The sequence below is a fragment of the Heyndrickxia sporothermodurans genome (genome assembly GCF_003055045.1).
Classification (GTDB): domain Bacteria; phylum Bacillota; class Bacilli; order Bacillales; family Bacillaceae_C; genus Heyndrickxia; species Heyndrickxia sporothermodurans.
This window is the reverse complement of the sequence record NZ_NAZB01000051.1, coordinates 1-54,589: the sequence shown is the minus strand read 5'-3', so window position 1 is coordinate 54,589 and position 54,589 is coordinate 1. Positions and strand designations below refer to the sequence as shown.

The window sequence follows — 54,589 nt, the reverse complement described above, 5'->3', positions numbered from 1 at the left end:
ATAGAACTTTTTACAATACCAAAAATTGTCCGCTGAATAAAAATTTATAATTTTCATTCAATTAAACCTTAGCATAATAACCTTTAAAAAGGTACGTTTAATTAAAAAAAACTTCCTCAGCTTTCTTGTTGAGGGTAATGAAAGATAAATATATTATGTTAAAATATAGTAAAAAGGAACTAGCCAAACTGAATAGTGAGGAATACACAATGACGCTACAATTTATGAAATTAATCAAACCGACCGAAACCATTGTAAAGGCATTAAATAAGTGGGAAAACGATCCAGCATTAATCCCATTGATTCGACCAAACAAAAACAAATTAGAATTGGAATGTAGAGAAAATTTGACCATTGATGACTTAACTAGACGCTTGGAAAACCATCACATTTACTTAATTTACTTGGATGAGCAACTGATCGGTGAAATAAATTATATGGTTGATCCAAATCATCTTTACAAAAAAGTACCTAGAACTGCTTGGATAGGTATTACAATTGGCGAGTCTGTCGGGAGAGGTAAAGGGATTGGTTATAAGGCCATTCAATTTTTGGAAGAGCAAATTAAAACGCAAGGGTTAAAACGAATTGAATTAGGTGTTTTTGAATTTAATAATCAAGCCCATAGCCTTTATCAGAGGATGGGATACAAAGAGATTGGCCGTATTGAAAATTTTACATATTGGAAAGATAAATTATGGGGAGATATTCGTATGGAGAAGTATGTGTGATATCAAGAAAATTGAGGTTGTTTTTGCTGGAGATTCATAGAACCTCTTAAATATTTAAGAGGTTCTTTAACGAACTCTTTTAAATGGAAAATTATTATGGAAGCATAAAAATAATGATAAAAAGAATTAAACTTGTCCATAAATAGGAGGCCTTGATTTTTGCTTCCTTCAAAATACTTTCCCCCTTAATTTTATGGATGACAGATAAAACAAAAAGATTCATCATAAAGATAAAATAACAAATGAATACATACAAAGTCCAACGTTGTTCCTGCATAAATTCTTGAAAATTTATACTTGCAAGTGCAGCGGTTATGAAAAATGTAATAGATAAAATTAATAGTAATGGTGTTAAAATATACATTTTCATCCATATTCGATGAGTTAAAAATAATGTGCTTTTTTTCGTTTGAAAAATCATTAGTAAACTCGAACATCCAACAACAATAATAATAAATAGAAATGTCAATAGTAACGGAATAATTGTGGATGTTCCGTTCAGTGATAAAGAAACCGAGAAATAACTTTTAAACATTTCAACTATAAACAATAAAATCACTAAAAACAGAACTACTATACATTGATAAATTGTCCATCTTGATGGCATGCGTATGAGTACCTCCTCTAAACCCTAAACAGTACACCCCTGTTATTTATTCAACAATTTTTGTATTTCTGGATTATTGCTGAGGATCTCATTTCCATAATGATAACTTAGGTAAAGAACGATAACTAAACCAATATAGATTAAGAATAATTTTATTTTCGTTTTCTTATCTGTTTTATAATACGTTTCCGTTGTTTGTACTTCTTGTTTGATCCCTACTACCTTTTCTTCTAGTTGCTTGATAATACCTTCAATAATAGCTTGATTGTCATTTTCTATATGTTCACCAATTGTAAGGGTGCCGGATAATTGCTGAAGATAAATATCCTTTTTCATTTTTTCAATTTGGGAATTCAGTGTATTTAATATCTTAATAATATCCTGGTTTAAAATCTTCAACTTAGCCATTTTTACGATTTCTTCAAGCGAATCTATATGATGGGACTCTTGCTTTAATTTAGCTATCAAGAGTTCAAGCTGCTTCACTTCAAGTTTATCCTTATCTAAGCTTTTTTGTTTTTTATATAATTTGTACCATTCCATAGAACCAATGATAACGATCACGAACCCTAAGAAACTTATATGCATTACAGAATAGATTAGTAGAATGATAATGCCTAATCCCCATAATTTCGTACTAATTCCTGCTGCAATTCTTCCGCCATCCAAAGGGGTGATTGGGATTAAATTGAATAAATTGATAATTGCACCTAATATAATCAGCAGTGCCCAAAATGGCTCATGTGTATATAAATACAACGGAATGGCAGGCAAAAAGGCTATAAATCCAAATAACGGACCCATATAGGCTAAAAATCCCTCATCCTTTGCACTTTGGGGCATTTCCTTTAAGCCGATTACCGCTCCCATAAAAGGAATAAATATTGCTGGACTAACGGAAAGTTTAATTTTTTTAGCAGCATAAGCATGACCCATTTCATGGATAAACAACAAATAGACAAGAGCAACCGCAAACTTCCATCCAAAGACAAGCGCATAAGCTCCCAAAGAAATAAACATACTTACAAGTGTATGTAATTTAAGAAACTTAAACACAACTAATATAAATTTAAATTTACCTAATAATAAAACTACTATTGTACTTAAAATCCCTAAAAAGGTTTTTTTGCCGTCCTGTAGATTCTTATTTTTCAAATAAACATCCCCTCTGAAAAAGTAAATGCTATGGTTAATTATAAAAGATATAATTTGAAATTTCAGGGGAAATTTACTATTCAAAAAAACTCATATAAAAATCGGCCATGCCTTCGAAATTTGGTGCATTTAAGAGTGTAGGTGTGAAAAATTAATATTTTATTGTTCCTATAATGTGAGTTTTGTGCTCAATGAACCATACGTAAAATATTTTCGAATTTTTGAGAGGTTCAGTAAGCATGGAGTAATCATTAGTATATTTATTAAAGTAGTTACCATCAGTTCGTCTGCCAATACTCAATACTTACTTATTCACTTTCGCTATTTGAATTTCCTTTTTTAAAATGAATCAAGTGATAATTTTACGAGATACTTTAAAGAGGAGAACCCTTATTTGTTTTGAAAAAAAGAATTAAAATTGATTTTTAATAATATAAATTGTTATAATTAGCACTAGATATTAGTACCAGGTTACAACAATAAATATGGGGTGGTTACAATGGTAGGAACGAGAATAACTGCTATCGGTACATATGTACCCGAAAAAAAATTAACAAATTTTGAACTTGAGCAAATGGTTGAAACAAATAATGATTGGATTATTCAAAGAACAGGTATTCATGAACGCAGAATTAGCCGTCCTGATGAATTTACGAGTGATTTATGCGAGGCTGCTGTAAAAGACTTAATGCATAGGTATGATAAAAATGTTGAAGATGTAGATATGATTATCGTTGCAACAAGTACTCCTGATTTTCCATTTCCATCAGTTTCAAGTATCATACAAGACCGTTTAAATATTGCTCAAACAGGTGCCATCGATATAAGTGCAGCTTGTGCAGGATTTGTATATGCATTGCATACAGCTCATACCTTTATTGCTTCTGGACTCCACAGAAAGGTACTTGTTATTGGGGCGGATACACTCTCCAAAATTACGGATTATACCGATAGAAGTACATGTATTTTATTTGGTGATGGTGCTGGTGCGGTATTGGTTGAAAGGGATGAACAATCGCAAAGTTTTATCGGATTCCACTTGGGAAGCGACGGAAGTGGGGCGCAGCATGTATACCGCCCTGGCCTATCTAAAAAAGTCAATGGCATTGAGTTAGTCGACACTCAATATTTGGTTCAAAACGGCAGGGAAGTTTTTCGATGGGTTGTAAGAAATGTTCCTGATAGCGTAAAGCAAATTTTAGAAAAAACACAAACGAGTTTAGAACAAGTTGATTGGTTTATTCCTCATAGTGCAAACTTACGGTTAATCGAACCGATTTGTGAAAAACTAGGGTTCCCAATGGAAAAAACGCTTTACAGCTTGGTGAACTTTGGAAATACTTCTGCTGCAACAATTCCTTTAGCACTTGACCTTGGAATTCGTGAAGGAAAAGTTAAAAATGGAGACCGCGTTCTTTTGTACGGTTTTGGATCTGGTTTGGTTCATGCTGGTCAATTGCTAGAATTAAACTTAGACGAACAAATTCATGCGCCAAAACCATTGTAGTGTAAAAGTAAAACATTGTAAAACGAATCAGCAAAGAAGTGATTTCTTTTCTAAATTCCAAAATGGCTTAAAAGTTAGTAGCTTGAAATTGATTTGATTTTAGTGTATCTGTTAGGTTTTGTACCACTTCATCAGTGTTTATCATATTTGCAATACACATTTACTTTACCTAAGTATAGAGCAACCTATTCGTTGAAAGTAAGATGTATTCTAGATCTAAAGGAATGTCTCAATTTTGGAGCCATTCCTTTTTGTCTAAACGATAATATTTAATTCCTTCTAAAACAAAAGCCCCCGTTCGTATTATAAGGTCAGCCAGAGAATTCTGGTTGACTATTTTTTATTCAATTTATAGATTGATAGTAGCCGGGGAAGAACGGACGCACCCGTGGGACTTGATCCCGACAACTAAACTGTTCTCCCTCTACTTGTTAACACATGATTAGGCTGGTTGGGACATGATGATCCCGTATAACAAGCGAAGATATGAATGACAAGCTAGATAGAGGTTACCGGTCAATCCACTACACTAGGAGGAGATAATTTATGAATCCAGTTGTTGGTCTGGATGTCGCTAAAGGTGAAAGTCAGGTTCAAATGTTCTTGGATAAAAAAATGCCCTATAAAAATAGTGTGAAAGTTGAACATACGGTGGATGGTTTAAAAGAGTTATACTCTTATTTACTAGATTTAGAGCATCAAACAGGGATGAAACCACCAGTTGTCTTGGAATCAACGGGTCACTATCATGCCCCAGTTGTACAGTTTTTAGAAGCAAGAGAGTACATTGTCATTATCGTAAATCCATTGGTATCTTACCGAGCAAAAAGTTCTAGTTTAAGAAAAACCAAAACAGATGCCATTGATGCTTATCACTTAGGCGAACTGTATTACAAAGAGGATTTAGAGCCGCAGAAAAAGCGTGGTGTTCAGTTATTAAACCTTCGGCATCTGACAAGACAACATGAAAATATGACGGGAATTATGGTTCAAACAAAGCTTCAATTTCAATCTGTATTAGATCAAGTATTTCCAGAGTATAAAGGCGTTTTTGGCGATCTGTATGCCGAGGTTTCATTAAGAACTTTACAAACTTTCCCTATCTCGGAGACTGTCTTAAAAACTTGTGTGGAGGAAATTGCACAATTTATTGATAGGCATTGTAAAGCAAGATCGTTTAATTGGGCGCTTGAAAAAGCAGAGGGATTAATCGCAGCTGCAGAACGCAACCCATTTCAGTCAACGCGTTATCAAAGCCTTCTTGTCAGTCTGAATATGTATATTGATTTACTTCAAGTGTACCACCAACAGCTTTCTACGTTGGAGCGTGAGATTGATCAGTTAGCAGTACAGCTCGAAGAATATGAACTACTCCAAACAATTCCCGGTGTAGGCGAAAAAATCGCTGCAACGATTATTTCTGAAATCGGGGAAATTGATCGGTTTAGTCATCCCAAAAAGTTAGTTGCCTTTGCAGGACTTGATCCTAGTGTATTTGAATCAGGTCGCTTTAAAGGCACGAAGAATCATATTACTAAACGAGGCTCTGCAAGGCTTCGCCACATGCTTTTTACAGCAGTTCGGTGTTCCATTCGAGATAGTCGTAAAAAGAAAACAACTGAAGAAACCATTGCACGAAATATGCGATTACGTGCCTTCTACGATTTAAAACGTGAAGAAGGTAAGCCTTATAAAGTAGCCATTATTGCATGTGCTAATAAGCTTTTACACTGGATTTATGCGATGTTAAAAACGAAAACACCATTCCAAGAAACTATTTAGTAACAACATTTTCCTATACAACTAAAACCTTCCAAATTGAATCAGGAGGGTTATTTGAGTTATGCATTTTTAGTATAGCATTTAGTAATTATAAATTTAAAATATATTTATTGACAAACTATTAGCTGGTTTTGTTTCAGTAAAGTCATCCGTTTATTTCATTCATTTACTTTGCCTTGAGTTCTAGGTGCTTATTCCCCTACCATACCGTCGTGATCATTATCTTTCATATATGGGTATAACCAGTGATCACTCGTTATTGGCATGCTGTAACCTGCTGCTTTTGCTTCTTTAATCGTTACTTGGCCATTTCCATCTGTATCAACGCTAGAAATATCTTCAGTGCCATTCGAAGCCTTGGACTTATTAGAACTTGTTGGCTTATTTGAGTTAGTTGATTTACTTTCAGTTAATCCTAGAGATTTATTTATTTCGTCAGGGTTGCCGTTATCAAATTCATCTACAATTTTATTTCCTTTTAAAGTGTAAGTATACTTGTAATGAGAAGGAATCTGCGTTTTCGTATTAGGATATGTGATAATTGCTTCAAAATTAGTAGCTCCACCAGCTTTACGAATAGCGTCTTCCATATATGCTTGATCACCATGTCGGTTAAGCGTACTATCCTGTGGCGTAATATTATAAGCGTTTGATACCCCACCAAGAGAATCTGCAATAATATGTCCTTCATCTAAATCTGCTCTTTCGACACCAGGAACTTTTGCTTCATCAGGGTAGTATCTGCCAGACGATGTTACAGGTTCGGTACGTTCATCTTGTAGAACGATTTCGTTAGCAATGACACGGACTAATTGCCCATGTTCATTCGTAAAGGACCAATACTCTCGGTCCCCAAAGCCAATATCAACGACGACGTTTGGTTCGCGATGTCCAGACAAATCACCACCATCAACTTCAATTAGTTTGTAACCTTTGAACAGTTGATCTTTTGATTGAGTTGATGTTTTCCCTACTACATGTTTTTCAGTCGTGGTTTTTTCTTTTTCATTATTTTTTGTAGTTACTTCTTGTGAATTAGCTTTCCCATCAGTATTCGATACATCTTCTACGTTAGTACAACCAACTATAAAGATAGCAGTTAGAAGTAAGATTAAATAGCTTATTTTCTTTTTCATTTTAGGACTCCTTATAATCTTTTTACTGAACATTCTAAAAATCTTTGAAAAACATAAATTAACATTGTTAACCTATTTAAAATAGTATATTACAATATTAATTTTATTACAGTAGATACTTAGTACGAATTATGTAGTGTTAAATTCCAATAAAAATTAGTAGAGTCCATTGCATTATATTTTTCAAATATAAAATTCCGCTATACTTGCTTATTGCGGAATAACTGCTTTCACAATCTTACCTATACTATTTTATCAATATACAGTTGAAAAAAATGTATTTAGTAATATTGGTTCTAGTACTGAAAAAAGCACAATTCCAATTCACGAATTGCGCTTTTTGTAAAGAACTCAGGAACAGAAAATTCTTCTTTAACAAACCAGCCCGTTAGTAAAAACGTTGCTATGTGTACGTAGAAACCCTTAAATAGAGCTGCACCACTGGAACCCAACTTTTCAGCACTTTCTTTTACATGAGTATGTACATCTATTTCTATTATTCTTCTTACCTACTAACTCTTCCTTCTTTTACTAATGCCTTTACTTGATTTAAAAAAGAGCATCCCTTATTAAAGAATGCCCTTGATAGTTTATAAAGAAATCTTTATAGTTGGGGTATAAATCATTTAAACTCCCATTCAATATTTATCCGATTTTCTCCGCTAACTCTAAAATAATTCCCTCTGGACCACGAACGTAGCATAATTTATAACTTTCTTCATATTGCTGTATCTCACTAAAGATTTCCGTGCCCTTACTTTTCATTTTGCAACTATAGCTTCAATATCTTCAACATTAAAACAAATATGTCGGATACCCAGCGTATTTGCAAAAGGTTGCTGAATATCTCTTTCATCTGACGGAGTATAAAATTTGACTAGCTCAATCCATACCTCCCCATCTGGCATCCCCAATCCTACACATGCTGTTTTAACATCATTCAGCCCAACTATTCTGTCCAACTGTTCTCCTTCCAATTCCCATTCCGCTTGCACTTCAAGTCCTAAATCAAGAAAAAAAGCTTTAGCCTTTGAAAGATCATTTACGTTTATACTTACATGATCTATTCTATTGATCTTCATATCTCATACCTCCTATGTTCCTATTATTTTCAATACCTGTAATCGTAAAAGGTTTGTTTGAGATTGTAATTCGCTTAAAACAGAAAATATCCTTCTTAATTTGCCGTTCTGTAAAAGCAGGTGTATTTGGTGCCTTGGCAATCAATTGCTTCCACCCCATCCCATAGATAAATAATCTTTTCAATAAAATTATCTAGTAACTGGCACACTCCTTCTTTAACTAACGGGGCGTTAGTGAAAAAAGAAAAAGCTGCCACAATGACAGCCTCATACTAAGCTTTTGCACCCAATAATTTAAGTAAAATTCAGTAGGATCGTAGTAGTATTTAACCTTAACTTGTCATATTTTATTATTGTTGCATATCCATCATTTTCTTAATTACCCGAATTTGACCACGGTGATTCAATTCGTCTTCCATCACATGGAACCACTTGAAGTAGTTATTTGCAGGATTTCCTCCCCAAAACGCAGTTTGCTCAAACAACCATGAATCAGGCAATTTCCTGAATGTATCAATTGTCTTTTTTCTCGTTTGTGCTAATTGTTCCAAGTAGAATTCAATCGTGTTTCCTTTAATTTGTTCCCTCGCTGCATTGCCAAGTTCCAGACCTGGATTCAACTTTTGAAAATCTTCTTCTGTAAACTCACGTTTCTCAAAAGTGTCGATTTGATATGCTTTTTCAACAGATACCAAATGAGCGAGTAGCATTCCGATAGAATTTGCTTTTTCGTTTATTAGATAATCTAATTGCTCAACTGATAGATCTTTCACTTCCGCCAACGTCGTCACTCTCGTATAATCCAACATGGATAATAGCTTGCTAAATTCTAAACTTAAACCCTCTTTTTGGTCAATTAAAAATAAACTTTGATTTCCCATCATTCTTCCCCCTTTTCTTTTATCTTTCTACAGAGATAGAGGTAATACCTTCCAAATGGAGCATTTAATTGTAAGTGAAATACAATTAATCCAACTAAGCATAGGTGGGGATAAAAAGGTATAATCCTTCATAATTTCCCCCTTTCCGTTAGTACAAATGTTACCATATTCTTCAACTTGTCTTCCCCGATACTTTCAATAGGAAAAGGGCACCCCTTATTAAGGAATGCCCAGTTCGTTAAATAATTTAAAATATTCTATTCACTATTTTTAAAGTTTTGTTCAATAGCTAAATATTTTTCATTAAATGAAAATAGAAATACGATCTCCCTTTAACAATCTTGAACTCGGTTTAATGACTTGTTCATTTAATTGAATTGTTCCTTTTTCAATCTTTTTTATGATCTGTGAACGACTGCAATCCTCAATTTGGTTTGCAAGCACTTTATCAATTCGATGATTTCCTATCACATCTTCCAGTATAATGTGTATCACCTTTACTCCTTGTTCCGCTAAGCTGGTTATTGGAATAGCTGACATAAGTGAAGATTCTTCTTTCTGCTCTTCCATTTCAGCGACATGCTCTGAGAACGATTTATAAACAGCTAATTTTTTGTTCCACGTATGATTTTTTTCACATTTGTAAATCGCATATTTGTATATGCTTTTTCCGTTTGCGTTATGCCGTTGCACATTGGTATCCGTAAAAACCGATAATTTGCCACACATTTTGCAGTGCTTCTTTACAGAACGTTCTGATATTTGAGAAAGTTTCCAGTGGAAAGTTATATTTAACATTTATCCTTCACCTCTTAATAGGATAAAGGAACGCAAGCATCTATTTGGATAACTTGCAGCGTGCATTATAAATTAAATGGAAAAATTAAAAAGGAGATCCTACACAAGGACCTCCTCTCGCATCGAGACTACAGGATTGCTTGGTTCCTTTGTAATGAGAAAAATGGGCATACTACCCCCTGAGAAAAAACATTGTGTTTTTTGAGGGTGATGCTATCCAATTTATTGATCATTACAAAGTAAATATTGGCATACGAGTTCTCCTGTATCCTTTCTTCCAAATAGAGTTATTTTAATTTTACTGCATATTTATGTTTAAATGCAAGCGTTTACTTCACTTTATCTCAGTTAACTTTTCAAAATTCAGTTAATCTTATTTCTTCATAACAATGGCTGAATACGTTCGCCGTTCCAAATTTCTATCTAATACATATTTTGTAATTATGAATTGGGTGTTCTGTGCCTGAGATAGTATTTATAAAAATAAGGGATAAAAGGGGTAAAGTACATGATTAATGTTTTATTTGTATGCCTGGGGAATATTTGCCGTTCACCAATGGCTGAAGCTCTGTTTCGTGACTTAGTCACGAAAGAAAATTTGAACGACATCATCTTAGTTGATTCCGCTGCAACTAGTTCATGGCAAATCGGCTTACCTCCTCACCAAGGAACTCTTGATATTCTAAAGAAATACAATATTTCTTCTAATGGGCTTGTCGGGCGCCCGCTAACAAAAGAAGACTTTAGGAAGTTCGACTATATTATTGGTATGGACAAGAGTAACATAAAAGATATTTATAATATAACTGGCAAACCTAATCATCCAAAGATTATTAGATTACTAGACCTGACTAAAGACTGGAAAGATATACCCGATCCATTTTTCACAGGTGACTTTGAAGAAACATATAGTCTTGTTTCAACTGGCTGTCGGGCATTACTCAAGAAAATATGTAGGGAACAAAACTTATACAATTGAATGAATCTGCCCCGTTAGTAAAAAAGTTGCTATATGTATGCTAGAAAAGGACTACAATCACATTGATCATAGCTCTTACACGAGTTATGGAAAAAACTTATTTTTTTCTTTTACAAACTATTTGTATTGGGTTTCCATCGGGGTCCTGTACCTGAGCAAGAGTTATAAAGGTTGCCCATAATTAGGAAAGTGTCAATATGTGCAAGAAATTCCACTAGGATAATATTACTTTTTATCATTGGATACAAGTTTTATATATTTATTTTTACCTACTTTTACTGCGATAGCTTGTCTAGTATCGATGCCATCTATAGAATATATCTCAGTACCCTCTCTATATTCATTTGAGGATAAATTAGGTATATCTCCTTCTACATCTATATATTGTTTTACTTCAGCTAGTTTGTATCCAACTCTCTCAATTTTCTCATCCGAAACATGATAAATAACATCATTATACTTCACAAAGTTTGCTACCCAAGATTTTGAGGAACATCCTGATAAGATAATTATAAAAAACAATATTGTCAATCTTAAATACATAGCAAATTTCATTTACTTCACACACCTTTTTATCAATTTTCACAATTATATATATTAGCACACAGAGAAATTTAATTGCTATAATTTTTTAGAATTTTCAATAAAAATAAGAGGAATTCCCATTTTTATGTTGAATATACTACTAGAATACAAAAATAGGAGGTTGAGTAAATGAAAAAGTTTAAGATTATTTCCGTTTTACTAGTTTCATTTTTAGTTTTTGGAATAGGTAATGAAGTTTTTGCTTATTCATTGTTGGGAGGAAAACACAAGACAACTAAACTTTATTTAAAGACTAACTCAGGTTTTTTAAATTCAGACCCCCTAATTGGTGGAGCTATGCAAGCCGCTAGAGGCGATTGGAATGTAGCCGGAACTCCAATATCAATTAATATGACAACGAGTTGGGACGCACAAATAGTAGTTAATGGATCTTATTTTGGTAATGTTGAATGGTCTGGAAGATGTACCAATTACAAGGATTGGGTCGTGGCTGGTAATTATAGCTCATCCGTAATTGATGCGAATTATACTTACCTTAAGTCAAAAAGCTATAATACCACTAAAAACAAAGGAGTTTTTGCCCATGAAATGTGAACAAGCGATAGACTTCACCAATTAACCCTTTCATTTGATGAACCCCTAAATCTGTATTTGTCATATTGACTAGTCCTTTTCTTAATTTTTCCAATTTATCCCCCTATCCAAATTTCTTTGTTTATACTTCATTTTAGTCGTTGACAGTACCACCCCAAGGAACACTAGGATCGCGCCGATCATACCTTTAAACGACATAACTTCATGTACAAACAAATATCCAAACAAAGCTGCAAACACAGGCTCTAATGAGAAAATGAGACCTGTTCGATCTGGCGAGGTATATTTTTGGGCGATTACCTGTAAGATGAAACCGAAGGCGCTGCAAACAATACTAAGTACAAGTATCGCAATCCAACCTTGGGATGTGTTTGGTAATCTCGGAGTTTCAAAGAGCAAGGAAAATATGAGACCAAAAAAACCAGCAAACCCTAACTGTATTATGCCGAGTTGTAAGGCGTCTACTTTCTTGATAGCATATCCTACGATAATAATATGTAGTGCATATAATAGGGCTGCCACAATGCATAAAAGATCTCCAATACGCATCGAAAATGGCGCTCGTAAAGTAAGAAGCGCAATTCCGGTTATCGCCATTGCTGTGCTGAAAATGAACTTCCATTCTATTTTATTTTTTAAAATTATTGTGTTAATCAGTGGGACAAACACAACCGTTAAGCTGATCAAAAATCCGGCATTCGATGTAGTTGTTGTATTTAAGCCAAAAGTTACTGCCGTAAATATCACAAATAATATAAAGCCGAGTAAAATGGAATAACTGAGTAGTTCTTTACTCATGCGTAGAAATTTACGGTGAAAAATGGCTCCTGCAAAAAGGAAGGCTAATCCAAACCGAAGCGCAATTAAATTAAACTCTCCTAGTGAATCCAGTCCTAATTTCATAAAAAGATAAGATGAACCCCAAAAGATCGTTACAATAAGAATCATTAATTCTGCCTGCAGTGGTTTCATTCACAGTAGCCTCCCTGCTTATTACAAATGATTATCTATATTTACTCTTTAACTGAGTGTACATAAACTATAAACACGTTGATATTTCCATCTTCTAAAATGAGTCAGGTTCCGAATAATGCATAAGTAGAAAAAAGTTTACATAAAATTGTATAATATAATGAACAAAAATAAAACAAGAGCTGTTAATATGCAGCTCTCATGCATTGCTATTTTACAATCCCCAAAACAAATCCATCATACCCTTTACTACCTACCGTTTGGATCGCTGTTGAATCAATTCGGGGTTCTTTTGATAAAAGATCAATGAATTGACGTATTCCTTGGATACTTGGATCTTCAATATTGTCCTCAATGACACGACCTTTTCGAACGACATTATCCCCAATGATTACTGTTCCTGATTTGGAATATTCCAATGCCCATTTTAAATAATGGGGGTTGTTTGGCTTATCGGCATCAATAAAAATTAAATCGAAGTTTGCAAATCCTCTATCTTTTAGTGTTGGTAATGATTCTAATGCAGGACCTACAATTACTTCAATTTTATTTTCTAACCCTGCTGTTCTTATGTTCTTTTCAGCCACTTTGGCATGTTTTTGTTCATATTCAAGTGTGATGAGACGCCCATCTTCTGGTAATGCACGACCTAGCCAAACACTGCTATAACCACCGAGTGTACCAATTTCTAAAATGTACTTTGCGGCTTTTAACTTTGCAAGTAAGTGAAGCAGCTTGCCTTGATTGGGAGAAACATCAATCGCTGGCAAATTGGCCTCTGCATTTGCTTGAAGTATCGAATCCATTACTGGATCTGACGCGTGAAGTTTAGATGTAAAATAAAGATCTACTTCTTTCCATTTTTCAGATTTAGTCATATTTGTTCTCCTTTTTATCGTTTTCAAAAATAGATTTAATCATTGCTTTAATGTTCATTATTTAGAGATTCCTCAGATAAAGAAGTTTTTCCTGCTACCTGTTTATTTTCTGCTTCCATTTCTTCAAATTCGTGAAGTTCAAATAATTGAACAAACTCGTTGATTACCGTTTCAACCGCTTTTAATTCACCGACTAAAATGGGGTTGATCGTTTGTAGCTCTGGAGTTTCTAATTGTTGCTTTAATGTCGCTCGTTTGAGATTCAACGTTTCTAAAAATGCAATCGCTCTTCCACGGCGGAATGTTTTTGCCCCACCTCGCCCGTGCATGTGATGGTCTCTTCGTTTATGAACATCCCCACGATGGTGCCTTTCTTTAAATTCTTCGTTTTTCACATAAAGACCTCCTTTCGTATACGATTGTATACGTTGTTTATAATCGCATTGTATACGATTGTATACGGGTAATCAAGAGAAATATTAAATATTTTGGCAATTTATTTAACTAGATTGCTTGTTTAATCGTTCAAGTTCTTCTTCAATTCTTGCCAGATCAATTCGCTCAAACAACGGTTCTACACTTAACAATTGCTGCGATCGAACCTGGAATGGCCTCCATTTTACTTCCGCTATATTCAACATTTCCTTTACCTTTCCGCTTGAAAAAGGAAGAAACGGAGTTAAAATATGTGCTAAATTGGCAATCAGATACACACAATTTGCAATAGTTTGTTTACATGTATCGGGCGTATCGTAAATTTGTTTCCACGGCTGTTGCTCATCAAAATATTTATTCGAAAACCTTATCACTTCGAACACTTTTTCCAAACCCTGCTTAAAAGAGAACTTCTCAATACAATATCCTACTTCATCATATAGTTGCTCCACTTTATTTTGAATAGATGTGGAAATCTCCTTATCAGGTATCATCCCATCGAAAGATTTTTGTATAAATTTCAATGTCCGATTAACGAGGTTCCCATACGCTCCCAATAATTCACTATTATGACTGTATATGAATTCCTTCCAAGAGAAATCAGCGTCACGACTTTCCGGTGCATTGATCGTTAAAAAATAACGGATAGAATCGGGATTGTATCTTTCTAAAATATCCGGAATCCAAACTGCCCAATTTTTACTTGTGGACAATTTTTTCCTTTCTAATGTCATGTATTCATTTGAAACAATATGCGTTGGCAGCGCTTTTTCTCCGATGCCGGACAAAATCCCTGGCCAAATAATCGAATGGAATGGAATATTATCTTTCCCATGAACGTAGTAAGAAGTCGCATCAGAATTCCAAAATGTTGAGTCATCATTATTCGTTTCTTTTGCCCACAGCTTACTTGCTGTGTAATATCCCGCCACTGCCTCAATCCAAACATAGATTTTCTTATCTTCATAGCCTTCAACCGGAACACTTACTCCGACAGGTAAATCCCTTGAAACTGCTCGGTCCTGCAAACCTTCTTTTAAGTATCTTTTAGTCAATGAAATAGCATTTTCCCGCCAAAGTTTATTTTTTTCAGCTTCATGTGTATAGCTTTCTAATCTTTTTTGAAAAGAACTTAAAGCAAAATAAAAATGCTCCGTTTCTCTTGTTGTGGGTGGATTCCCACAAATTTTACATTTTCTATCCAGTAATTCAAGCGGTTCTAAAACACTTGAACAAACATCACATTGGTCACCGCGTGCCTTTGCACCACAATGGGGACAAATCCCCTCAACATACCGATCAGGTAAAAATTGCTGATCATGTTCACAATATGTTTGTTCAATTGTTTTTTTATAAATAAGTCCCTTTTTAAGTAATTTCAAAAATATTTCTTGAACGATTTGATGGTGATGCGCTGTATCAGTTCTTGTGTAAACATCATATGTGAATCCTAGTTTTGTAAAACAATCTTTGAATTCTTCATGATAACGATCAGCAATCTGTGTTGGTGACACACCCTCTTGTTTTGCTTTTATTGTGATCGGTGTCCCATTGCAGTCACTCCCCGAAACATACAAGACCTTTTCACCTTTTAAACGGTAATATCTAGCCAAAATATCCCCAGATAACAAACTAGATAGATGTCCAAGATGTAATGAGCCATTCGCATAAACCCAAGCACCGCCAATAAAAATACTCATAAATAAATCCTCCTTTATGTTTTTGGTAAAACAAAAAAACCCCGCCTTAACTGTAATCGTTAAGGACGAGGTTTATATTCCACGTGATACCACCTTATTTCGCAAATGGCTCACACCATTTGCCTCAGCAAGTACGGAGTAAACAAAGTTACTCTTATACTGTGACATTGATAACGAGTGCCAAAACTCGTCGTATCCTACTAATACTAAAGTATGTTCAGTACGAAGCTCAGAGACCATTGTTCAAATGAGTGTTTTTACTTCTTTTCAGCTACCGAAGCTCTCTGTCAAAAAACAAAGCATTTTACTTTTTCTCTTCATTGCCTTTGAATGTTAATAGTTTATTCAAAAAATTTTTGGATGTCAATCTGAAACTATTATCTCATCAGATTAATAATTCCATACAAAACAACATCTTCGAACGAGTCGTTTTTATAAATATGGTCTTTTAGGGTGCCCTCGTATATCATTCCACACTTTTTCATGATCTTTCCGGATGCGGGATTTGATTTAAAATGACGTGCATAAACCCGATGGTAATCCTTCTCTTTAAAAACAAATTCGATTACTGCTTTAGCCGCTTCGGTTCCATATCCATTTCCCCAAAATTCTTCTCCAATCCAGTACCCCATTTCGCCATTTTTGTCTTGCTTATGGTTTGAAATACCGATCGCTCCAAATAGTTGTCCGCTATTTTTGTCTGTTATTGCAAATTCATACTTTCAATCCAATTCAAAGTTTTGCTCATGACTTGCTATCCATGTAAGCGCACATTCCAAAGTATAAGGATACGGTAAATTCGATGTGCTTTTGTATAGATTATAATTATTACACATGATGGAAACATTATTTGCATCAGATTCTTTAAATGGACGTAGAAGTAATTTATCTGTTTCTATCGTTTTTTCTGTTTTACTATAAATCATTATTTTTCCCCCTCAAATAACTTTCTTCTTTCCCTATTTCATCATACGTCAAATTAGATTAATTCTTTCAGACGTTTCATTGCTGAGTGAACGGTCAATCGATGGAAGGAAATGAATTTACTTTTATAGATAACTCCATAGATGCCATAAGGTGTAGGCGAAAGTCTCAGCAGTTCTTCCCTGCTTTGTATGTCAATAATTTCTGCACGAATCCCGAGTTGGTTTGCTCCTTTAATCATATTTTCAGTCGCTATATCAACAAACGGACATTGTTGTGTACGAAGGATTGTTAAATTTTCAAAAGGTTGTAATCGTTCCTCCCAATCGTTTGGAAAATACGGATCAGGTGAATGCCCAAATTTATAAACAAGTAGTTCAAAACCATAAGGCGCAGTATCAACTTCAACGAAGTTATTTTTTATAAAAATATCCTTACTTGGTGTCCAGGAAGTATCGGGATTCGTTACGACAATGACACCATCTTTCTTTTGTTCTTTTGCATCTTGGATGCATGTTTGGATTAATTTTGATGCATACCCTTTTCCTGTTATATTTACCCATAAGCAATGGATTACTAAATAATTTTCTCCATAGACAACGCGTGAAGAATATTCAATCGGTGTGTATTCGATAAATCCTGCTGGTTTGTTATTTTCCATTAGTTTTATGTACTTTAACCCTTCATTAAGTCTTCCTGTTAGCCATTTGTTTTTATTTATGTAGCCCGTGGAATTTGGTTTGCTACGTAGGCAATAACATCCTTGATCATCTAAATTTTCTTTATTTACCTGAATTAATTCAATCGTATCCACTTTTTGTCCCCCCCTCCAAATGCTAATTGTTTTGTTCAAATAAATTCCCTATTCGAAACCAAAATTCCTCCTACTAAATGAAAAAACAGACAATGTGGCATTGACTGTTTTTTTCAATCTATTTATTTTTCTTTTGTAAAATCTAAAATTCTTAAGTTCCAATGTTTAAAAAACACTAACCTCAGTTCCGTTCTGTGGATATTAAATGATCAAATCAATTAGATGTGGTTTTTTCATTATTTAATCGTTAAAAATATTTCTGTGATCCATAAATCAAATTGTATGATCCACTAATCAAGTTTTATGCGACACAAACTTGATTCTATGATCCACAAACCGAAAATCCACCGTTCGAAAAGGTGTTTATGATCCATAAATAACTTTCTATGATCCACTAATCAAGTTCCATGCGGCTCAAACTTGATTCTATGATCCACAAACTGAAAATTCTCCGTTCGAAAAGGTGTTTATGGTCCACAAATAACTTTCTATGATCCACTAATCAGGTTCCATACGGCTCAAACTTCATTCTATGATCCACTAATCAGGTTCCATACGGCTCAAACTTCATTCTATGATCCACAAACTGAAAATTCTCCGTTCGAAAAGGTGCCTTTGATCCACAAATAACTTTTTATGCTCCACTAATCAAGTTCCATGCGGCTCAAACTTCATTCTATGATCCATAAACTGAAAATTCTCCGTTCGAAAAGGTGCCTTTGATCCACAAATCACTTTTTATGATCCACTAATCAAATCCCATGCGGATCAAACTAAATTCTATGATCCACAAACCGAAAATCCGCCGTTCGAAAAGGTATTTATGGTCCACAAATGACTTTCTATGATCCACTAATCAAGTTCCATGCGGATCAAACTAAATTCTATGATCCACAAACCGAAAATCCGCCGTTCGAAAATGTATTTATGGTCCACATATAACTTTCTATGATCCACTAATCAAGTTCCATGCGCCTCAAACCAGATTCTATGATCCACAAACACCAAAGACCAAATCAATTAAGATTTGGCCTTCTGATTATTGACCTATTTATGGATGTTCCGTTGCTCGGAAACCAAAGGATATATGATCTTGAACTGGAATCCACGCACCGATTCCTTGTGATGTAACGTTTTTAACGATGATTTTCTTTTTTGTTCCTTTTAGTACGAGGTATACTTCCCCATACGTAACTTTTCCTTTTTCATTAATAGCGGGTGCATAGCCATACAAATACCCGAGTCGCTTAGCTGGTACATTGTAATAGTGATCTTTTTTCGTACCAGCACCGATAATCGTGTCAAAAGAAAGAGGTAATTGTGTTTTTTCCATTGCCTTCAGGAGCATCATCTTTCGAACATCTTCTGATTTCGCTACTTTTGCTGTGAGCCCGCCCCTTACTGCTTTTTGAGATTCTTGTACGTAATGAATTTTGTAATTTGTTTTCCCTCCGCGATTATCAAAATAATTCGTATTAATTTTTTGATATTGCCAGTTTGGTGCGGTTTCAATTGAATCGTAATTAAGCGGCCATTCTCCTAAATAGATCGTTGCTCGAAGACCTAAGGAGAATGGTGAATTATTTACAGATGTTTCGTTGAGCATTCGAATTAGGTTCGGGTTTTCAATTTTCACCTTTGATGTTTTGATAATTTTTTGCGTAAATTCACTTGGTTGTAAATAGGGCAAATCCTGTGTCGGATTCGGATACGTATTTTCTTTCGCTATGTCTAACACATGAGAAGGAATTTTCACTTGTTCCATTTTCTTAACAGATTGGTCAACCTTGTTATTTGCCATTGCAGATGGTGAAGCTGATAATAGGATTAATAAAAACACAAGAAGAATTCGTTGCCATTTCATATTTGGAGTGCTCCTTTCTTACCCTTCAATGTTTTGTTCTTATTTTTTTCCGTTCCATTAATTATTATCCACTGTAAAAAAATATTTATTTTTTAAAAGAAATTGAATCTGAATATTTACAAATTTCAATTAGCGATATATACTATATTTAACTTATTTAAAAGGAGGGTCGTTAGCAGCACTTAGGCTCATAAAGGGGGAATGAATATAGAGGTAGTTCTCTGTAATCTTACTTTTTTTAAAAACCGTGCTGTAATTTTATATGAAAATTGAATGGTAAAAGCCTCTAAGCAAATGATTGATTGTGCTTAGAGGCTTTTTGTATTGCTTATAACAGATAAAATCCGATCCCCATTATTATATAAGCGGCAAGTAAAGTCGCACCTTCAAACCAGTTTGTTTCTCCGTCATTTGCAAGCACGATTGTTAGTAAGACCGAGGTTGCCATTGCGACTAATTCGGGAAGCGTAAAGACTAATGGCATGCTTGGATTGAAAAATAACGAAAGAATAACGAGGACTGGGGCAACGAACATCGAAATTTGCAGCGTGGAGCCAAATGCGATTTCAACGGCGATATCCATTTTATTTTTGTACGCCATTAATATAGCAGAAGCATGTTCAGCTGCATTTCCGACAATGGCGACAATAACAATCCCAATAAAGAGTTCGCTCCACCCAAAACTTTTTGCCACAGCCTCAAAGGTATGAACAAGGTTTTCGGATACATAGGCAACAGCTAATGTAGCAATTGCTAACACTAATATCGCTTTCCCTTTCCCCCATTCCGGTTCCTCTTCATGTTCTTCTTGCTTCGAATCTGGATCTTGATAAATCCCACGATGTGTAACAAGTTTAAAAAATAATGCTGCTAGATAAAGAATAATCAAGGTGATGGAAATCCCAACACTTAAATTCATCGTTTTCGCTTCAGTTAAATTCATTGAAAAGACAACGGGAATCACAAAGGCGACAATCACAGCAAAAATTAACAGCCCTGAATTGTGCCTTGCATCATACACATTAAATTTCTGCCTTTTGTATTTGACCCCGCCAATGAAAAAGGCCATCCCTGCTACGAGTAATAAATTTCCTAAAACGGACCCCGTTAACGAAGCCAATACAACTCCCGTTAAACCAGCTTGAAGGGAAAAGATAGATATGATGAGCTCAACCGCATTTCCAAATGTTGCATTTAACAACCCACCAATCCTAGGACCGGCCACAATTGCCAAACTTTCAGTCGCTCGTCCCATAAAACTAGCCAAAGCAATAATCGTCAAACAATAAATGATAAACATAAGCACACTCGGCCAATGCAATAAAGAACCAATAACCGAAATCGGAACCCCGATAAAAACCATAAACGCAAAAACTCTATTCATCTTTATCCTCCCGGTGTCAGGCACCATTTATTCATTTTTTGAATAATTATTCATTTTCCATTCACTCATTTTTCAGTTTAGTTATTTTCCTTTTTTTGTTTTGTTGAAGCATGAATGAATAAATTATTCGGGTTGGCCTGTAAAGTTTTTTAATAAAAAATTTATAGCATAAAATTCCATTTTTTTAAAGATAAAATTTTGGATATAGGTTGGTTTTTTCTTATTTCTATTTATATTTCCCTAATCTTTCTACTCAAATCTTTTATTTTGGCTATATTTTATGTACATTTTATTCCAATCAGTATGTTCAAAATAATTAATATCTTGCCAATTGTTCGGTATACAGTTAACATCACTGATAGAAAGTCTTTTTTATAAGGAGTTTTGCTTCAATGTTTAAAACAGATAAGTATCGATTTTGGATATTAGTTAGTATTGTCGCGATATCAGGGTTTTCTCAAGGAATGTTATTGCCATTAATTGCGGTTATCTTTGAAAATGATGGGATGGCATCTTCATTAAATGGGTTAAATGCTACCGCACTTTATATCGGCGTACTTATTGCCTCTCCCATAATGGAGGCGCCCTTACGTAAAGTCGGTTACAAACCATTAATATTAATTGGGGGCTTCACTGTAGCACTCACACTATTTTTATTTCCCGTTTGGAAATCCTTTTGGTTTTGGTTTATTTTGCGATTATTAATCGGGATTGGCGACCATACGCTGCATTTCGCAACCCAAACATGGATCACTTCTTTTTCATCTAAAGAAAAACTTGGAAGAAATATTTCACTGTACGGTTTATTTTTCAGTTTAGGGTTCGCATTTGGTCCGTCTTTAACAAACTTAGTGAAAATAAGTGAGTCTTTGCCGTTTATGATTACATCTGCACTAAGCTTAATTTTAACGTTTACCGTTATTACGTTAAAAAACGACTTTCCCGAAAAAGATACAGAATCTGTTTCCTTTCTCGGAACATTTAAACGATTCGGGAAGGTGTGGAAATATGCGTGGGTGGCCCTACTCCCGCCTTTCGGATTTGGGTTTATGGAAGCTTCTTTAAATAGCAGCTTCCCTGTCTTTGCTTTAAGAAATGGGATTAATGTTGAATCAGTTTCAATCATTGTTCCGGCTTTTGCAATCGGCACGCTTATTACCCAATTGCCACTCGGAATGATTAGCGATCGATTCGGTCGTAAAAACACACTAATTACAGTAATTTTTATCGGATTCCTTTGTTTTATCGCTGCAGGATTTGTGAGTCATTCAGTCATTGGGTTACTTCTTTGCTTTCTTTTTGCAGGGATGGCAGTCGGTTCCACGTTTTCATTAGGAATTAGTTATGCGGCCGATTTACTGCCAAAAACGTTATTACCTGCTGGAAATATTATGTGCGGAATCTTATTTAGCTTAGGAAGCATGCTCGGTCCTTTTTTGGCGGGACTTATAATCGAGCACATAAAAGGGGCAAGTTTCTTCTATTTGATTAGTGCTATGTTGTTGATTATTCTTTTATCATTATGTACATTCCGTACTTCGAAAAAGAAGGAATTATTTTCGGGTATTTCACAATAGAAAAAACTTTTCGCATGCTTCTGAATATGATACGATATAGAAAATAATGATAAAGCAAGTACAGCTGTCATCTTTCCCTGAGATGACAGCTTTCGTCATTTTATAGGGGTATTGAATTTGATTCTTTTTCTCAATTAAGGAGGGATACTCATGGCACAAGGGCAAATCGCATCAACGAGCAGGGAAATTTCATTAACAGAATCATCTCGTTTTGATCGACTCTTTGAACATATCGAACTGATTGCTGCACTTCTAAGTGGTCTTTTCATTTTCATTGGATGGCTATCTTCCCAATGGAATCATGAAACGTTCTCGATAGCGTTTTACCTATTAGCATTTATCATTGGGGGCTATGCAAAAGCGAAAGAAGGAATCGTAGATACAGTAAAAAATAAAGAATTAAATGTCGAAATGTTGATGATTCTTGCCGCTATCGGCTCAGCGGTGATCGGTTACTGGACTGAGGGCGCGATTCTAATTTTTATCTTTTCATTAAGTGGAGCGCTTGAAACTTATACGATGAATAAAAGCCAAAAGGAAATTTCCTCCTTATTAGATATTCAACCGGAAACCGCAACAAGAATTATCCAAGGTCAGGAAAAAGTCATACACGTTTCTCTTTTAGAAGTGGGCGATCACATTATTGTGAAGCCGGGAGAAAGAATTCCGGCAGACGGACAAATTATCGAAGGAACGACAACGATTGATGAGTCAACTATTTCAGGTGAATCTGTTCCGGTCACGAAAGGAATACGTGCAGAAGTATTTGCCGGTACTATCAATATAAATGGATCAGTAATTGTTGAAGTGATGAAGCAAGCAAATGAAACTGTGTTTCAAAAAATTATTGATCTCGTTCAGTCTGCACAAAGTGAAAAATCACCGTCCCAGCTTTTTATTGAACGATTTGAAAGTTTATATGTAAAAATTGTATTGCTTGTCGTTTTGATCATGATGATTGTCCCACATTTTCTATTTGATTGGAGTTGGAAAACAACTTTTTATCGGGCGATGATCCTATTAGTTGTCGCTTCTCCCTGTGCCCTGGTTGCATCGATTATGCCGGTAACCTTATCTGCTATTTCGAATGGTGCCAGGAATGGAATTTTGTTCAAAGGCGGTGTTCATCTGGAAGCTTTAAGTCATGTTAAAGCCATTGCTTTTGATAAAACTGGGACACTTACAAAAGGAAAACCGGAAGTTACGGATATTATTGTTCGTGCGGATAAGGATGATACGAATCTTTTGCACATCATTGCGTCAATTGAAAATCGCTCCAATCATCCGTTAGCACGAGCAATCGTGGATTTTTGGAAAAAAGAACATAATCATCCACTACTTCAACCAGAGAAAATTAAAGATATCCCAGGGTGGGGATTAAAAGGCTGGCTCCATCATCGAGAATGGTGGATTGGTAAAAAAGATTTCGTTGGAAAAGAAAATGCATTGGCATTTGAAAATGGCGTAGCAATAAAACTTGAAAATGATGGTAAAACGGTCGTTTATGTCAAAGATTCGCTTGGAATTGTTGCTGCAATTGGTCTTCAAGATATCGTTCGAAAGGAATCAAAACATGCGTTAATATTGTTGAAGAATGAAGGTATTCGAACAATTATGCTAACAGGCGATAGTAAAAATACAGCAAGAAACATCGCTCAGCAATCCAACATTGATGAATATATTGCTGAATGTTTACCTGAAACAAAGGTTTCTTCATTGAAAATGCTTAAAGATAAATATGGAGTCGTTGCAATGGTTGGTGATGGTGTAAATGATGCTCCCGCCCTTGCAACTGCCAATATCGGAATCGCCATGGGAGAAGGTAGCGATGTTGCAATGGAAACGGCAGATGTCGTTTTAATGAAAAATGATCTATCTCGAATTGCAGAAGCGATCCGTTTATCGAAAAAAATGAATCGAATCATTAAACAAAATATTATCTTTTCATTAACGGTTATCCTGCTCTTAATCGCCTCTAATTTTTTACAGTTTTTAAACCTCCCATTAGGGGTTGTCGGCCATGAAGGCAGCACCATTTTGGTGATTTTGAATGGTCTGAGATGTCTTCGGGGATAAAAGAATTAGTAGGAAGCACCTCATCGATACTGATTGAGGGCTTCTTTGTTTTTATTAAACAAAAAGGATTTTAACAGAACATGTAGAATAGATTATTTTATAAGAAAGACGAAAGGAGTTGATTTAATGGAACGTAAAACAAAAAAGGAATTGAAAAGTTGGGGAAAAGCATTAATTATTGCTTTGGGAATTGCCTTTGTAACAAGAACATTCTTTTTTGCTCCTTATACAGTAAAAGGTGAATCGATGGAACCTACATTACATGATCAAGAAAAAGTTTTTGTAAATAAATTCAATGTTAACGACCGTTATCATAGGGGAGATATCGTCATCATTAAGGGGAAAGAAAAGAATTATGTTAAACGGATAATTGGTCTTCCAGGAGAAAAAATTGTCATGGAAAATGATAAATTATTTATAGATGAAGTTTTATGTAAAGAGCCTTACCTTTCACAAAACCTAAAATTAGCCGTGAAAGAGGGAAGTAATTTGACTGGTGATTTTGGTCCAATTACAGTACCGCATAATAAATATTTTGTCATGGGAGATAACCGTTTAAAAAGCGAAGATAGCAGAAATGGTTTAGGCTTTATACGAAAACAGAGTATTATAGGAAAAAGTGAGTTCGTTTTTTTCCCTTTCTCTCATTTTAGAAATGTAGAGTAAATTAAGCGACCTCTCTACAGAAGAGGTCGCTTTACATTAATGATAGCCATTTTGTCCGTTTGCAGATCCTGAAGTTTTGCCTTTAGGTTTTTGCTTACTGTTTTGTTTTGTTTTTTTACCCATGTCCATCTCTCCCTTCAACTGTATTTCTTTTTCATTAATAGTTTGTTTCGTTTTCCATGAAGCTTCCCCGTTATTTATTGACAGCCTTAGCAAAATTTCTTTTTCGCCGAAATCATTGCATTGATTTCTCCCCCGACGATTAAAATGATTCCACTGAAATAGAACCACAACATAAGAACAATAATCCCACCTAAACTTCCATACGTCGTAGAGTAGTGGCCAAAATTACTTACATAAAAGGAAAATCCTAATGATACAACCGCCCATCCAACTGTAGCTATTACCGCGCCCGGAAAAACAGCGAGACACTTAATTTTTTTATTCGGAGCAAAGTAGTAAATTCCAACAAAAACAACAAATAATATGAGTGGACTAATAACCCATCTTAACGCTGTCCAAATATGTGTAAATTGTTCGGAAAGGCCAAACAGTTTAAAAATATAAAAACCGATATATTCTCCAAAAACCGGTAATAACAATGCAAGTAAAAAAACAAAAATCATCGCAAGTGTTAAAAGAACCGACATGGCTCGCGCAACAATCGCCGAACGGGTTTCCTTTACTTCGTACGCACGATTCAACGCTTTTGTAATTGCATTCATTCCTTTTGACGCCGACCATAATGTCGCGATAATTCCAAACGAAAGCAAACTTGTTCTTCGATTATTCAAGATGTCCGCTAAGTTTGATTCAATCATATTTAATGTTTGTTTTGGAGCAAAATTACGCAATACATTTAAAATATCATCCAAATTAATAGGCAAATAAGGAAGCAAACTTACTACAAAGAGAAGTAATGGAAATAAAGATAACAGGAAAAAATAAGCTAATTGTGCGGCCAAACCAGTGATATCATTGTAGGTTGAATGTTTAATTAGCGAAATGATGAAATTTTTATCTCGAATTATTTTTGAGTTCCCCATTTTTTCACCTCATAAAAAGTGCACCTTACAGTTATTTGTAATACTTATCTTCCCCCTAGCTCTTCCAATAAAACATAATATGTATTTGACACCTATTTTAATTCGTGGAAAGATAGTATTATCTTTTACGAAAAAATGAGAGGATGACACTTGTGGATCTTACAATTAAATCAGCTGAAAATATTCAATACATGATTTCCCAAATCACAACAAAATTACGGATGGTTAATGTGGATGCGATAAAATCTTCACAATACAATGAAGATGTTTATGAGGATTTACATGATATTTATGAAATGGTCATGAAAAAAAACACATTTAGTCCAAATGAAATGCAAGCAATTGTGGAAGAATTGGGGAATTTGCGTAAATAAGTGTTGACGTAAAATTGAAAACCTAATGTGGACATTGAATCCGTTATTCTTTTAAAATGGCCCTAATTTAGGGGTTAAACGGATTCTGTCCGCAAAAATTTTTTCACGAATAGCGGTGCCGTATCCGCCTTCAATTTATTTAATCTCTTTTATATCTATCTTCCATAATTGATCATCATCAGCAGCTGGTGTACCTCGGCCATCCAAATTATTAGAAATAAAATACAAATTATTTCCTTCGATATAAACATCTCTAATTCTTCCAAAATCGCCTCTTACAAAAGTAGAACTTTTTTCTTTTAGATCAAAAATCCTTAGTTTTTCTCCTCGAAGTGTAGCAATGTATAATTTTCCATCCTTATATTGAATTCCTGAAGGTGCCCATGTCGTGTCGCCTGTTTGAAATATAGGTGTCTCCATCCCTTGTTGGCGTGTATTTCCTTCAATGATTGGCCACCCATAATTGGCTCCAGGCTTAATCAGATTAATTTCGTCATGTGCACTTTGTCCATGCTCGGTACTATACATCGTTCCATGCTCATCCCATGCAAGTCCTTGTGGATTTCTATGTCCATAGGAATAGATGTAACTATTTTTAAATGGATTATCGCTTGGAATTCTTCCATCCAATTCCATTCGTGAAATTTTCCCCGATAGAGAATTTAGGTTTTGTGCATTTTCCGGTACAGCTGCATCTCCAATAGTTACATAAAGTTTTTGATCAGGGCCAATTTTTATGCGACCACCATTATGGATGTTTGAACCAGGGATATCTTCTAGTAAAGATGCAACCTCAACCCATGTTTCTCCGTTTTTTTGAATACGAATCCCACGGTTAAACGTATTTCCATTTTCCTGGTATGTGTGATAGGCATATGCTTGATGGGACTCTTCAAAATTTGGAGTTAATTCAATCCCAAGAAAGCCTCCCTCCCCTTCGTGATGGATCGGTTTAGTAGTTTTTACTTGGGATCGATGTAATTGATTAGTTGTTTCATTCCATGACACTATTGTTCCATCTCTTTCACTAATGTAAAAGGTATCTTTATGTTTCGCCATCGCCCATGGAACATTTAATTTTTGTAAAATCGGTTGTGGCTGTTGATTTGTGATCGTTTTTTCTGCTTCGAAAGAATTTTCTTTCTCCTGTTGATTTGAGCATGCTGTTAAAAGTATAAAGACGAAAATGAGTATTCCTCTAATCAATTTTAATCCCCTCCATTTTGAAATATTCCTATCTACTATTTCATCAATGGAAAGGCGAATCCCTTTATTAATCTTGCGGATTCGTGCACTTGAGCTCGGATTTCTACCCTTTCCTTCTCGCATCCAATCTTTTCGAGAACTGGTTTCATTCTTTTTAAATTCCTAGAAAAAAAAGCCTCACATCTGAGGCTTTAATCTTGATCAGTTATAATAATAATTCCATCTTTTGTTACGGCAATTGTATGCTCGTATTGGGCAGATAATGTGCCGTCCATTGTTCGGGCCGTCCACCCGTTGTTGTCCATTTTCGTTTCGAATCCACCGATATTTACCATCGGTTCAATCGTAAATACCATACCTTCTTTAATGCGAGGTCCTTTGCCAGGTAATCCAAAATGAGGTACTTCAGGTTTTTCGTGAATTGTTGGTCCAATTCCGTGACCGATGAAATTTCGAACAACGGAAAAACCATGTGGTTCTACAAAAGATTGAATGGCATGACCGATATCGCCGATGCGATTTCCGACTTTTACTTGTTCGATTCCTTTATATAATGCTTCCTTTGTTACATCTAATAATTTTTGTGCTTGTTCACTTACTTTTCCGACTGGATAACTCCACGCTGAATCTGCTAGTGCACCGTTTAAATTTACGACCATATCAATCGTAACAATATCCCCCTCTTGAAGTGGCTGTTTTCGCGGATAGCCATGGCAGATTTCATCATTTATACTAGCACAAGTGGCAAATTCATAGCCTTTATAGCCTTTTTGTTCAGGAGTAGCACCATGCTTTTTCAAATAATCATTGACGAATTCTTCAATTTCCCATGTTGTTATACCAGGTTTAATCATTTTGGCAATTTCCTTATGGGTACTTGCAAGTAATTCACCCGCTTTTTTCATCATATCGATTTCACGTTGTGATTTATATGTGATCAACTTACATCTTCCTTTCAAAATAACACTTATCTATATTTATATCGAATAATTATATTATGAACACTATCATCATATCGTTATTTCTACGTTATAGCAAAAATATTTCCTTACATTCACCATACATTATTCAACATATTTCATTGGAATGGATGTTGAATAATGACAGCTAATTGTTGAAAAGTCTGTAAACAAACAGCTTTAAGTTTTAATATTTCCTAAGAAATAAAGGCTTTTCTCGATCAGTACCTCTATTAGGTTTCGAAAATACTGTCGAAAATATTTCTACATGTTTCTTCTAAAAAACAAAAGCTTTCTGTACCGATGTACAAAAAGCTCGTTAATTTGATTTGACTCTTGGAAGGATAAGCACTTCAACGCGACGATTTTTGGCTCTGCCCTCTTCAGTCGCATTTGATGCGATTGGCTGGTATTCACCATACCCTTTAACACTAAAGTTTTTTGCCTCTAAATGTTTATTATGCAAAATAACTTTCATGAAGTTATAGGCCCTCATCATACTTAATTCCCAATTAGATTCAAAATTAGAATTATGGATCGGCACATTATCTGTATGGCCACTGATAAGAATGTTTCTAGGTGGATCCATTACAAGTAATTTAGACACTTCTTTTGCAATTTTTATATTTTCTCCTGTAATGTCCGCATTTCCCGAACCGAAAAGGACATTATCCCGTATCGTTAGCAGCAATCCTTCCGTTGTTAACGATGTAGCAAACTTTCCTGATAAATTGTTTTCTTTTATATATTTGTTTATCTTAGCTTGTACTTCTGCTAATTCTTCATGATCTTTTAACTTTAGCTGGTTGAACTTCTCTTTTTCTTCATCTGCAGCTTTTTGATCTGCGTTTGTCTTTTCTTTATTAGCTTCAGTTTTTTTCTGCGGAACTGTTGATTGAAAATTGTTCTCTTGCTGTGGATTAGAATAATCCATCACACCGACACCAGAAGAAAAAATGCCGTTGAATACTTTAGAAAGCTGCTGAAATTTTTGCGCATCGACTGTACTTGAAGCAAATAATACGATAAATAAAGCTAATAGTAATGTCATTAAATCGGAATAAGGAAGTAACCAAGATTCATCAGGATGCCCTTCATCGTGATTTTTTCTTTTCTTTTTCTTACTCATTCGCTTCACTACTTTCTTCTAACAGCTTTTTCCGTTCTCCAACAGGAAGATAGGAGGCTAATTTTTGCTCAATGACTTTCGGAGCTTCACCAGCAAGAATGGATAGTACTCCTTCGAGCATAATTTCCTTCCTTTTTGCTTCTTCTTTGGATTTTCGTTTCAGTTTATTGGCGAATGGATGCCATAATACGTACCCGGTAAATATCCCAAGCAATGTGGCAATGAAGGCAGCAGAAATTGCATGTCCCAATTTTTCCGTATCCCCCATATTTCCTAGTGCAGCAATAAGTCCAAGTACCGCACCGAGTACGCCAAGTGTAGGAGCATATGTCCCCGCTTGTGAAAAAATGGCAATTCCCGCTTGATGCCGACCTTCCATCGCATCAATTTCCTCACTTAACACATCCCGAATATATTCAGCACTTTGTCCATCAACCGCCAGACTAAGTCCATTTTTTAAAAATGGGTCCTCCACCTCTTCTAATTTCGCTTCAAGCGCAAGTAATCCTTCCTTTCGCGCTACTTGTGCCCAGTCAGAAAAAAGATTGATGATTTCTTTTTCACTCATATTTTTCTTTTCTTTAAAGATGACGCCAAATAATTTTGGCACTCTTTTTATTTCACTCGTAGGAAAAGCGATCGTTACCGCAGCAATGGTTCCTAAAATAATAATTAAAAATGCAGCGGGATTTACTAATGCATTTAGGGGGACGCCTTTCATAACCATTCCTACGCCGATTGCCACTACTCCTAAAATAACCCCAATTACCGATGTTTTGTCCATTTACTTCACCCTAATTTTCCAAAATCTTATTTCTATCCTTTATATCGACAAAGAAATGGATTTTTTTAGAGTAAAACAGCAAAACTTCGACATCTTTCTATTTCAAAAATTTCTTTTCTATTTTTTGCTCATAGTTTTTAAATACGGAGGAATTCGTTTTCCCTCCTTTTTTCGATACAAGTTCATTGTACTTTAACATTTTTTCATTTAGCTTGTGGGTGAGTTCTTCTTTATTTAGTTCATTTTTGCTTTGTTTAATGAGGTCTTCGATCGTCATTAGTTCTTTTTTCACCGATGCTTCTTCAGGGGAAAATCCTGCATTACGCATAATCCTATAGGCCATGCGTAAATCTTCCGGAATGTTAGCTAGCTCATCGTCCGGAAGTGGTTTTCCATATCCTGGTAAATTTTTAAATTCCCCATTTTTATATGCTTCACGAATCCGATCTTCCGTTAATCTAAAAAAGTCCATAACAGTCACCCTTTCGTTTAATTTCTTACTTTTATTATATCGAATTTGCTTTATATAGATGTAGGATTCGGTTGTTATTTTTGACAAAATTCAAACTATTTTCTCTTGATTTTGCCTTGATGGAAATTTAACGTGATAATGTAACGATTTTTGGAGAATCTAATCAGGAATGATATCACTTAAGAAGGCAGGTGTGTGGAAAAATGGCTAGAGGGACTGGTTTTAATCATAAGAAAAAAGGACATCCGGGTAATTTCCCACAAAACAGCTTAACTGAGAAACATTCAAAAGAGGCTATCGGTGATGAAGAATTCATCGTGACAAGAGAAGCGTTTAAAAATCGTGTTGAAGAGGAAGAAGTTGAATAAGAATTCATCGATAAAGAGTTGAACCTGTTGCTAGGGTCAGCTCTTTTTTCTTAATTTAATGACTGATAAAAGTCTTGTAATAGATGTATTACCACGGAGGATACAAAATTAGTGAACCATCCTTTCATACTACAAAAGCTTTTAAATATCCTAAGGGCTTTAGAACTGTTTTTCCATTTTTCACAGGCTGCATCTGCTCCCAGATCTAGTATTTGCTTTGCTAATCAACTCAATCTAAAGCTATTAGAGCATTAACAATTCAAAAAGAAGGATTGAAGACCAAGATACGTTAAGAATTTGAATCTTGGGAGGCAAAAAGATGGAATAGAGACCAAGATGCTTTGCGAGGAGGAATCTTGGTCAACAAAAAGGCGGAATGAAGCCCAAGATGTGTTACGAAAGGCAATCTTGGTCGACAAAAAGGCGGAATGAAGCCCAAGATGTGTTACGAAAGGCAATCTTGGTCGACAAAAAGGCGGAATGAAGCCCAAGATGTGTTGCGAAAAGGAATCTTGGTCGACAAAAAGGCGGAATGAAGCCCAAGATGCGTTACGAAAGGCAATCTTGGTCGACAAAAAGGTGGAATGAAGCCCAAGATGTGTTACGAAAGGCAATCTTGGTCGACAAAAAGGTGGAATGAAGCCCAAAATGTGTTGCGAAAAAGGAATCTTGGTCGACAAAAAGGTGGAATGAAGCCCAAGATGTGTTACGAAAGGCAATCTTGGGGGTCAAAAAAGTAGGAATAGAGACCAAGATACATTGAAAGGTACTTTAGCCAGCTCCAATCATATGGTCGTATATAAACACAATCAGCATAATCATTCAACCTGTTTCCTCAACATTTTCACAGCTAACCACATCGTCCAAATAAACGGTGGTCCAGAAGTAAGTGGAATGACAATATAACCGATTGGAAATGATATGCATGTGATGATAATTCCAATCAAACCGATCAGCCCGGAATACAATGCACTATTATTAAACAATGAAGAGAAATGCTCCGTTTTTACACTACGCATTCCCCATCCATATAAAAAAACACCAATCCACCCACAGGCAACCGCAAAATAACCTGCTAACAATAAAAAGGAAAAAACCGATTCCCACACTTTGAATAATGTCGATCCATCGTTTTGAATGACTTCTTCTCCAATAATCGGCAGAATCGTTAGCTCTGCTGAAAGGATGATAATCCAAATACTTATAGAAACAATGAATGAATATGATCCTAATTTAGAAGACAGTTTCCCAGCCGAATAATAGAATCTACTTCCCGCTAAACCAAGTAACCACAGAAAAGTAGCGAGAAGCATTAAAATATGGTCCCACATCCATAAACGGGAATGGCTGTATCCGTGAAAAGCCGTCTGTCCATCATAGGGATTCACTAATGGTGGATGCAGCACAGTAGCAATTAGCATCAATATTCCTCCAACAAAAATTGAAGCTCCTAATAACCGGTATCCCTTTTCCATGTGTTCCCTCCGCGATAGTAGTCTTTATCCAGCATCTTTCCCAGTACGCTAACCGGTTAAACTTGGAAATATTTAATTGTATGAAATACCCAATTTACTAATGACAAATCGCTTGAATAGTGAAATAATGATAAGAAATCAAATATTTTAATACTTCACAGTAAAAGAGGGAAAGCAATGGAACATAGTCAGATTGAAATTATCCGAAGTGAATCAAAAAAGGAAAAGCCTCAGACGAATCAGCTTGAATTTGGAAGAATCTTTACGGATCATATGTTTATCATGGATTATTCTGTTGACAAAGGATGGTATCATCCGCGCATCACGCCCTATCAGCCAGTTAGTTTAGATCCGGCCGCAATGATTTTTCATTATGGACAAACCGTTTTTGAAGGTCTAAAAGCCTATAGAACGAAGGAAGATAAGATCCTCCTTTTCAGACCTGAAAAAAATATGGAACGATTAAATTTATCCAATGAGCGAATTTGTATACCACAAATTGATGAAGAATTCGTTTTAGAAGCTTTAAAACAATTAATCAGCTTAGAAAAAGATTGGGTGCCATCTGCAGAAGGAACGTCGCTTTATATTCGTCCATTTATTATTTCAACCGAACCATATCTTGGTGTAGCTGCATCGAAAACATACCGCTTAATGATCATTCTCTCCCCTGTTGGTTCTTACTATAAAGAGGGAATAAATCCAGTGAGAATTTATGTTGAACGCAACTATGTCCGTGCAGTAGCAGGCGGAACAGGAAAGGCAAAAACCGCCGGAAACTATGCAGCAAGCTTAAAAGCCCAAGAGGAATCGGAAAAAATCGGCTATTCTCAAGTTCTTTGGTTAGATGGGGTAGAAAAACGCTATATTGAAGAAGTTGGCAGCATGAATATTTTCTTTAAAATCAATGGGGAAATCGTGACTCCTGTTTTAAACGGAAGTATTTTACCGGGGGTGACGAGAGATTCTGTCATCCAGCTTTTAAAACATTGGGGGATTCCAGTAAGTGAACGAAGAATCTCGATTGATGAAATTTATGAAAGCTATCAAAAGGGATGGGTTGAAGAAATTTTTGGCACAGGAACAGCTGCCGTTATCTCTCCAGTTGGTGAATTAAATTACGAAGGGGAAAAACTAGTTATTAATAACGGGGAAACTGGACCAATCGCAAAAAAATTATACGAAACCATCACAAATATTCAAAACGGAACGGAACCTGATCCATTTGATTGGACAGTTGAAGTGAACTAAACTGGCTCAATGGGACAGTGGACTAAGTCCACTGTCCTTATTCAAATATATGTGTTGGTTTACATGCTGTATCATACTTGTTCACGGGATTTAGTCGACAATCACCGCAAAATACAGGTGAACCCGGTAATTTATATGTTAAGCAACATGTTTTACGAATTCTAACGATGGTTTTATCTTCTTTTTCAATAAATTTAAAGCAATTTTTGATTGGATTATAATCCTTTCCAAATACCGATCCAGGTGCGTCCATGACAATATAGCGAAAATCTTCACTGGTAAACGGACTCATGGCATCTTCTTGTTGGAGACGTGACTCATATAACCAATAAATATAGGATGCCACGTTTTCCCAAAGAATCGATTCCGGAATTTTTGTTAATGTTGAAAGTGATTTGTGGAGAAGAGACAGATTATCTTTAAACAATTTTTGTAGAATGTTATCCCGCCATACATTTCTTTCACCAGGTTCAAAACTTTCAAACGACATTTCCTTTATATGAAGCGAGTAAACGCCCTCTTTAGATAATTCGACAAAACTATTAGAACCGCTTGCGTCAATACCCTTTTGAAAAACTGTCATTGAATACAATATGGGAACAAGTAATGCAAAGCTATAATTCTTGGATAATTGAGCTGCAGTAATCACTCTTTGGGGAGACTGCAACCGTTCTGTTAAATCATCTATCACTATTGATAGGTTCTCCCGATTAATCAGCCACGAATCCTCTGTCGCTGCCTCACTCGTTAACGCGGAATTATTAATCAAAAATTGCAATTCCACATCATTTAACATCTGTAATGCCATACAACTTTCCAACTTTCTATTTTCCTTCTGTTAGTCTTATTATATCTATGGTGAAAATCATTATCAATTGTAAAAACTTCCTAGTCTGTTCTTGATATTTATAAATATTTGTTATGTAAGCACAAATTATTGAAATAGGAAGAGTAAGTTTTGATAAACTCAAAGGATTTTACTGTTTATTTGTTGAACTATATATAAAAGTCAGCACTGGAGGTCAGAATTGTTGAAGAGTAAATATACTTTTATAGGTTTATTAATTATTTTGTCTATACTTCTGTGTGCTTGTTCTGGAAATAAAGAAGAAATAAAAATAGATAAGAAAAATTCTTTAAGTACAATATTTATTCAAAAAGTGGTAGATAATTCTTCATCCGAAGAAATGACGAAAATTGTTAAAGACAAAAAAATGGTTAAAAAAATATTGTCGATGGTTGAAGGGCTTAAAGTTAAAAAGTCAGATAGTCAATACATCTTTGATGAAATGAAAACTCAAAACACTTATTCATTTAACTTTTTTGAAAGTGAAAAGATACAATCCGGAAAAAAAGTTCCTTATGCTTTTTACGTTTTGAATGACGGTACTTTTGTCTTCACACACAATGATGTCGGATCAATAAAGAAAACTCGCATAACAATTGATAAACATAAAGATTTATTTAGTAAAATGAAACAACTTTTAGAAATTAATTTCTAGGAGAATTGTTCAGCATGCAGTTATTTTATCGATTATTATAAAAGAGGGAGTAAAATCGGTGTGAAAGACAGTCAAACCAAGAACAAAAAACAAAATAAAATTCAAGGCTTGTATAGGAAGATAAAACGGCAGAATAGCGAAAATAAAACGGACTTCAAAATGGGAAGAGTTATTGTAAGCTTTTTAATTTTTTTATGGTTTTTACTTTTAGTTTTGAATGCAATTTTTGATTTGTAGATTTGTTTTACCGAAATGTTAGGAGGTAAGCGCTTGAGAAGAAAAGTATCAGTTTATTTACTGTTGATAATATTGCTCGTTCTAATTTTTCTTGCACTAGGTGGAAAGAACTATTTTTCAAAAAAGGCCGATAAGGAGTACTATAAAGGTACAGATTCTCAAATAATAGTGGATGAAAAGAAGCATAGTGAAGATTGGAAAAAAACTTGGATTATTGCACATGATCCTAATAATAGCCCTTCGGAAAAGTTTGAAATTATTATTGAAGATAAAAATACATGGAATCTAATTAATATAAATAACAAATATTTTGCTTCGTACGAAAAAAAGGGATCTATTGAAAAAGTAAACGATAAAAAAACTCCCTATCAATTAATACAAATTGTCTATCCGGATAATCCGGACAATGTACCACTTAATTAATGTTTGAAGAAGGTTGGAAGATATTACGAAATATTGAAGAGAGTGGATCCATATATGAAAAATGACGTGATCGATGGTTGGTTTTAGAAATATCGCTCTCCATGATTATCAGGAGATCCGTATAGTGATTCTGCAAAAAATCATAGACAATCACTTAGTTGATTTTATGCAGTTCACTAAGACTATACTGTTATAATAGATTTTTAATTTTGAACATGTTAAGTATAAACTATAGTAAAATTGGAATTTTGAAAAAAGTGATCATTCCCTCGGTCATCTATTTTTAGTTGACCTTTTTCAAAAACTTAGCTAAATCCTCTAAATTATTTGTTTCAAAAATAGGTCCCTTTGAGTCAAATAATATATATACAACAGCTGAGGATTTTATCCGCTAATTAAACATTTTAAATATTAATGCAATTATATAAAGCGGTACTCCGACAATTAACATTCCGGATAAAATGTAGCATATGCATCTGAAAACAAATTTAAAAGAATCATAGATTGCTCCCGCCAAGTCATCAATAAACTTCTTCATTACCATCCCCCTAATAAAATTTGATAATATTTCACAAAACTTCTATAAATACGGAATCATAGTATCTCCATTAATTTTCCTAATACTTTTTTGGTTACAATAATTCTTTAACCCACTTCTCAATTTTTTTATCTTATACGGGAAACTTAGGATAACGGAAAAAAGATATTCCTATTTTCAAAATTACCAATATTCATCGTATGGTTCAATCTATACTTTTACTAAATTGGATATTGTAAGCCATCCAATCTTTAATCGTAATTAATGGAGCAATATAGCACGGGATATTCATTCAGCTTAGTTTTTTCTTATTTATTTTCCCCTTTTGGAAATAGTAAAAAATATATTGATTTTTTATGCTTTAAATGATAATCTTTCTCAATGGAGTGAACTATTTTACATACAGGAGGCTATCATGAAAAAATATTTAACTTTTATATCCATTTTATTCATTATCTCAAGTGTATTAATCGCTTGTGGAAATCAAAAAGATACATCGAATGATAAGAAAAAATCAGCCACAGTAACGGTAACAGATGCACGTGGAGAAAAGGTAGATATCCCTGCCAATCCGAAGCGTATCGCTGATATTTCAGGGTCAAGTGAAGAATTAATTATCTTAGGTCACAAATTGGTCGCAACAGCCAATTCTGATTCCTATGACTATACAAAACCTGCGCCATATATTAAAGACGAACTGAAGGATGCAAAAATTGTCGGCTACTATATGGTCGATAAAGTCGATGTCGAGGCGATTCTTCAAACTCAACCCGACTTAATTATCGTTAGCAAACGACATCTTAAAAGCGTTGATCAACTGAAAAAAATTGCTCCTGTCATCGTCCTTGATGAAGGATTAACAAAGTGGAAACAACGATTTAAACAAATCGGAACAATATTTGGTCAAGAAAAAGAAGTAAATGATTGGCTTGCTAAGTATGATGCGAAAGCAAAAGAAATTGGAAATGACATTAAGAAGAAAACAGGTAAAGGTACCGTATTAACTTTACTTGCGGATGAAAAAAATACGTACACATTCGGAAATGAAGGTTTAGGCCAAATCGTTAATGATGATATGCAGTTACCAAGACCTGAAGGTGCATCCAAGGATACTGGTACTTCCCAAATCAATTTAGAAAACATCTCGAAGTTAAATCCTGATGTACTAATCGTCGTCAGTTCCAAAGGTGCACAAGCTGAATTAGAGAAAAGCTCAATCTGGAACGGCTTAAAGGCTGTTAAAAACAAAAATGTTTATTACTTCCCTAACCAACCATACTTCGGACAATCATTTTTACCAATCGGAAAAGATAAATTACTCGATGATTTAAAGGAAAAAATGGCTAAATAAAGTACAAAGGCGAAAGCGCCTTGCTCATCGACGTAAAAACTGGAGGGACTTTGACTGAGATAAAGGAAACACGATGAGCCTGTAAGGCGAATCGATGTTGACTTATCGTAGGGAAAAGTCCTGAAGTTTTCTAGTCGATAGGCGCTGGAGCTAGACGTAGACAGTTTATGTAAAAAAGCGATGCGTATAATTTATTATTCCCACGAAAAATCTGAAGAAAGATGTTTGCCAATCATGGTGAGCATCTTTTTTCATTAGAGTTAATGCCTTAGAGAAAAAATTTTTATATGATAAAATAGATTAGGATTTAGTAACTAATAAAGGATGTAGGAAATATGGGGCATAAAGCACCCTCAAATAAAAAGAATAAACCATTCATAACAAAAAACGGAAAAGCATGGATCATACTAGTCGGAGGTTTTCTTTTATTATTGCTTTCAATTATTGCGTCCATCTCCATGGGAGAAGGAAAAACAAGCGTGGCAACGATTGTTAATTCTTTCTTCCATTATAATGAGGATAATATCGTTCACCAATACATAAAAGAAATTCGTTTACCACGTGCCTTAGCTGGTGTATTTGTTGGAATCTTTTTAGCAATTTCAGGAGCGATCATGCAAGGGATGACGCGAAACCCGTTGGCCGACCCTTCCATTATGGGGGTCATGGGCGGCTCTGAATTAGCGATTGCTATTGTGTTCGCTTTTTTCCATGGAAGCTCGTATATCTTTCTGCTTTTTGCCTCCTTTATTGGGGCAGGAATTAGTGCAATGATTGTCTTTTCAATCGGTTCCTGGACAAAAGGCGGATTAACACCTGTGAAGTTAGCCCTTGCAGGTACAGCGATCGGAACGATGTTTAGTGCATTATCAACGACCATTGCGATTCGATTTAATGTTGCTAGGGATTTAAGCTTTTGGTATGCAGGCGGAGTCGTTGGTACAAAATGGTCAAGCATTCCGTTTATTCTCGTAGTGGCCATCATCGGAATCCTGATTGCCCTCTTTATTTCAAAAAAAATCAATGTATTGAGTATGGGGGAAGACGTTGCACTAGGACTAGGAATCAATGTGTTTTGGACAAAGCTGCTAGGATCATTAGCCGTTGTCCTTTTAACAGGTGCCAGTGTTTCCATCGCTGGAATGATTGGCTTTATCGGTTTAATTATTCCGCACATTACCCGATTTATTGTCGGTTCGAATTATCGATTGATCATCCCTTGTTCAGGTATACTCGGAGGTCTTCTTTTAATTTTATCAGACATGCTTTCACGAGTGATTAATCCGCCATATGAAACACCGGTCGGAGCCATTACTTCTTTAATTGGTGTACCTTTTTTCCTTTACCTTGCTAGAAGAGAAGGGAGAGGATTGTGATGAAACGAAAAGGAACGATCGTGTTTGGCATTCTTCTTCTTTTATTGATTGCCGTCTTTTTTATTAATTTATCATTAGGGACAATTAGTATTTCCCCCCTATCTGTCGTGGCTACTTTGGCGGGTTATGGAACTAGTCAAGATGGAATTGTATTATTTGATTTCCGACTTCCGAGAATTGTTATCGCATTGTTAATAGGAATTGGTTTAGCGATTTCAGGCGTTATCTTACAAGGCATTACAAACAATGATTTAGCAGACCCGGGTATTTTAGGGATAAATACAGGTGCAGGACTTTTTGTTGTTATCTTTATTTTTTTCACAGAGAATACTGTTATTAAGTCATTCAGTAGTTATCTTATGCCATTGGCTGCTTTCGCCGGAGCCATTATTGCGATGTTTCTTATTTATGTTTTGGCTTGGAAAAATGGGATTACCCCTAAGCGGTTGATTCTTGTCGGAATCGGAATCAATTCCGCATTCAGTGCTCTCTTAATTATTTTTCAGCTCAAAATGACCAATCAAAGCTTCTCTGAGGTGATTACTTGGTTATCGGGAGACCTTTGGGGAACAAATTGGGGATTTGTTGTAGCCATTTTACCGTGGATTATTGTGCTCGGTTCGTTTGTATGGATAAAATCTCGTACACTAAATGTGTTGCGACTTGGTGATGAGTTATCTGTAGGGATGGGGATAAAGTTAGAACGGGAACGCCGTATTCTTCTTTTTGTAGCTGCCGCTTTAGCCGGTGCATGTGTTGCTTTTGGCGGTGGTTTAGCCTTTATCGGATTGATCGCACCTCATTTAGCGAAACGAATTGTTGGTCCCCTACACCAAATCATGATTCCAGTCGCAGCGTTAATTGGAGCGTTAATTTTATTGATTGGTGACACGATTGCCAGAAACTTCTTCGGACCATCGGAAATTCCCGTTGGATTGATTGTATCTATTATCGGAGCTCCATATTTTGTATATTTATTGGTGAAAACAGCATAAGGATTTATCTTTTTAACGTTTATATTTGTCCAAACCGGGAACATATAAACTATAAAGGAGATGATTTTTCTTGAGTAAAAAAATTGCAACAGTGATTACAGACATGTTTGAGGATTCCGAATATAGTGAGCCTACAAAAGCCTTTCAAGAGGCAGGTCATACTGTCGTAACGATTGAGAAGGAAAAAGGAAAGAAGATAACAGGAAAAAATAAGGAAGTAGAAGTCACAATCGATGAAAGTATTGACTCGGTAGATCCAAGTGACTATGATGCCTTATTTATTCCTGGTGGATTTTCACCCGATCAACTTCGTGCGGATGACCGCTTTGTTCAATTCGCCAAAGCGTTTATGGATGAAAGAAAACCTGTGTTTGCTATTTGTCATGGTCCACAATTGCTCATAACTGCAAAATCACTTGATGGCAGAGATGCAACAGGTTATACATCAATCAAAGTGGATTTAGAAAATGCTGGAGTTAATTTTCATGATGAAGAAGTCGTTGTGTGCGGTGAACAGCTTGTCACGAGCCGAACACCTAAAGATATCCCCGCATTTAATCGTGAAGCGTTGAAGCTTTTGAATAAATGATGATTGCTACCTTATCCCGGCTATTGCCGGGATATTTGTGTTTAGGGATCATCGATTTGAATGTATACAACATCAGATCTGGTTGATGATTATGTACCTTCTTACAAATTCCCTGAGATACCTGTTTACGATTTTTCATTAACGATATACCTCGTCACCCACTTATGAGGTACTTCTTTCGTATTATAAACCTAGGATGTACCTCATACACCTCCTTTGAGTACGGAGCACATTTTATTTACCTTTTACGGTAGAGCTTATCCCTCTCGATGATGTTTCTCGCAGATCAAAAAATCTGCCTACTTCACTCCGAAATCCCAATTTGACAGTCCCAATCGGTCCATTCCGGTGTTTCGCCAATATCACTTCCATAATATTCTTTTCCGCAGAACGTTGATGATAATAATCGTCCCTGTATAAAAAGGCAATTAGATCCGCGTCCTGTTCGATTTGTCCGCTTTCACGCAAGTCTGAAAGAATCGGTCTCTTATCCTCCCGCATTTCGACCGCACGACTTAGTTGAGAAAGTGCTAACACCACGACATTTAATTCCCTTGCCATATGTTTCAAGCCTCGGCTGATCTCGCTTATTTGTGCTTGTCTATTATGTGCTAACTTTGGATTGCCAACAATGAGTTGCAAATAATCGATAATGACGATCATTTTTTCTTCTTGATTGTTTCTTCTCACTTTGCGAACTTTGGACCAAATATAGTTAAGGTCCATAAACGGCCGATCAAAGATATGTAGATTCGCTTCGGCAATCTTTCCCATCGCACGTGAATAGTTGGACCAATCCTCTTTTTCAAAAAATAGCTTTGGACTCTTTATCTTCTGAGAATCGATTCCCCCTAAGAAGCAAGCTATCCTGGTTAGGAGCTGTTTCGTCCCCATTTCCAATGAAAAAATCAATGTACGATGTTTTTTTGCTGCATCGAAACCAATGTTCAAAGCAAGAGCTGTTTTTCCAACACTTGGACGAGCACCGATTACGATAAAATCTGAATCCTGAAAGCCACCAGTTAATCGGTCAAGGTCGCTAAAGCTAGATTCAATTCCAGTTATTTCGCCTCGATCATTTTCACAATCAGAATACATTTCCACTAAGTAATCTTTGATTTCTCCTGTATCTGCATCATCCATGTTGTCTCCAATTTCCATTAGATGCTGGATCCCTTCTTGAACGGTTTCGGAAAGGTCATCATCATAAACTTTATCAATCAACCGTTCTGAAATTTCAATGGTCTTTCGTTTTTGATAGTACTTTTTGACAAGATTTTGATAAAAGGCAAAGTTGGCAGTCGTAGGTACACTGTTCTTTAGACCAACTATAAAGCTCATTCCACCTACCATTTCCAAATTATCCGGACCAAGCTGTTCATGGATTGTGATAAAATCTATTGGAATTCCTTTTTCATGTAACTGCTTCATTGCATTAAAAATAATCCGCATGTCACTTGAAAAAATCATGTGAGGCTCTAATGTGCAATCATTCATTAAATCGTTCTCCAGTAAAATCGCCCCAACAACAGATGCCTCCGCTTCATAATAATATAATCTATTATCTTGCATCATGAATCCCTCCCTTGAATTCCTAGTACTTTTCTCAATTTCGCTAATTCATCCGTAATCACGTCTTCGCTTGCCCTTTTGTTTTGAAAATGCAGTTTTGGAACGGTGTGTTCATAACTTGGAACAACTCGTGACATCGACGCAGATTTTCCAATGATATCTGCAATTTTCGGTGGATAGGTTGAGCTTTTAACATATTGAATAAGATTCTCTTTTAATTCCTCAAAAGGGAAAATAATTAATATTTCATACCAGCTATCGACTTTTTCTTGGCTTATTTCAAATGAATCGTAATACTCAGCAATTAACTTTAGTAACTGAAAGGTTTCTCGTTTAGTCATGTAAATCAAAATCCTCCTCACGCCATTTTTGTTTTCCGCCTTTTTGGTTTAAATAGGACTCGAATTTTGGACCAAACAATGTTTCAGGTCGCAAGTATTTGCACCAATGTGGGTCAAATAGCCATTCATCGGATTTTTGATCAATCACCTTTTTAAAATCATTTATGCGGAATCCTTCCTTCCATCTTGCTTCGATGTACTCCTTTGTTTTTTTCGTAGTAGATTTATAGGACGCATTTATTTTTTGATTCAGATAATCAATGATGTCGGCATAAGGTATTATTTTATCTGAAGAAGTCTCTGTAGTAATCTCTGGTATTGCTTTAGTCAACTCGCCCTCATCGATGGAGCAAGTTGATTCACTCAATGGTTCATTTTGGTCCGTAGATGGGTCAATTTGATTCTCTGTTTCTCCAAGTATTTCGTAATTAATTGTGTACCATTTTGTTTTGTCCATTTTTGACTGGTTAAAATTAGCGGATTGAAGATATCCCTGCTTTTCTAATGAATTGATGACCCGTTTAATCGTACTTTCAGACCAGAAAGGGAATTGTGCCTGCCACTCTTTGTATGAATTGTAAACCCACTTTTTCCCTTCCTTTTCATTAGAGCTTAACTGTAGCCAATAATGGATTTGCTGTAATACAACTGCTTCATTCATGCCGATTCTCACCGCCAAAGATGGAATGACCATCAATGGGTTATCGTTAATTAACAACTTGCTCATTTCCTCTCCTCCATTCGTCTTGACCCTTCCATCGGGTCAATCGTTTCACCTTTTATATATAAATAAAGGAGAAAATTTGGTACCCTTCTTTTGAAAAAATTTTTATATCGTTTTTTTAGAGCATAGAATCCAGTTCTTTCGGGGTTTTCTTGTTTGTGGATCATAGAATCTTATTTGTGACTCATAGATTTTGATTTGTGCATCATACTTTGGGGTTTGTGGAGCATAGCCGCTGGTTCTTTTCGCGGTTTTTTTGTTTGTGGATCATAAAATCTTGTTTGCGACTCATAGAATTCAGTTTGTGCATCATACTTTAAGATTTTTGGATCATGGCCGCCGCTTCTTTTCGAGGTTTTCCTGTTTGTGGATCATAAAATTTTATTTGTGACTCATTGAATTCAGTTTGTGCATCATAGCATCTTAAAAAATAAATGGGACACTAGATAAAATCTACTGTCCCAAAATTACCCTTATTAATCCATATCTATAATTATTTCAGAAAGGATTGGAGTCTCCTTATATGTATATGGCTCCTTATATGCTTTAAATACAAATTGCAATCCAGAAAGATCATCAGGTAGTGGCGGTGACACAACAAAATTGTAGCTGAAGTGTCCACCCGAACCCCCTCCGTTAGTCATTCGACAGTCATATTCTTCTATGAACAATTCCCAAAAATGGTGACGACGAATATGATCATCATGAGAATCTTTTGTATCATCCCAATCAATCGTAAAGTTTACTACAGTTGCATTATCATATTGGCGCATGAAGGCCACCGAATAAAAATATTCATCCTTCGCAACGGATTTCATTAGCGAGACATACTTTTGAAATTTATTCGGTTCAACTTGAGGTCGAAATGCTTCGTCATTTCTTAATGTGCCAAACACATCGTGCAACAAATCTTCGTAAAGATTATACTTATCGGCCCACTCAGAAATATATTTTTTTGGTGGGAAGCCAGGATTAGCATTTGATACGTCTTTCCTCTGTTGGATTAATGCACAAATCTGCTCATCAATTTGGCGGATATTTTCATCATAATGTTTGGTAGGTCGTTCAAATGGTAAGCGTTTCATCTTTTTCCTCCTTTGAGTATCTCATGAGGTCCACTGTCCCTATCTTAATAAATCGTTCATCTCTATTCTAGCTTCATCCAGCAATGGCAGCCGTGTAGAGGGAATCAAATCGATATTTAATGTGGATGCAATCGGCTGAAGAATCGGATACATTTCTTCCTTTATAAAAATCTCTTTAGGTATCGCACCTAAATTTTTTATTAAATGAATAAACGATCTCTGTATCTGTTCATCAGCGTCCGTAGGTCCTGTAGTATCATGATGAATAATTAAACCGTGCATCTTTTCAGCACAAAAAATAAATATTGGGTAATATGGACGCATTCGAGGCTGATCTTGAACTGGAATCGGACCAGGTGAAGCATCAAATTCCAACGGAACCGGATATTTCCCCTTTAATTTGCTAACACTTTTTAGTTCTAATTCGCTGATTAATAAAGGGACATCCTTTGTTTCTTTGTTATAAACTTCAGGAATATAACAGCTTTCCCAATCTCCGGTATCCAAATCGATACTTCGTGCAAAAAAATAACCTGGTTCCGCATCAAGGATACTCGGATCATGAAGCACACTTTTGCAAATAACAAGGGCTTGTTCGAGAACGACGGAAAGAATTCGAACTTCCTCTTGGTCAAGCTGCCATGGATAATACCCTGGCGTAAAGCTGCGGAACAGCGGCCACTGTTTTTTCCCACGATAAGAACGTCCATGGTCTTTCAACAATTGATAATCTGCTGTGTCCAATTCATTTCTATCTGATAGGCTAAAAAAGATGGATCTCTGTTCAAGATATGTTTGTTCATCAATATCATCCGCATATAGCTTATTAATAAATTCCAACCCTTCCATACCGATATAGACTGCAAGTCCATATTCCATCCCACCTGCTCCCATAACGGAACAGTACATATTATCGTTTTCTATCGGATCTATTACAGCAAAGAGCTGATTATCATCCATCCATCGCCACGGTTGGAGTTGTTTGAACTCTTCAGCAAGAGATAATAGCTTGGACCAACTAGCGCCGTCGTCATTTTCTTCCTCTTCACTTGACAAGTGACGAAATTCCTCATTTATATATTCCAATTCCTCTTCATTATCAATAGGTTCAATTTCTTCACCAGAACCTCTGCTATCCTCATTCGGTGTACCGCGCATCACTTTTAAACATCGAGGATAGTGAACACCTGGCTCGACAGGAAGGATTTTTTCTAATACGATTTCATGCTGCCAATTGTCGCCAAAGTCGTATGTATAAATACATCGATCTTTTTCAGCAACAAACCAATCTTGTAGCTTTTCTATTCTTTCATCATAATCATTTTCCGCAAAAAGTCCTTCTTCATCATTGATACCAATTGTTAACGGAAGTTCAATTTGTACCGAATTGGTTTTCTTTAAATCAAAATCATGAAGATGTGTGTCCGTCCAATCAAAAGCAATTTGAAGTATTTGATGAAGATCGTGAAAAGTACTGTTACTATGAACCTGAATCCGCCGCCAAATTGGGGGCTTCATTCCTTTTAATGTCACTTTAAATTGAAGAATCATTTAACGACCTCCTTTATTTGAATATTAATAACGGCTAAAATTCCATTTAGATTCCAAAAAATGTCGTTCTTGTTAATTCTATTCTAGATAGGTATAATAAAATTAATGAATCATAAGGTATACAAATAAAGGCACTGGCTGGAACCAGTACCTTTAGAAACAGCATACTGCAAGAAGTGCAGTGGCATCAAGTAAAAATGCAAGCAAAAAAAGTAACTCACATTCTCACTCTGCCGGGCGAGGGTGGGTTACTTTTTTTGTGTAACCGCGATTACTACGACGATTAAAGAAGCAACTATTAACATCAGCTCTAATGCGTCTTATAAAGTATTCAGCAGTAGCACCCTCTTTCAATAAGGGATTACCACTGCCCACCCTGCCGTAATACTGTTCTTTTTATTATATCAGATCCAATAAACGGCTTGAATAATAACACAAAATTCTAATTAGCATTTTATAAAAGGTTTTATCAAAGATTGTCAGCAGATTCTACCTACTCTTTGTTAAACTTTAATATTGATTTATAAGTATATTTAAGGGAAACCGTGATTTATAGGGGTTTCCCAATCTCTTATAAAATAATAGCTAAATATTATTTCATACGCTTTTCTAAATGCTTCAATTCCTCTAATTCTTTGTTTGTTGAGTAACTTTTTTGAGAGATATTATCCTTACTTTCTACCCAATAATGATAAGTAACTTCTGGTTCATTTCTGAAAACAACACCAATATAGTATGGATTTAGATGTTTAAATCCGTCTTTGCGGTGAGGAATTGTGGAAATTGTCCATTCTTCATTTGGATAATGCTCTTCTAGGTATGGTCTTAGTAAATTCACTTTCTTGTCAATTTGTGCGTCTATCCAAAAAGGGCGAGCAGCAAAAAATATACAATAAGCTACAAATAGAACTAATGCTAATAACCAACCAGCTTTTCGCCATCTACCTTTTAAAAAGATTGCAATAATTATGGTTGATACAATTACAACTCCAACAATCCTTAACTCTATTATTTCTTTTGATTGCATTATTCCTATCCTCCTTTAAATAACCATCCTGAATTAAACATTGCCTTTTGAAAGACGTAAACTGTCATATGTGTCAGTCATTTCAGATACAAATGATGTTAATAGAAATTCCTTAATATGTTGTTTGGGAAGCATCCATTAATGAATATCTTCTGCTTAGTAATGTTTCGTGAATATCTATTAATTTCCGTGGAAATATCGGATTTTTCCTGTTAAAAATCCTTAAGACGACATATTTTGCTGAAATTTAATAGTTATAGTCGTCAAAAACTTCAAAAAAATCACTTTCAAACTCTTCTTGATCCGGATCACTAAGCCTCTAAATAGTGGTCCAATGCTTCAATCGTTCGTTTTAAAATCGCTTCATGTTGTGATTTACGATTAATGAAAAAGTATCCATATATGGATTATTATCAGCGATTTCAATAAGATATTCGAGGCTATTCAGAGTTATTTCACCCCCAAAGCAAATCCCATATTGTCTTAGTCAATACTTTCATTTTAACTCATCATATCAGAGTCAATATTTTTAGAAAAAGATAACATTCGTGATCTATCTTTTGGTTGAAGACATAAATGAATAATGGTTTTTGTTTAGGGAAAAATTTAACAAGAGGTGATGACTTGTTCTTTTTATTAAACATACTTGGTGTATTGATCGTTGCCGGACTTGTTTTTCTTTGTTCACCAGCTAAGCACAAAATAAAGTGGCGCTCTCTTCTTAGCCTGTTTATCGTTGAACTCCTAATTACTTGGTTCATGTTAACAACTTCAATTGGGACTTGGATTATTAATAAAATTGCCGCTTTCTTTTCTTGGCTAGTATCATGTGCCAATGATGGAATTGCCTTTGCTTTTCCTTCGGTGATGGCAAATGACACGATTGATTTCTTTTTTAGCGCTTTGATGCCGATTATTTTTATTGTTACTTTTTTCGATATTTTATCTTATTTTGGAATTATGACTTGGATCATTGACAAAGTAGGGTGGGTCATTTCGAAAATTTCCGGTTTACCAAAGATGGAAAGTTTCTTCTCGATTCAAATGATGTTTCTTGGAAATACGGAGGCTTTAGCAGTTATTCGGGAACAGTTGATTGTATTAAAAAGTCAACGCCTGCTCACTTTCGGCATTATGAGCATGAGCAGTGTCAGTGGTTCCATTCTCGGAGCTTATTTGTCCATGGTTCCCGCTGAATATGTGTTTGCCGCTATTCCGTTAAATTGTTTAAATGCGTTATTATTAGCAAGCATTTTAAACCCAGTTGAGGTTAGTAAAGAAGAGGATATTGTTTACGTTCCGCCGAAAGAAGAGAAAAAGGATTTCTTCTCTACGATTTCAAACAGTATGCTAGTTGGCATAAATATGGTCATTGTCATTTTAGCAATGGTTATCGGCTATGTTGCAATAACATCATGCCTTAACGGAATACTCGGATTCTTTGTACATGGATTAACGATCCAAAAGATTTTCGGCATCATTTTCAGCCCTTTTGCCTTCCTCTTAGGATTAGGGACACACGATGCGATGTATGTTGCATCCTTAATGGGAATCAAAATTTCAACCAATGAATTTGTCGCTATGATGGACTTAAAAAACCATTTAAAGGACATGTCTCCACATACGATTGCTGTAACTGTTACGTTTTTAACCTCATTTGCCAACTTTAGTACAGTCGGCATGATTTACGGTACATATAATTCAATTTTTGGAGAAAGTAGCTCAAGCATAATCGGGAAAAATGTGTGGAAGCTTTTAGTTAGTGGAATGGCAGTCTCTTTACTCAGTGCGATGATTGTCGGATTATTTGTGTGGTAGAGACAAGGGGCCAGGGTCGGACCCCTTGTTCCGTTTAAGGTAAATATCTTCTTGCTCCTGCTAATTCTTCGAAATATCCTTTCGTGTTGACTGGAATGATTTCGACATTTTTCTTTGAGTTCGGTGAGTGGATCATCATTCCATCTCCCGCATACATCGCTACGTGATGGACGCTTCCTTTTCCGTTATCGTGTGCAAAGAAAAGCAAATCTCCTGGTTGTAATTCATTAAGATTAACTGGTGTGCCATTTTTGGCTTGGACACTTGAGTCTCTTGGAATAGTGATTCCATGGGATTGATACATAGTAAATGTAAATCCTGAACAATCAAATCCAAAACCGCTCATTCCTGCCCATAAATAATGCAACCCAAGAAATTTTTTGCCTGTTTCAACTAATTCTTTACCTGTTGGCGTTGGAATATCAGCTTGTGAGTGATACATTTGAGCATGTTCTTTTTTTATAAAAGCGAGTTTGCCATTTGGTTTACGTACTTTATAAGCGTTTTTTGTTTCTCCTTCATATGGAAGGCGAGTATTATAGCTAATTTCGATTTCTTTCTTTTTAAAAGACGGTGACTGATAAAGAAAAGTTGTTGGTTCAGAGATCATTACAAACGATTGATCGTCTTCCTTTGCGAACTTTTTGTTAAAAGTAAGTTGGGAAGCTGGCATCCAACCTGGATATCCTGTCTCATTTCTTGGTGTTGGTTGGCCTTCAATCGCTACTTTCACCCAATCGCCTTTTCTTTCAAGTATGGTAACCTTATTCCCGTACAAGGCCTGAGTTTCCAGCATTCCATCATCAGATAACTGTAATTGTTGTTCAAGTGTCATAGATTTCGTCCATTTTCTCATATCGACCGGGTTTGTAGCTGAAGGAGAATCAACTGGGCGTAAAATATTGGGTGCGGTCCAAAGTGTCGCTACAGAGACGTCAATATAAGCTGTCTCTCCCGACTTTTTCCCTTTTGCTTCTGTATTTGTAGGATTAATCAAAACAAACCCTACTAGAAAAAACGCTGCTATCGATAATACGAATCGTTTCATTCCTAATTCCTCCCTTTTTTTAAAATTATCAATGAAACTATTAAACTGTTTTCGCTATGTAATTAGCGATATTTCGATTTGTGACGCATAGAATCTTTTTTGTGGATCATAGATTCCGATTTGTGCATCATTCTTTCAAGTGAGTGGGTCATTCGTCACCTAAAGTACCGAGCCAATCCCAGGCAGATCAGATAGTTGAATGTTTTCCCCTTTATAAGTCATTACGTCCGGTTCTTCGGAAAGCCACAGGGGTGCATCTAGATCAAAGTATTTTACATTTGGATGTGCAGCGGCAAAATGTGCGGCGGCTGCTACTGAAAGAGTTGGCTCCATCATGCTGCCGATCATGCAGGCAACTCCATTTGCTTCGGCGATGCTCGCAATACTCCAGGCTTGAGAGATACCACCACATTTCATAAGTTTGATATTTAATAGATCAATATAGTGGCCTGTGACAAGTTTAAAAGCATCTTTCGTAGAAAAAAGACTTTCATCTGCCATGATTGGCGTTGCTACTCTTTCCGTGACGAATTTCAGACCATCAAGGTCATAGCTAGCAACGGGTTGTTCGATGAATTCAATATTAAACTGTTTTTCTTCCATTTCTTTAATTAGTTGTACCGCTTGTTTTGGCTTCCATCCTTGATTAGCATCAAGACGAAGCATTATCGTATTAGGAATAACCGAACGGATGGATTCAATGCGTTCAATATCAAGCTGAGGATTTGCCCCAACTTTTACCTTTAACGTTTGAAATCCATCATCAACACACTTTTTAGCATCTAATGCCATTTTCTCCGGTGTATCTACTCCAACAGTCATACATGTTGTCAAAGTGCGTTTGTCACCAAGAAATGCATATAGTGGGATGTTCAGCAGTTTGCAATAGGCATTATGCAATGCAATATCTGCAGCCGCTTTTGCACTCGTATTCCCGACACAGCAGGTTTGGATTCGCTGAAGAGCTGTTTGAAAACCGTTAATATCTGTACCAACCAAAGAAGTTTTTATTGGACCTGTTAATGCTGCTTCAATCCCCTCCGATGAGTCACCCGTGATAACAAAGGTTGGCGCAGCAGCACCTTGTCCGATGATGCCATTCTCTAGTGTTAAAGAAACTTCAATATTCTCAATTTCAGTTGCAGTTCTTAATGCTGTCTTGAAGGGTACACGCAACGGAATATTATGACGCTTGATTTGTAAATCTTGAATAATCATACAAAGACGCTCCCTTTCATTCATTTAATTTGAGGGGATACCAGGCAGACCCGTTATCCCATTAAAAAATACTTAAAATTTTTGCAACAACCATTCCAAAATAAGTTCCTAGGAATGAGCCAATTAATGCCATGATTACGCCGATTGGGATTAGGGCGCGGCTGTAGGCTGCTGCTAGCATTGGTGCGGATGCCATTCCACCGATATTGGCCAGACTTGCTACGCCAAGTGTAAATAGATCATATTTAAAGAGTTTTCCTAATAACAGCATGATGATTAAATGGATCAACATAATTAAAAATCCTGAGATGAGATAAATTGGTGCTTGTGCGATATTTGAAAAATCGGATTGTGAAGCGATTAAAGCAACAATGATATAGAGCATCACATTAGAAACATCGAGTGCACCCGCAATTTTTGCAACGGGTGTTTGTCCTAAAATTAACCCGATAACTGAAGCAATCATAATCGTCCAACTTGTCCCATTAATAACGGCCCCTACTTCAGGAAGATGTTGCCCTGCGAAGGTAGATAATGACGAGATTAATAAGCCAATTCCAAGCAAATACAAAATATCTTGGAACTGAATCCCAGACTTTTCTTCTGAACTTGCCGCTGCTGCTTCTTCAAACCCTTGCTGTATAAAACCTGTATCTGCTTTTGTCCAACGATTAAACTTACCTGCAAATGGAACGAGCCAAAACATGAACATAACCCAAACAGCATAATTGATTGTATCCATCATTAATGCATAACCGAAAATATTCTCCGGTACTTTCAAAATTCCTTGCAGGGCAACCATATTGGCGGACCCGCCTGTCCAACTGCCAGCGAGAGCTCCGAAAGCTTTCCACGTATCCTTTATATAAAAATGTTGGAAAGCAATATAGACAACGACAAAGCCAATTAAAATACTGACAACTGCTACTAAAAAACCACCTAACATTCTAGGTCCTAGCTTAAATATGCTTCGGATGTCACATTTTAATAGCATGATTGCCAACATCGCCGGAAGCAGTGCCCCTTTTACATTTGTATAAACGGATGCTGTGGAGTCGTTATGTGCAAACAATCCACAGGTTTGCATGATGGCAGAACCGATATAAATAAGAACGATGCCCGGTATAAATTTGAAAAATCGATTGCCGGAAAACTTTTTCTCAAATGCAACCATTAAAGCTGCAAATGCCACCAAAATACTTAGATACATAAAACCATCAGTAATCATAAATTTATATCCTCCTTTAAAAGACAAAAAATCCAGCCTAACAATGAAAAGTTAGACTGGATTTTGCCTAGGTTTATTTAGACAAAGCAGTAATAGCATAATATTTTTTTAAGGCATCCTGAAAAGCGACGATCATCGCCTTTTGGGAAGAACCAAAATAACGATTCGAAATATCTTCTACAAGTGATGGATCATCGATATGACGGCCAATGAAGATTGCTTGGACAAATCTTCGTGTTAAATCTACCGTCGCTGAACAATCCACATCAATTATTTTTCCCGTTGTTCGATTAACAACTAATGCAAGAAAATATTGACTGAATTTCTTAGTGATCGGGTTGTTTTGCGAAGACTTTGCATCTCCGGTAATAAAAATTGCTTCTTTCTCATACATGCTAATGGTTTCCTTTCAATTTTAATAACAGGCGATACAAGGGACAAACAAGGGATACTTGTTCAAAGCTTATACCGTGTAATCGTTTTCAAAGGAATATTATTAATATATCATTATTTTCGCTATCAGACAATAGGAAATATTTTGTCTGTAAAAGGACAATGGATCTAGTCCACCGTCCTGCTATGATAATTCACTTTCTGTCACCCATTTATGGTTCATGACCTCTTTGCCTCCATTGGTTGGCTTGTAGTCGACCATATATACAGTTGTTTTTTCCGCAGAAACAATTTCAGCTTTTGCACCTTTCATTCCCTTCATATGATCGGCTTCAATGGTAACTTCATCTCCGGGTTTGAACGTTTTACCATCTGCATTTTTTATTTCTTCTTGAATCACCCATTTGTGATTTTCCACTTTCGGTCCGCCAGTTGTCGGCGTGTAGGAAATGATATATGCTGTCGTATCATATGCGCCGACAATTGTTGCTTCTGCGCCTTTCATCCCCTTCATGTGGTCTGCTTGAATGGTGGCTTTACTTCCCACTTGAAATTTCGGATTCGCAGCAACTTTCAACCCTTTAGGGATTTCACTTGAACTGGAATGATTCATATCCATATGTTCCTCGGACTCGGAATTTGATTTCACATGTTTGTCCGGCTCTTTAGTAGAAGAACAGGCAGCAATCGAAATTGTTAAAATGATCACGACAATACTTAATATGTACTTTTTCATAATATCCTCCTCAAGTTTGCTGTTTAGGAAAAAAGGTTCCCTTAACTATATTTACCTTAAATAAAATCGGTAAACATACAGCCTTTTTGAGATGGAATTCTTTATTCGTCGATCCGGTTCAATTCCTTTGTTTTTGTTCAAACCAGCGAAGTGCCTTTTTCTCCATTTCTTGTACAAAAGGTTTTTTCGCTTGGCTGTATTCTCTAGTGAATTCGAACTGCTGGGCTAACTCATCTTTAAAGCGACTATATTTAGAAACTTCCTCTGGATGAGCACGCAAATAATCTCGAAAGATTAAATGTCGATCGATTTGAGGGTTGTCATACTGATAAAAGTGGATATGATGTGTACGATTTTCCCCACCTTTTCTAAATAATCTTCTCCCGGGAATTCCCCATTCACCTGCTACATCGTAACCTAATGAGTCCATTTGTTGATTAAAAGAATCGATCCTTTCAATGTCCTTTACGATACACATCATGTCGATAACAGGTTTAGCCTTTAGCCCTTTAACAGATGTACTGCCAAAATGCTCACATTTGATGAGTTCATCACCAAAAATAGCATATAGAAATTGTTCTTCCATTTGAAACATTTTAGCCCAATTTTCATCAAAGTTAGATAGGCGAACTTTTATGAGATAACCCCCTTTCTCTAGTTGTCAAAAAGAGGCTGGGACATAACT

53 protein-coding genes, 3 pseudogenes and 1 other annotated feature are annotated in these 54,589 nt (G+C 35.8%); of the genes and pseudogenes, 19 read left to right on the top strand and 37 right to left on the bottom strand.

What is annotated here, in order from left to right; all coding sequences use genetic code 11:
- The first annotated feature begins 209 nt into the window (after nucleotides 1–209).
- A complete protein-coding gene (locus B5V89_RS17050; protein WP_108073177.1) occupies nucleotides 210–731 on the top strand; it encodes a GNAT family N-acetyltransferase in 522 nt (173 codons plus the stop codon).
- A 94-nt stretch (nucleotides 732–825) separates the two neighbouring features.
- Here the strand turns inward: B5V89_RS17050 and B5V89_RS17045 are convergent, their stop codons facing one another.
- Together B5V89_RS17045 and B5V89_RS17040 are read right to left on the bottom strand one after the other, a co-directional pair.
- Nucleotides 826–1,338, bottom strand: coding sequence for a hypothetical protein (locus B5V89_RS17045; RefSeq protein ID WP_108073171.1), 513 nt, complete (start codon nucleotides 1,336–1,338; stop codon nucleotides 826–828).
- A 42-nt stretch (nucleotides 1,339–1,380) separates the two neighbouring features.
- On the bottom strand, nucleotides 1,381–2,493 hold the full coding sequence (locus B5V89_RS17040) for a site-2 protease family protein (RefSeq protein ID WP_066226053.1): 1,113 nt from the start codon (nucleotides 2,491–2,493) through the stop codon (nucleotides 1,381–1,383).
- Nucleotides 2,494–2,992: 499 nt separating this feature from the next.
- Between B5V89_RS17040 and B5V89_RS17035 the strand changes: the two genes are divergently transcribed.
- Together B5V89_RS17035 and B5V89_RS17030 are read left to right on the top strand one after the other, a co-directional pair.
- Nucleotides 2,993–4,000 (top strand): ketoacyl-ACP synthase III, encoded by a 1,008-nt coding sequence (locus B5V89_RS17035; RefSeq protein WP_108073169.1) that lies wholly within the window; start codon nucleotides 2,993–2,995, stop codon nucleotides 3,998–4,000.
- A 546-nt stretch (nucleotides 4,001–4,546) separates the two neighbouring features.
- On the top strand, nucleotides 4,547–5,782 hold the full coding sequence (locus B5V89_RS17030) for an IS110 family RNA-guided transposase (protein ID WP_108073167.1): 1,236 nt from the start codon (nucleotides 4,547–4,549) through the stop codon (nucleotides 5,780–5,782).
- A 191-nt stretch (nucleotides 5,783–5,973) separates the two neighbouring features.
- Here the strand turns inward: B5V89_RS17030 and B5V89_RS17025 are convergent, their stop codons facing one another.
- The 5 genes and pseudogenes from B5V89_RS17025 to B5V89_RS17005 all read right to left on the bottom strand — a co-directional run bounded on the left by B5V89_RS17025 (nucleotide 5,974) and on the right by B5V89_RS17005 (nucleotide 9,679).
- Nucleotides 5,974–6,918: a DNA/RNA non-specific endonuclease gene (locus B5V89_RS17025; RefSeq protein ID WP_108073165.1), complete on the bottom strand. Its 945-nt coding sequence runs from the start codon at nucleotides 6,916–6,918 to the stop codon at nucleotides 5,974–5,976.
- A 645-nt stretch (nucleotides 6,919–7,563) separates the two neighbouring features.
- Nucleotides 7,564–8,000, bottom strand: a pseudogene (locus B5V89_RS17020) (VOC family protein).
- Nucleotides 7,987–8,145, bottom strand: a complete 159-nt coding sequence (locus B5V89_RS20230) for a hypothetical protein (protein ID WP_181294701.1) — start codon at nucleotides 8,143–8,145, stop codon at nucleotides 7,987–7,989. The pseudogene B5V89_RS17020 and the gene B5V89_RS20230 overlap by 14 nt, the downstream one beginning before the upstream one ends.
- 205 nt (nucleotides 8,146–8,350) lie before the next feature.
- Complete coding sequence (locus B5V89_RS17010; protein WP_108073161.1) at nucleotides 8,351–8,881, bottom strand: DinB family protein; 531 nt, start codon at nucleotides 8,879–8,881, stop codon at nucleotides 8,351–8,353.
- 303 nt (nucleotides 8,882–9,184) lie between these two features.
- Entirely contained in the window at nucleotides 9,185–9,679 is a 495-nt protein-coding gene (locus B5V89_RS17005) for a S4 domain-containing protein (protein WP_108073159.1), read from the bottom strand.
- Nucleotides 9,680–10,187: 508 nt separating this feature from the next.
- Between B5V89_RS17005 and B5V89_RS17000 the strand changes: the two genes are divergently transcribed.
- Nucleotides 10,188–10,658: a low molecular weight protein-tyrosine-phosphatase gene (locus B5V89_RS17000; RefSeq protein WP_108073157.1), complete on the top strand. Its 471-nt coding sequence runs from the start codon at nucleotides 10,188–10,190 to the stop codon at nucleotides 10,656–10,658.
- A gap of 225 nt (nucleotides 10,659–10,883) precedes the next feature.
- Here the strand turns inward: B5V89_RS17000 and B5V89_RS16995 are convergent, their stop codons facing one another.
- Nucleotides 10,884–11,213, bottom strand: a complete 330-nt coding sequence (locus B5V89_RS16995; RefSeq protein WP_108073155.1) for a hypothetical protein — start codon at nucleotides 11,211–11,213, stop codon at nucleotides 10,884–10,886.
- A gap of 159 nt (nucleotides 11,214–11,372) precedes the next feature.
- On the opposite strand from B5V89_RS16995, the gene B5V89_RS16990 reads away from it, so the two are divergent.
- Nucleotides 11,373–11,798, top strand: a complete 426-nt coding sequence (locus B5V89_RS16990; RefSeq protein ID WP_108073153.1) for a hypothetical protein — start codon at nucleotides 11,373–11,375, stop codon at nucleotides 11,796–11,798.
- Between the two features lie 81 nt (nucleotides 11,799–11,879).
- Here the strand turns inward: B5V89_RS16990 and B5V89_RS16985 are convergent, their stop codons facing one another.
- The 8 genes and pseudogenes from B5V89_RS16985 to cax form a co-directional block, all read right to left on the bottom strand.
- Complete coding sequence (locus tag B5V89_RS16985) at nucleotides 11,880–12,770, bottom strand: DMT family transporter (protein ID WP_108073151.1); 891 nt, start codon at nucleotides 12,768–12,770, stop codon at nucleotides 11,880–11,882.
- A 209-nt stretch (nucleotides 12,771–12,979) separates the two neighbouring features.
- Nucleotides 12,980–13,648 (bottom strand): O-methyltransferase, encoded by a 669-nt coding sequence (locus tag B5V89_RS16980; protein ID WP_066232344.1) that lies wholly within the window; start codon nucleotides 13,646–13,648, stop codon nucleotides 12,980–12,982.
- 47 nt (nucleotides 13,649–13,695) lie between these two features.
- Nucleotides 13,696–14,043: a hypothetical protein gene (locus B5V89_RS16975; RefSeq protein ID WP_108073149.1), complete on the bottom strand. Its 348-nt coding sequence runs from the start codon at nucleotides 14,041–14,043 to the stop codon at nucleotides 13,696–13,698.
- A 105-nt stretch (nucleotides 14,044–14,148) separates the two neighbouring features.
- Nucleotides 14,149–15,783, bottom strand: coding sequence for a methionine--tRNA ligase (gene metG / locus B5V89_RS16970; protein ID WP_108073147.1), 1,635 nt, complete (start codon nucleotides 15,781–15,783; stop codon nucleotides 14,149–14,151).
- Between the two features lie 58 nt (nucleotides 15,784–15,841).
- Nucleotides 15,842–16,113 (bottom strand) — a binding site (T-box leader).
- 47 nt (nucleotides 16,114–16,160) lie between these two features.
- Nucleotides 16,161–16,709: pseudogene (locus B5V89_RS16965) on the bottom strand (GNAT family N-acetyltransferase).
- A 53-nt stretch (nucleotides 16,710–16,762) separates the two neighbouring features.
- Nucleotides 16,763–17,521 (bottom strand): GNAT family N-acetyltransferase, encoded by a 759-nt coding sequence (locus B5V89_RS16960; protein ID WP_066232354.1) that lies wholly within the window; start codon nucleotides 17,519–17,521, stop codon nucleotides 16,763–16,765.
- 1,051 nt (nucleotides 17,522–18,572) lie between these two features.
- On the bottom strand, nucleotides 18,573–19,385 hold the full coding sequence (locus B5V89_RS16955; RefSeq protein ID WP_066232357.1) for a YfkD famly protein: 813 nt from the start codon (nucleotides 19,383–19,385) through the stop codon (nucleotides 18,573–18,575).
- 328 nt (nucleotides 19,386–19,713) lie between these two features.
- Nucleotides 19,714–20,769: a calcium/proton exchanger gene (cax, locus tag B5V89_RS16950; RefSeq protein WP_066232360.1), complete on the bottom strand. Its 1,056-nt coding sequence runs from the start codon at nucleotides 20,767–20,769 to the stop codon at nucleotides 19,714–19,716.
- A 392-nt stretch (nucleotides 20,770–21,161) separates the two neighbouring features.
- On the opposite strand from cax, the gene B5V89_RS16945 reads away from it, so the two are divergent.
- The 3 genes from B5V89_RS16945 (at nucleotide 21,162) to lepB (ending at nucleotide 25,088) form a co-directional block, all read left to right on the top strand.
- Nucleotides 21,162–22,346: an MFS transporter gene (locus tag B5V89_RS16945; protein WP_108073146.1), complete on the top strand. Its 1,185-nt coding sequence runs from the start codon at nucleotides 21,162–21,164 to the stop codon at nucleotides 22,344–22,346.
- Between the two features lie 150 nt (nucleotides 22,347–22,496).
- On the top strand, nucleotides 22,497–24,422 hold the full coding sequence (locus B5V89_RS16940) for a heavy metal translocating P-type ATPase (protein ID WP_108073144.1): 1,926 nt from the start codon (nucleotides 22,497–22,499) through the stop codon (nucleotides 24,420–24,422).
- A 126-nt stretch (nucleotides 24,423–24,548) separates the two neighbouring features.
- Nucleotides 24,549–25,088, top strand: coding sequence for a signal peptidase I (lepB, locus tag B5V89_RS16935; RefSeq protein ID WP_108073143.1), 540 nt, complete (start codon nucleotides 24,549–24,551; stop codon nucleotides 25,086–25,088).
- Between the two features lie 209 nt (nucleotides 25,089–25,297).
- Here lepB and B5V89_RS16925 read toward each other — a convergent pair whose 3' ends face one another.
- On the bottom strand, nucleotides 25,298–26,134 hold the full coding sequence (locus tag B5V89_RS16925) for a YihY/virulence factor BrkB family protein (protein ID WP_108073142.1): 837 nt from the start codon (nucleotides 26,132–26,134) through the stop codon (nucleotides 25,298–25,300).
- A gap of 152 nt (nucleotides 26,135–26,286) precedes the next feature.
- Here B5V89_RS16925 and B5V89_RS16920 point away from each other — a divergent pair, with 152 nt between their 5' ends.
- A complete protein-coding gene (locus B5V89_RS16920; protein WP_108073140.1) occupies nucleotides 26,287–26,508 on the top strand; it encodes a DUF1128 domain-containing protein in 222 nt (73 codons plus the stop codon).
- A gap of 135 nt (nucleotides 26,509–26,643) precedes the next feature.
- Here the strand turns inward: B5V89_RS16920 and B5V89_RS16915 are convergent, their stop codons facing one another.
- From B5V89_RS16915 to B5V89_RS16895, 5 genes are all read right to left on the bottom strand, one after another.
- Entirely contained in the window at nucleotides 26,644–27,714 is a 1,071-nt protein-coding gene (locus B5V89_RS16915) for a PQQ-dependent sugar dehydrogenase (protein WP_342352542.1), read from the bottom strand.
- Between the two features lie 191 nt (nucleotides 27,715–27,905).
- A complete protein-coding gene (gene map / locus B5V89_RS16910; RefSeq protein WP_066232380.1) occupies nucleotides 27,906–28,655 on the bottom strand; it encodes a type I methionyl aminopeptidase in 750 nt (249 codons plus the stop codon).
- 337 nt (nucleotides 28,656–28,992) lie between these two features.
- The gene (gene motB / locus B5V89_RS16905) at nucleotides 28,993–29,802 is read right to left on the bottom strand and encodes a flagellar motor protein MotB (RefSeq protein ID WP_066232382.1); all 810 of its coding nucleotides are present in this window, start codon (nucleotides 29,800–29,802) and stop codon (nucleotides 28,993–28,995) included.
- On the bottom strand, nucleotides 29,795–30,586 hold the full coding sequence (gene motA, locus B5V89_RS16900) for a flagellar motor stator protein MotA (protein ID WP_108073137.1): 792 nt from the start codon (nucleotides 30,584–30,586) through the stop codon (nucleotides 29,795–29,797). Before motA ends, motB begins: the two co-directional genes overlap by 8 nt.
- Before the next feature lie 97 nt (nucleotides 30,587–30,683).
- Nucleotides 30,684–31,058, bottom strand: a complete 375-nt coding sequence (locus B5V89_RS16895; RefSeq protein ID WP_066232387.1) for a DnaJ family domain-containing protein — start codon at nucleotides 31,056–31,058, stop codon at nucleotides 30,684–30,686.
- 203 nt (nucleotides 31,059–31,261) lie between these two features.
- Between B5V89_RS16895 and B5V89_RS20225 the strand changes: the two genes are divergently transcribed.
- Complete coding sequence (locus B5V89_RS20225) at nucleotides 31,262–31,426, top strand: hypothetical protein (RefSeq protein ID WP_165797714.1); 165 nt, start codon at nucleotides 31,262–31,264, stop codon at nucleotides 31,424–31,426.
- A gap of 818 nt (nucleotides 31,427–32,244) precedes the next feature.
- Here B5V89_RS20225 and B5V89_RS20505 read toward each other — a convergent pair.
- Entirely contained in the window at nucleotides 32,245–32,901 is a 657-nt protein-coding gene (locus tag B5V89_RS20505) for a hypothetical protein (RefSeq protein WP_244913529.1), read from the bottom strand.
- 177 nt (nucleotides 32,902–33,078) lie between these two features.
- Here B5V89_RS20505 and B5V89_RS16885 point away from each other — a divergent pair, with 177 nt between their 5' ends.
- Complete coding sequence (locus B5V89_RS16885) at nucleotides 33,079–34,152, top strand: branched-chain amino acid aminotransferase (RefSeq protein ID WP_108073136.1); 1,074 nt, start codon at nucleotides 33,079–33,081, stop codon at nucleotides 34,150–34,152.
- 37 nt (nucleotides 34,153–34,189) lie between these two features.
- Here the strand turns inward: B5V89_RS16885 and B5V89_RS16880 are convergent, their stop codons facing one another.
- A complete protein-coding gene (locus tag B5V89_RS16880; protein ID WP_142406537.1) occupies nucleotides 34,190–34,960 on the bottom strand; it encodes an IucA/IucC family C-terminal-domain containing protein in 771 nt (256 codons plus the stop codon).
- Nucleotides 34,961–35,183: 223 nt separating this feature from the next.
- Here B5V89_RS16880 and B5V89_RS16875 point away from each other — a divergent pair, with 223 nt between their 5' ends.
- The 3 genes and pseudogenes from B5V89_RS16875 to B5V89_RS16865 all read left to right on the top strand — a co-directional run.
- Nucleotides 35,184–35,654: a hypothetical protein gene (locus B5V89_RS16875; RefSeq protein ID WP_108073133.1), complete on the top strand. Its 471-nt coding sequence runs from the start codon at nucleotides 35,184–35,186 to the stop codon at nucleotides 35,652–35,654.
- Between the two features lie 270 nt (nucleotides 35,655–35,924).
- Nucleotides 35,925–36,314 (top strand): hypothetical protein, encoded by a 390-nt coding sequence (locus tag B5V89_RS16870; protein WP_066232399.1) that lies wholly within the window; start codon nucleotides 35,925–35,927, stop codon nucleotides 36,312–36,314.
- Nucleotides 36,315–36,384: 70 nt separating this feature from the next.
- A pseudogene (locus tag B5V89_RS16865) lies at nucleotides 36,385–36,510 on the top strand (HepT-like ribonuclease domain-containing protein); the annotation flags it as partial.
- A 195-nt stretch (nucleotides 36,511–36,705) separates the two neighbouring features.
- Here B5V89_RS16865 and B5V89_RS20220 read toward each other — a convergent pair.
- Nucleotides 36,706–36,852: a hypothetical protein gene (locus tag B5V89_RS20220; RefSeq protein ID WP_170112422.1), complete on the bottom strand. Its 147-nt coding sequence runs from the start codon at nucleotides 36,850–36,852 to the stop codon at nucleotides 36,706–36,708.
- Nucleotides 36,853–37,267: 415 nt separating this feature from the next.
- Here B5V89_RS20220 and B5V89_RS16860 point away from each other — a divergent pair, with 415 nt between their 5' ends.
- The 4 genes from B5V89_RS16860 (at nucleotide 37,268) to B5V89_RS16845 (ending at nucleotide 41,163) form a co-directional block, all read left to right on the top strand.
- Complete coding sequence (locus B5V89_RS16860; protein ID WP_108073132.1) at nucleotides 37,268–38,203, top strand: ABC transporter substrate-binding protein; 936 nt, start codon at nucleotides 37,268–37,270, stop codon at nucleotides 38,201–38,203.
- Between the two features lie 335 nt (nucleotides 38,204–38,538).
- The gene (locus tag B5V89_RS16855) at nucleotides 38,539–39,579 is read left to right on the top strand and encodes a FecCD family ABC transporter permease (protein ID WP_108073131.1); all 1,041 of its coding nucleotides are present in this window, start codon (nucleotides 38,539–38,541) and stop codon (nucleotides 39,577–39,579) included.
- Nucleotides 39,579–40,574 (top strand): FecCD family ABC transporter permease, encoded by a 996-nt coding sequence (locus tag B5V89_RS16850; protein WP_108073129.1) that lies wholly within the window; start codon nucleotides 39,579–39,581, stop codon nucleotides 40,572–40,574. Before B5V89_RS16855 ends, B5V89_RS16850 begins: the two co-directional genes overlap by 1 nt.
- Nucleotides 40,575–40,644: 70 nt before the next feature.
- Nucleotides 40,645–41,163, top strand: a complete 519-nt coding sequence (locus B5V89_RS16845; protein WP_108073128.1) for a type 1 glutamine amidotransferase domain-containing protein — start codon at nucleotides 40,645–40,647, stop codon at nucleotides 41,161–41,163.
- 234 nt (nucleotides 41,164–41,397) lie between these two features.
- On the opposite strand, the gene dnaB is transcribed toward B5V89_RS16845, so the two are convergent.
- From dnaB to B5V89_RS16815, 6 genes are all read right to left on the bottom strand, one after another.
- Complete coding sequence (gene dnaB / locus B5V89_RS16840; RefSeq protein ID WP_108073127.1) at nucleotides 41,398–42,735, bottom strand: replicative DNA helicase; 1,338 nt, start codon at nucleotides 42,733–42,735, stop codon at nucleotides 41,398–41,400.
- Nucleotides 42,735–43,076 (bottom strand): replicative helicase loader/inhibitor, encoded by a 342-nt coding sequence (locus tag B5V89_RS16835; protein ID WP_108073125.1) that lies wholly within the window; start codon nucleotides 43,074–43,076, stop codon nucleotides 42,735–42,737. The genes dnaB and B5V89_RS16835 overlap by 1 nt, the downstream gene beginning before the upstream one ends.
- Entirely contained in the window at nucleotides 43,069–43,803 is a 735-nt protein-coding gene (locus B5V89_RS16830) for a conserved phage C-terminal domain-containing protein (RefSeq protein ID WP_108073124.1), read from the bottom strand. Before B5V89_RS16830 ends, B5V89_RS16835 begins: the two co-directional genes overlap by 8 nt.
- Before the next feature lie 473 nt (nucleotides 43,804–44,276).
- On the bottom strand, nucleotides 44,277–44,885 hold the full coding sequence (locus B5V89_RS16825) for a hypothetical protein (RefSeq protein ID WP_108073122.1): 609 nt from the start codon (nucleotides 44,883–44,885) through the stop codon (nucleotides 44,277–44,279).
- Nucleotides 44,886–44,924: 39 nt separating this feature from the next.
- Entirely contained in the window at nucleotides 44,925–46,436 is a 1,512-nt protein-coding gene (locus tag B5V89_RS16820) for a plasmid pRiA4b ORF-3 family protein (protein WP_108073121.1), read from the bottom strand.
- 592 nt (nucleotides 46,437–47,028) lie between these two features.
- Nucleotides 47,029–47,463: a hypothetical protein gene (locus B5V89_RS16815; protein WP_108073119.1), complete on the bottom strand. Its 435-nt coding sequence runs from the start codon at nucleotides 47,461–47,463 to the stop codon at nucleotides 47,029–47,031.
- Nucleotides 47,464–48,087: 624 nt separating this feature from the next.
- On the opposite strand from B5V89_RS16815, the gene B5V89_RS16810 reads away from it, so the two are divergent.
- Nucleotides 48,088–49,281, top strand: coding sequence for a nucleoside transporter C-terminal domain-containing protein (locus B5V89_RS16810; RefSeq protein WP_108073173.1), 1,194 nt, complete (start codon nucleotides 48,088–48,090; stop codon nucleotides 49,279–49,281).
- Nucleotides 49,282–49,315: 34 nt separating this feature from the next.
- Here the strand turns inward: B5V89_RS16810 and B5V89_RS16805 are convergent, their stop codons facing one another.
- The 6 genes from B5V89_RS16805 to B5V89_RS16780 all read right to left on the bottom strand — a co-directional run bounded on the left by B5V89_RS16805 (nucleotide 49,316) and on the right by B5V89_RS16780 (nucleotide 54,541).
- Entirely contained in the window at nucleotides 49,316–50,329 is a 1,014-nt protein-coding gene (locus tag B5V89_RS16805) for a C40 family peptidase (protein WP_108073118.1), read from the bottom strand.
- Nucleotides 50,330–50,488: 159 nt separating this feature from the next.
- Nucleotides 50,489–51,547, bottom strand: coding sequence for a dipeptide epimerase (locus tag B5V89_RS16800; protein WP_108073117.1), 1,059 nt, complete (start codon nucleotides 51,545–51,547; stop codon nucleotides 50,489–50,491).
- Nucleotides 51,548–51,608: 61 nt separating this feature from the next.
- The gene (locus tag B5V89_RS16795; protein ID WP_108073116.1) at nucleotides 51,609–52,775 is read right to left on the bottom strand and encodes a DUF819 family protein; all 1,167 of its coding nucleotides are present in this window, start codon (nucleotides 52,773–52,775) and stop codon (nucleotides 51,609–51,611) included.
- A 73-nt stretch (nucleotides 52,776–52,848) separates the two neighbouring features.
- Nucleotides 52,849–53,169: a DUF3870 domain-containing protein gene (locus B5V89_RS16790; RefSeq protein WP_108073114.1), complete on the bottom strand. Its 321-nt coding sequence runs from the start codon at nucleotides 53,167–53,169 to the stop codon at nucleotides 52,849–52,851.
- Between the two features lie 183 nt (nucleotides 53,170–53,352).
- Entirely contained in the window at nucleotides 53,353–53,904 is a 552-nt protein-coding gene (locus B5V89_RS16785) for a YdhK family protein (RefSeq protein WP_108073112.1), read from the bottom strand.
- A 118-nt stretch (nucleotides 53,905–54,022) separates the two neighbouring features.
- A complete protein-coding gene (locus tag B5V89_RS16780) occupies nucleotides 54,023–54,541 on the bottom strand; it encodes a GrpB family protein (protein WP_108073110.1) in 519 nt (172 codons plus the stop codon).
- Nucleotides 54,542–54,589 lie beyond the last annotated feature (48 nt).

Excerpts from the sequence above, each read along its gene's own strand:
- B5V89_RS17050 (WP_108073177.1), top strand. The coding sequence starts at position 210 with ATGACGCTACAATTTATGAAATTAATCAAACCGACCGAAACCATTGTA.
- B5V89_RS17045 (WP_108073171.1), bottom strand. The coding sequence starts at position 1,338 with ATGCCATCAAGATGGACAATTTATCAATGTATAGTAGTTCTGTTTTTA.
- B5V89_RS17035 (WP_108073169.1), top strand. The coding sequence starts at position 2,993 with ATGGTAGGAACGAGAATAACTGCTATCGGTACATATGTACCCGAAAAA.
- B5V89_RS17030 (WP_108073167.1), top strand. The coding sequence starts at position 4,547 with ATGAATCCAGTTGTTGGTCTGGATGTCGCTAAAGGTGAAAGTCAGGTT.
- B5V89_RS17025 (WP_108073165.1), bottom strand. The coding sequence starts at position 6,918 with ATGAAAAAGAAAATAAGCTATTTAATCTTACTTCTAACTGCTATCTTT.
- B5V89_RS17010 (WP_108073161.1), bottom strand. The coding sequence starts at position 8,881 with ATGGGAAATCAAAGTTTATTTTTAATTGACCAAAAAGAGGGTTTAAGT.
- B5V89_RS17005 (WP_108073159.1), bottom strand. The coding sequence starts at position 9,679 with ATGTTAAATATAACTTTCCACTGGAAACTTTCTCAAATATCAGAACGT.
- B5V89_RS17000 (WP_108073157.1), top strand. The coding sequence starts at position 10,188 with ATGATTAATGTTTTATTTGTATGCCTGGGGAATATTTGCCGTTCACCA.
- B5V89_RS16995 (WP_108073155.1), bottom strand. The coding sequence starts at position 11,213 with ATGAAATTTGCTATGTATTTAAGATTGACAATATTGTTTTTTATAATT.
- B5V89_RS16990 (WP_108073153.1), top strand. The coding sequence starts at position 11,373 with ATGAAAAAGTTTAAGATTATTTCCGTTTTACTAGTTTCATTTTTAGTT.
- B5V89_RS16985 (WP_108073151.1), bottom strand. The coding sequence starts at position 12,770 with ATGAAACCACTGCAGGCAGAATTAATGATTCTTATTGTAACGATCTTT.
- B5V89_RS16980 (WP_066232344.1), bottom strand. The coding sequence starts at position 13,648 with ATGACTAAATCTGAAAAATGGAAAGAAGTAGATCTTTATTTTACATCT.
- metG (WP_108073147.1), bottom strand. The coding sequence starts at position 15,783 with ATGAGTATTTTTATTGGCGGTGCTTGGGTTTATGCGAATGGCTCATTA.
- B5V89_RS16955 (WP_066232357.1), bottom strand. The coding sequence starts at position 19,385 with ATGAAATGGCAACGAATTCTTCTTGTGTTTTTATTAATCCTATTATCA.
- cax (WP_066232360.1), bottom strand. The coding sequence starts at position 20,769 with ATGAATAGAGTTTTTGCGTTTATGGTTTTTATCGGGGTTCCGATTTCG.
- B5V89_RS16945 (WP_108073146.1), top strand. The coding sequence starts at position 21,162 with ATGTTTAAAACAGATAAGTATCGATTTTGGATATTAGTTAGTATTGTC.
- B5V89_RS16940 (WP_108073144.1), top strand. The coding sequence starts at position 22,497 with ATGGCACAAGGGCAAATCGCATCAACGAGCAGGGAAATTTCATTAACA.
- lepB (WP_108073143.1), top strand. The coding sequence starts at position 24,549 with ATGGAACGTAAAACAAAAAAGGAATTGAAAAGTTGGGGAAAAGCATTA.
- B5V89_RS16925 (WP_108073142.1), bottom strand. The coding sequence starts at position 26,134 with ATGGGGAACTCAAAAATAATTCGAGATAAAAATTTCATCATTTCGCTA.
- motB (WP_066232382.1), bottom strand. The coding sequence starts at position 29,802 with ATGAGTAAGAAAAAGAAAAGAAAAAATCACGATGAAGGGCATCCTGAT.
- motA (WP_108073137.1), bottom strand. The coding sequence starts at position 30,586 with ATGGACAAAACATCGGTAATTGGGGTTATTTTAGGAGTAGTGGCAATC.
- B5V89_RS16895 (WP_066232387.1), bottom strand. The coding sequence starts at position 31,058 with ATGGACTTTTTTAGATTAACGGAAGATCGGATTCGTGAAGCATATAAA.
- B5V89_RS20225 (WP_165797714.1), top strand. The coding sequence starts at position 31,262 with ATGGCTAGAGGGACTGGTTTTAATCATAAGAAAAAAGGACATCCGGGT.
- B5V89_RS20505 (WP_244913529.1), bottom strand. The coding sequence starts at position 32,901 with ATGGAAAAGGGATACCGGTTATTAGGAGCTTCAATTTTTGTTGGAGGA.
- B5V89_RS16885 (WP_108073136.1), top strand. The coding sequence starts at position 33,079 with ATGGAACATAGTCAGATTGAAATTATCCGAAGTGAATCAAAAAAGGAA.
- B5V89_RS16880 (WP_142406537.1), bottom strand. The coding sequence starts at position 34,960 with ATGGCATTACAGATGTTAAATGATGTGGAATTGCAATTTTTGATTAAT.
- B5V89_RS20220 (WP_170112422.1), bottom strand. The coding sequence starts at position 36,852 with ATGAAGAAGTTTATTGATGACTTGGCGGGAGCAATCTATGATTCTTTT.
- B5V89_RS16860 (WP_108073132.1), top strand. The coding sequence starts at position 37,268 with ATGAAAAAATATTTAACTTTTATATCCATTTTATTCATTATCTCAAGT.
- B5V89_RS16855 (WP_108073131.1), top strand. The coding sequence starts at position 38,539 with ATGGGGCATAAAGCACCCTCAAATAAAAAGAATAAACCATTCATAACA.
- B5V89_RS16850 (WP_108073129.1), top strand. The coding sequence starts at position 39,579 with ATGAAACGAAAAGGAACGATCGTGTTTGGCATTCTTCTTCTTTTATTG.
- dnaB (WP_108073127.1), bottom strand. The coding sequence starts at position 42,735 with ATGCAAGATAATAGATTATATTATTATGAAGCGGAGGCATCTGTTGTT.
- B5V89_RS16835 (WP_108073125.1), bottom strand. The coding sequence starts at position 43,076 with ATGACTAAACGAGAAACCTTTCAGTTACTAAAGTTAATTGCTGAGTAT.
- B5V89_RS16830 (WP_108073124.1), bottom strand. The coding sequence starts at position 43,803 with ATGAGCAAGTTGTTAATTAACGATAACCCATTGATGGTCATTCCATCT.
- B5V89_RS16825 (WP_108073122.1), bottom strand. The coding sequence starts at position 44,885 with ATGAAACGCTTACCATTTGAACGACCTACCAAACATTATGATGAAAAT.
- B5V89_RS16820 (WP_108073121.1), bottom strand. The coding sequence starts at position 46,436 with ATGATTCTTCAATTTAAAGTGACATTAAAAGGAATGAAGCCCCCAATT.
- B5V89_RS16815 (WP_108073119.1), bottom strand. The coding sequence starts at position 47,463 with ATGCAATCAAAAGAAATAATAGAGTTAAGGATTGTTGGAGTTGTAATT.
- B5V89_RS16805 (WP_108073118.1), bottom strand. The coding sequence starts at position 50,329 with ATGAAACGATTCGTATTATCGATAGCAGCGTTTTTTCTAGTAGGGTTT.
- B5V89_RS16800 (WP_108073117.1), bottom strand. The coding sequence starts at position 51,547 with ATGATTATTCAAGATTTACAAATCAAGCGTCATAATATTCCGTTGCGT.
- B5V89_RS16795 (WP_108073116.1), bottom strand. The coding sequence starts at position 52,775 with ATGATTACTGATGGTTTTATGTATCTAAGTATTTTGGTGGCATTTGCA.
- B5V89_RS16790 (WP_108073114.1), bottom strand. The coding sequence starts at position 53,169 with ATGTATGAGAAAGAAGCAATTTTTATTACCGGAGATGCAAAGTCTTCG.
- B5V89_RS16785 (WP_108073112.1), bottom strand. The coding sequence starts at position 53,904 with ATGAAAAAGTACATATTAAGTATTGTCGTGATCATTTTAACAATTTCG.